The sequence below is a fragment of the Sphingobacterium sp. JUb56 genome (assembly GCF_014191365.1).
Lineage (GTDB): Bacteria > Bacteroidota > Bacteroidia > Sphingobacteriales > Sphingobacteriaceae > Sphingobacterium > Sphingobacterium anhuiense.
Genome location: NZ_JACHWL010000004.1, coordinates 57672 through 115342, shown reverse-complemented (window position 1 = coordinate 115342; position 57671 = coordinate 57672). Strand labels below are relative to the sequence as shown.

39 protein-coding genes, 8 tRNA genes, 7 rRNA genes and 1 pseudogene (1 of these 55 only partly in view) are annotated in these 57671 nt (G+C 38.8%); 31 read left to right on the top strand and 24 right to left on the bottom strand.

The window, feature by feature from the left end; all coding sequences use genetic code 11:
• Positions 1-924: 924 nt before the first annotated feature.
• The 4 genes and pseudogenes from FHR29_RS26910 to FHR29_RS25830 all read right to left on the bottom strand — a co-directional run.
• Positions 925-1458: pseudogene (locus tag FHR29_RS26910) on the bottom strand (PIG-L family deacetylase); the annotation flags it as partial.
• A 289-nt stretch (positions 1459-1747) separates the two neighbouring features.
• Entirely contained in the window at positions 1748-2002 is a 255-nt protein-coding gene (locus tag FHR29_RS25840) for a DUF6952 family protein (RefSeq protein WP_021189266.1), read from the bottom strand.
• Positions 1983-2297, bottom strand: a complete 315-nt coding sequence (locus tag FHR29_RS25835; protein ID WP_021189265.1) for a co-chaperone YbbN — start codon at positions 2295-2297, stop codon at positions 1983-1985. Before FHR29_RS25835 ends, FHR29_RS25840 begins: the two co-directional genes overlap by 20 nt.
• Positions 2298-2395: 98 nt before the next feature.
• Complete coding sequence (locus FHR29_RS25830; protein WP_021189264.1) at positions 2396-3028, bottom strand: peroxiredoxin; 633 nt, start codon at positions 3026-3028, stop codon at positions 2396-2398.
• 240 nt (positions 3029-3268) lie between these two features.
• On the opposite strand from FHR29_RS25830, the gene FHR29_RS25825 reads away from it, so the two are divergent.
• Together FHR29_RS25825 and FHR29_RS25820 are read left to right on the top strand one after the other, a co-directional pair.
• A tRNA-Tyr gene (locus tag FHR29_RS25825) sits at positions 3269-3349 on the top strand.
• 92 nt (positions 3350-3441) lie between these two features.
• A tRNA-Arg gene (locus FHR29_RS25820) sits at positions 3442-3513 on the top strand.
• A gap of 91 nt (positions 3514-3604) precedes the next feature.
• Here FHR29_RS25820 and FHR29_RS25815 read toward each other — a convergent pair.
• Positions 3605-4783: an MFS transporter gene (locus tag FHR29_RS25815; RefSeq protein WP_132771769.1), complete on the bottom strand. Its 1179-nt coding sequence runs from the start codon at positions 4781-4783 to the stop codon at positions 3605-3607.
• Positions 4784-5037: 254 nt separating this feature from the next.
• Between FHR29_RS25815 and FHR29_RS25810 the strand changes: the two genes are divergently transcribed.
• Entirely contained in the window at positions 5038-8214 is a 3177-nt protein-coding gene (locus tag FHR29_RS25810) for a S41 family peptidase (RefSeq protein WP_183918254.1), read from the top strand.
• A 132-nt stretch (positions 8215-8346) separates the two neighbouring features.
• On the opposite strand, the gene FHR29_RS25805 is transcribed toward FHR29_RS25810, so the two are convergent.
• The 11 genes from FHR29_RS25805 to FHR29_RS25755 form a co-directional block, all read right to left on the bottom strand.
• The gene (locus FHR29_RS25805; protein WP_183918252.1) at positions 8347-8940 is read right to left on the bottom strand and encodes an LUD domain-containing protein; all 594 of its coding nucleotides are present in this window, start codon (positions 8938-8940) and stop codon (positions 8347-8349) included.
• Complete coding sequence (locus tag FHR29_RS25800) at positions 8937-10322, bottom strand: lactate utilization protein B (protein WP_183918250.1); 1386 nt, start codon at positions 10320-10322, stop codon at positions 8937-8939. Before FHR29_RS25800 ends, FHR29_RS25805 begins: the two co-directional genes overlap by 4 nt.
• Before the next feature lie 12 nt (positions 10323-10334).
• Positions 10335-11078, bottom strand: coding sequence for a (Fe-S)-binding protein (locus FHR29_RS25795; RefSeq protein WP_132771773.1), 744 nt, complete (start codon positions 11076-11078; stop codon positions 10335-10337).
• Positions 11079-11334: 256 nt separating this feature from the next.
• Entirely contained in the window at positions 11335-11715 is a 381-nt protein-coding gene (locus FHR29_RS25790; RefSeq protein WP_156169509.1) for a hypothetical protein, read from the bottom strand.
• Between the two features lie 456 nt (positions 11716-12171).
• Entirely contained in the window at positions 12172-13440 is a 1269-nt protein-coding gene (gene bioA, locus FHR29_RS25785) for an adenosylmethionine--8-amino-7-oxononanoate transaminase (protein ID WP_183918248.1), read from the bottom strand.
• A complete protein-coding gene (gene bioB / locus FHR29_RS25780; RefSeq protein WP_183918246.1) occupies positions 13425-14417 on the bottom strand; it encodes a biotin synthase BioB in 993 nt (330 codons plus the stop codon). Before bioB ends, bioA begins: the two co-directional genes overlap by 16 nt.
• A gap of 16 nt (positions 14418-14433) precedes the next feature.
• Positions 14434-15045: a dethiobiotin synthase gene (gene bioD / locus FHR29_RS25775; protein WP_183918244.1), complete on the bottom strand. Its 612-nt coding sequence runs from the start codon at positions 15043-15045 to the stop codon at positions 14434-14436.
• A gap of 66 nt (positions 15046-15111) precedes the next feature.
• Positions 15112-16218 carry a pyridoxal phosphate-dependent aminotransferase family protein gene (locus tag FHR29_RS25770; protein ID WP_183918242.1) on the bottom strand — a complete coding sequence of 369 codons (1107 nt, stop codon included), beginning with the start codon at positions 16216-16218 and terminating at the stop codon, positions 15112-15114.
• Positions 16219-16227: 9 nt separating this feature from the next.
• A complete protein-coding gene (locus FHR29_RS25765; RefSeq protein WP_183918240.1) occupies positions 16228-16836 on the bottom strand; it encodes a hypothetical protein in 609 nt (202 codons plus the stop codon).
• Between the two features lie 153 nt (positions 16837-16989).
• Entirely contained in the window at positions 16990-18084 is a 1095-nt protein-coding gene (locus FHR29_RS25760) for a hypothetical protein (RefSeq protein ID WP_183918238.1), read from the bottom strand.
• Positions 18085-18096: 12 nt separating this feature from the next.
• The gene (locus FHR29_RS25755; RefSeq protein WP_183918236.1) at positions 18097-18909 is read right to left on the bottom strand and encodes an RNA polymerase sigma factor; all 813 of its coding nucleotides are present in this window, start codon (positions 18907-18909) and stop codon (positions 18097-18099) included.
• Between the two features lie 1440 nt (positions 18910-20349).
• On the opposite strand from FHR29_RS25755, the gene FHR29_RS25750 reads away from it, so the two are divergent.
• From FHR29_RS25750 to FHR29_RS25705, 10 genes are all read left to right on the top strand, one after another.
• Entirely contained in the window at positions 20350-20499 is a 150-nt protein-coding gene (locus tag FHR29_RS25750) for a hypothetical protein (RefSeq protein WP_183918234.1), read from the top strand.
• A gap of 191 nt (positions 20500-20690) precedes the next feature.
• The gene (locus FHR29_RS25745; RefSeq protein ID WP_165902487.1) at positions 20691-21173 is read left to right on the top strand and encodes a helix-turn-helix domain-containing protein; all 483 of its coding nucleotides are present in this window, start codon (positions 20691-20693) and stop codon (positions 21171-21173) included.
• Positions 21174-21398: 225 nt separating this feature from the next.
• Positions 21399-21471 (top strand) — tRNA-Lys (locus FHR29_RS25740).
• A 316-nt stretch (positions 21472-21787) separates the two neighbouring features.
• Positions 21788-23380, top strand: a complete 1593-nt coding sequence (locus tag FHR29_RS25735) for a DNA/RNA non-specific endonuclease (RefSeq protein ID WP_183918232.1) — start codon at positions 21788-21790, stop codon at positions 23378-23380.
• Positions 23381-23603: 223 nt separating this feature from the next.
• Complete coding sequence (locus FHR29_RS25730; protein WP_132771783.1) at positions 23604-24080, top strand: hypothetical protein; 477 nt, start codon at positions 23604-23606, stop codon at positions 24078-24080.
• A 5-nt stretch (positions 24081-24085) separates the two neighbouring features.
• On the top strand, positions 24086-24547 hold the full coding sequence (locus tag FHR29_RS25725) for a hypothetical protein (protein ID WP_132771784.1): 462 nt from the start codon (positions 24086-24088) through the stop codon (positions 24545-24547).
• Between the two features lie 80 nt (positions 24548-24627).
• Positions 24628-25671, top strand: coding sequence for an aminotransferase class I/II-fold pyridoxal phosphate-dependent enzyme (locus FHR29_RS25720; protein ID WP_183918230.1), 1044 nt, complete (start codon positions 24628-24630; stop codon positions 25669-25671).
• Between the two features lie 277 nt (positions 25672-25948).
• Positions 25949-26233: an HU family DNA-binding protein gene (locus tag FHR29_RS25715; RefSeq protein WP_021189241.1), complete on the top strand. Its 285-nt coding sequence runs from the start codon at positions 25949-25951 to the stop codon at positions 26231-26233.
• Positions 26234-26252: 19 nt separating this feature from the next.
• Positions 26253-27083 (top strand): tetratricopeptide repeat protein, encoded by an 831-nt coding sequence (locus FHR29_RS25710; protein ID WP_021189240.1) that lies wholly within the window; start codon positions 26253-26255, stop codon positions 27081-27083.
• Positions 27084-27401: 318 nt separating this feature from the next.
• Positions 27402-28955, top strand: coding sequence for an Rne/Rng family ribonuclease (locus FHR29_RS25705; RefSeq protein WP_021189239.1), 1554 nt, complete (start codon positions 27402-27404; stop codon positions 28953-28955).
• 67 nt (positions 28956-29022) lie between these two features.
• Here FHR29_RS25705 and miaA read toward each other — a convergent pair whose 3' ends face one another.
• The 3 genes from miaA to FHR29_RS25690 are packed head-to-tail and all read right to left on the bottom strand — an operon-like array spanning position 29023 to position 31939.
• A complete protein-coding gene (gene miaA, locus FHR29_RS25700; RefSeq protein ID WP_311732316.1) occupies positions 29023-29925 on the bottom strand; it encodes a tRNA (adenosine(37)-N6)-dimethylallyltransferase MiaA in 903 nt (300 codons plus the stop codon).
• Complete coding sequence (locus FHR29_RS25695) at positions 29922-31094, bottom strand: Gfo/Idh/MocA family protein (RefSeq protein ID WP_132771787.1); 1173 nt, start codon at positions 31092-31094, stop codon at positions 29922-29924. The genes miaA and FHR29_RS25695 overlap by 4 nt, the downstream gene beginning before the upstream one ends.
• 56 nt (positions 31095-31150) lie before the next feature.
• Positions 31151-31939: a hypothetical protein gene (locus tag FHR29_RS25690; protein ID WP_132771788.1), complete on the bottom strand. Its 789-nt coding sequence runs from the start codon at positions 31937-31939 to the stop codon at positions 31151-31153.
• A gap of 93 nt (positions 31940-32032) precedes the next feature.
• Between FHR29_RS25690 and def the strand changes: the two genes are divergently transcribed.
• Positions 32033-32614, top strand: coding sequence for a peptide deformylase (gene def / locus FHR29_RS25685; protein ID WP_132771789.1), 582 nt, complete (start codon positions 32033-32035; stop codon positions 32612-32614).
• Between the two features lie 34 nt (positions 32615-32648).
• On the opposite strand, the gene FHR29_RS25680 is transcribed toward def, so the two are convergent.
• Complete coding sequence (locus FHR29_RS25680) at positions 32649-33260, bottom strand: trimeric intracellular cation channel family protein (RefSeq protein ID WP_132771790.1); 612 nt, start codon at positions 33258-33260, stop codon at positions 32649-32651.
• 149 nt (positions 33261-33409) lie between these two features.
• Complete coding sequence (locus FHR29_RS26730; protein WP_259194733.1) at positions 33410-33544, bottom strand: hypothetical protein; 135 nt, start codon at positions 33542-33544, stop codon at positions 33410-33412.
• A 1213-nt stretch (positions 33545-34757) separates the two neighbouring features.
• Between FHR29_RS26730 and FHR29_RS25675 the strand changes: the two genes are divergently transcribed.
• The 6 genes from FHR29_RS25675 (at position 34758) to FHR29_RS25650 (ending at position 41035) form a co-directional block, all read left to right on the top strand.
• A 16S ribosomal RNA gene (locus FHR29_RS25675) occupies positions 34758-36287 on the top strand.
• A gap of 190 nt (positions 36288-36477) precedes the next feature.
• Positions 36478-36554, top strand: a tRNA-Ile gene (locus FHR29_RS25670).
• Between the two features lie 10 nt (positions 36555-36564).
• Positions 36565-36638, top strand: a tRNA-Ala gene (locus tag FHR29_RS25665).
• 223 nt (positions 36639-36861) lie between these two features.
• A 23S ribosomal RNA gene (locus tag FHR29_RS25660) occupies positions 36862-39749 on the top strand.
• Positions 39750-39842: 93 nt separating this feature from the next.
• Positions 39843-39954 (top strand): 5S ribosomal RNA (gene rrf, locus FHR29_RS25655).
• The 16S, 23S and 5S rRNA genes sit together here with 2 tRNA genes alongside, the layout of an rRNA operon.
• Positions 39955-40961: 1007 nt before the next feature.
• Positions 40962-41035, top strand: a tRNA-Pro gene (locus FHR29_RS25650).
• 41 nt (positions 41036-41076) lie between these two features.
• Here the strand turns inward: FHR29_RS25650 and FHR29_RS25645 are convergent.
• Both FHR29_RS25645 and FHR29_RS25640 read right to left on the bottom strand, forming a co-directional pair.
• Positions 41077-41724: a bifunctional 4-hydroxy-2-oxoglutarate aldolase/2-dehydro-3-deoxy-phosphogluconate aldolase gene (locus FHR29_RS25645; protein WP_183918228.1), complete on the bottom strand. Its 648-nt coding sequence runs from the start codon at positions 41722-41724 to the stop codon at positions 41077-41079.
• A gap of 8 nt (positions 41725-41732) precedes the next feature.
• Entirely contained in the window at positions 41733-42722 is a 990-nt protein-coding gene (locus tag FHR29_RS25640) for a sugar kinase (protein WP_132846212.1), read from the bottom strand.
• A gap of 161 nt (positions 42723-42883) precedes the next feature.
• Between FHR29_RS25640 and FHR29_RS25635 the strand changes: the two genes are divergently transcribed.
• The 3 genes from FHR29_RS25635 to uxaC are packed head-to-tail and all read left to right on the top strand — an operon-like array spanning position 42884 to position 46298.
• The gene (locus FHR29_RS25635) at positions 42884-43705 is read left to right on the top strand and encodes an SDR family oxidoreductase (RefSeq protein ID WP_132846213.1); all 822 of its coding nucleotides are present in this window, start codon (positions 42884-42886) and stop codon (positions 43703-43705) included.
• Between the two features lie 12 nt (positions 43706-43717).
• On the top strand, positions 43718-44878 hold the full coding sequence (gene uxuA, locus FHR29_RS25630) for a mannonate dehydratase (protein WP_183918227.1): 1161 nt from the start codon (positions 43718-43720) through the stop codon (positions 44876-44878).
• Positions 44879-44888: 10 nt separating this feature from the next.
• The gene (gene uxaC, locus FHR29_RS25625; RefSeq protein ID WP_132846217.1) at positions 44889-46298 is read left to right on the top strand and encodes a glucuronate isomerase; all 1410 of its coding nucleotides are present in this window, start codon (positions 44889-44891) and stop codon (positions 46296-46298) included.
• A 22-nt stretch (positions 46299-46320) separates the two neighbouring features.
• On the opposite strand, the gene FHR29_RS25620 is transcribed toward uxaC, so the two are convergent.
• Positions 46321-47346, bottom strand: a complete 1026-nt coding sequence (locus FHR29_RS25620) for a LacI family DNA-binding transcriptional regulator (protein ID WP_021191083.1) — start codon at positions 47344-47346, stop codon at positions 46321-46323.
• 625 nt (positions 47347-47971) lie between these two features.
• On the opposite strand from FHR29_RS25620, the gene FHR29_RS25615 reads away from it, so the two are divergent.
• The 8 genes from FHR29_RS25615 to FHR29_RS25580 form a co-directional block, all read left to right on the top strand.
• Positions 47972-49501: ribosomal RNA gene (locus FHR29_RS25615) — 16S ribosomal RNA — on the top strand.
• 190 nt (positions 49502-49691) lie between these two features.
• Positions 49692-49768, top strand: a tRNA-Ile gene (locus FHR29_RS25610).
• 10 nt (positions 49769-49778) lie between these two features.
• A tRNA-Ala gene (locus FHR29_RS25605) sits at positions 49779-49852 on the top strand.
• A 223-nt stretch (positions 49853-50075) separates the two neighbouring features.
• Positions 50076-52963 (top strand): 23S ribosomal RNA (locus FHR29_RS25600).
• Positions 52964-53056: 93 nt separating this feature from the next.
• Positions 53057-53168 (top strand): 5S ribosomal RNA (rrf, locus tag FHR29_RS25595).
• 80 nt (positions 53169-53248) lie between these two features.
• Positions 53249-53360 (top strand): 5S ribosomal RNA (gene rrf, locus FHR29_RS25590).
• Between the two features lie 214 nt (positions 53361-53574).
• On the top strand, positions 53575-54633 hold the full coding sequence (locus tag FHR29_RS25585) for an efflux RND transporter periplasmic adaptor subunit (protein WP_183918225.1): 1059 nt from the start codon (positions 53575-53577) through the stop codon (positions 54631-54633).
• Between the two features lie 9 nt (positions 54634-54642).
• Positions 54643-57671 carry the 5' portion of an efflux RND transporter permease subunit gene (locus tag FHR29_RS25580; RefSeq protein ID WP_183918223.1) on the top strand. 49 nt of this gene lie beyond the right edge of the window, so 3029 of the gene's 3078 nt are visible here — the first part of the coding sequence; it begins with the start codon at positions 54643-54645; the stop codon falls past the right edge of the window.

Here is a 57671-nt window from a genome sequence, read left to right as displayed (position 1 = left end):
AATCACGATAGGATTGTAGATTTCTCCCCTAACAGGATCTGTAAATTTATATTGGATGGGTTTTTTATAGTTAAGCGCCTTTCCATTGATGACCAGTTCATAGTCAACAGCTGGATAGTCTGGATTTTCAGGGGCTCCAGTTTTATTAAAGTCTGCGAATTGGAATCGACCTATAAGATTTGGAGCATCCAACCAGTATGGTTGTGTACTAAACCGCGCAGGGTAAGAACTAGTAAAACTTGTTAGGGTATTATTTTCGAGATTTTGATTGATATTTTTTCCATTGATCTTAGCAACCTGTATCGCAGGAACATCAGCTCTTACAATCAGTTGATTTGTAACCTTTATCGTGTCTTCAATAGCATAATGCGGCTTTGCTGCGATGCTTTCTATTCTTACTCCAGCACAGGCAAGGATTAAATTATTGATTTCATTTGTTTTTATTTCTTTCCAGTAGTTATCCGCTATCGCCTTGACCAGTGTCAGAGCTTCGAATAGGTCAGGAATTGATTTTTCCGGGTGGTCGAGCTGAAAGGAAGCATTAATCTGTTTTATTTTCGTACTGATAGCAGCGGTATGAGGGATTCTTGACCAGGTATTGTCAATATTTTCGAAAAGATCTTTATTCGTTGCTTCTCCTGCTATGTATTCAAAATATTCTGTAGACTTTCCAACCTGAGCAGCACTTCCAAATCCCTGACTTTTATGAGATGACCTACTTTCGGCAGCAACTTCTCCATAGGATTTGCCTATCAAGGGATTGTATTGGCCTATTTCAATCTGTATTTGATCATCACTAATTGTATTTTGATTGCCAAAATTGTACGTATTCCATAGCAAACGAGTTGCTTTCCATGGCTTGACCTGTTTCAACTGTTCTGGAAACCGTGTTGGGTCTGCAGCGGCAACAAATGCTTCTTTTGCTAATATTGCAGAAGCTTGATGATGACCATGTCCCCCTCTCGCATCAGGTGGAAATCGGGTTATAATGACATCAGGTCGGAATTTTCGAATGATCCACACCGCTTCTCGAAGTACTTGTTCTTTATCCCAAAAATTAAAGGTCTCTTCCGAAGTTTTTGAAAATCCAAAATCAAAAGCAGAAGTAAAGAACTGCTCTCCTTGATCGATTCTTCTTGCTGCTAAAAGTTCCTGTGTCCTAATCAGACCAAGTTCTATTCCCTGTTCCGTACCGATTAAGTTTTGTCCCCCGTCTCCCCTTGTTAGGGACAGATATCCCGTTTTATAATGTTTTTCCTGAGCTAACCATGCTATTAATTTAGTGTTCTCGTCATCCGGATGGGCTGCAAAATATAGAACAGACCCTAGAACATTTAATTTTTCTAATTTTGATTTTATGTCAGCACTGTTCCAGCTATTTGTTGCCTTTTGAGCTTGAGCCTGTGGCAGAAAGGTTAAACAAATGAATATGTTGGTAAATAGGATTGATTTTAACATAGATTAAAGGTAATTAATATTGTGGTTAAATAAAAAACGGAAATTCTGTAGGGAGAATTTCCGTTTCTAACAATTAAAATATTATCTTAAAATCTACCCTTTTATAGTTTGTTCATCAGGATAGCAAATTCTTTAAGTGGTAACCTTTATTACCGCTAAAGATAGTACAATCTTTATTGGACTTTAGCATTAAATGAGAACAAGTTTTCCACAAAAAGCGGATTATACACATTCATATTAAAAATGAAGTTCTTGTTGCAGTAATTGCTATTGCTAAAGGCTAAAAGATTTATTTATCAATTGAACCTAAAACACGTTTCATAAACATGTTCATAGCGTCCTTTTTACTATTTCCTTCTTTAATTAGTTTATCAACCTCAACAGCACCATAAAGATTTGAAATCAATTCACCGATTACATCAAGCTCTTCATCTTTTAAAGGAGCTTCTACCAAGGATTCTAATGTCTCGATGGTCTCTAATACATAGTCAACATCGTTCTGTTCGATAAACTCGGTGATATGTTTAATTACTGGAAGCTTCATTGAATAAGTCGATTAAGGCGTCAAATTTATTTGTTTGTACTTGATTTACCAATTTTCCATTCTTGAAAGCCGCAAAAGTAGGCAAGTTATTGACATTTGCTAGTTTTCTAGATTCCGGAAATTTTTCTGCATCAGCGATTACGAAAGTTACATTTTCATTTTCAGTCGCCAATTTTTTGAATTTCGGTTTCATAATTTTGCAGTTACCACACCAAGTAGCTGCGTATTGAACCATTACAATATCATTACTGTTTACAATTTCTTGTAAATTATCGTTTTCTAATTCCTGTACCATGATTTTTTTGTTTATTTATTGAGAAAGATGAATAAACAAAGGGGGCAAGGGATTACCCCCTTTGTAAAAATACCAATGTAGTCTTTTCAGTATTGTTTTTAGTTACCAGCTAAATAGCTAGCTACACCGTCACGAGTTGCGTGCATTGCTTCTTTTCCTTCTTCCCAGTTAGCAGGACATACTTCACCAAAATTCTGAACGTGAGCATAAGCATCGATTAAACGTAAATATTCTTTTACGTTACGACCTAATGGCATATCGTTTACAGATTCGTGGAATACGCGACCTGTTTCATCGATCAAATAAGTAGCTCTGTAAGAAACTGCAGAACCTTCAACTAAAGTACCGTACTCAGGGTGCTCTACTTCTTTAATGTCTAAAATACCTAATACAGAAGATAGGTTACGTGTAGTATCTGCTAAAATTGGGTAAGTTACGCCTTCGATACCACCGTTATCTTTTGCTGTATTTAACCAAGCGAAGTGAACTTCGTTTGTATCACAAGATGCACCGATAACGATTGTATTACGTTTTTCAAATTCTGGTAAAGCTTCTTGGAAAGCATGTAATTCTGTTGGGCAAACAAAAGTGAAATCTTTTGGGTACCAAAACAATACTACTTTTTTACCTTCTTGAACTGCTTTTTCGAAAACGTTAATTTGTAAATTATCGCCTAAATAATCGATTGCATCTACTGTGATGCTTGGAAAACTTTTACCTGTGAAACTCATAATAATATCTTTCTTTTTTTGTTGATACAAAGATACCTCAAATAAGGTTAAAAAAGTATTGATTTTTTCAATGAGCTATCGTTAAAATCTATTTTTACATTAAGGGTACAATAAGTTTTCTCGATAGGTTTATTTTAAATAAATTTTGCATTTATCAGACAAAATTCTACCTTTGTAGCGTTCCACAAGGAAATTGAGATACAATAAATCTTAATTCTTTAGAAGTCAACAAATTATACTGGGGGGGTTCCAGAGCGGTCAAATGGGACGGACTGTAAATCCGTTACTTCGGTTTCGAAGGTTCGAATCCTTCTCCCCCCACAGTATTTTTTCTCTCCTCTTTTTTCAGTAACATTTTAATAAATAAGTTTGGGATTAAGCAATATATTTGAAATATTTGCATACGCTTTGTCGGCCCTGTAGTTCAACGGATAGAATAGATGTTTCCTAAACATTAGATAGCAGTTCGATTCTGCTTGGGGCTACAACAAAAAATGCGAGACTGTTAAATAGTCTCGCATTTTCTTTTTTTATTACATCTGCCATATGGTTAATGAATAATCTTTCTTTTACCTGTTATCCCTCCTTGAAAACTTTCAGTTTACTTACCATAATAAACATGAGGACACCGAAGAAAGCAAATACACCGTAAGAATATCGTAAACTTGTCAGCTCTGCAATATAGCCGATTAAAGGAGGTCCCATTAAGAAGCCCAGAAAGCTAATGCTAGATACCATCGCCAAGGCTACCCCTGGAGTAACCTTTTTGTTCTGGCCAGCAACACTATATACCGTCGGGACATTGCACGCAACACCGATACCCACCATCATAAAAGCCAATGTGCTAATGTAAAAAAGAGGGAATATAACAGAGGTCATCATGCCGACAAACATTAATATACCGCTAATTTGTAAGGTTCTTTTTCTACCGAGCCTACTGATGACCGCATCCCCAATAAATCTTCCCAGCGCCATCATGACCATGAAAGACGCATAACCAACAATAATAAATTGTTCTGGAGCGTGAACTATTTCCTTAAAATAAACGCCGCTCCAGTCAAACATAGCACCCTCGGTGGCCATGCTGAAAAAGCCGATGATGCCCAGTTGTACTAAACTGCTTTCTGGTTTGGAAAAAAATGATGTTTTTTTAGCCTCTGTAGCGACACCAGGAATCAAGTAACGGTAGTTGATGGTCGTATTAATCACAATGAGAACAAAAATAATGATAAAATGAGGAATGGTGTCTACAGCTATATTCATAGTGAGTAACCCGATGAGGGCACCAGTAAATCCGGCGATGCTCCAGGCTCCATGAAAAGATGACATGATTGATTTTTTGAAAATCTTTTCTGCAGCAACCCCCTGTGTATTGACAGCTATGTTGCACATGTTTCCAATTACCCCAAAGAAAAATAAGATTGCTCCTAATTCCCATGCGTTTTGTGCAAAACCTATTAAACATAAAATAAGGGCATAAATAATCGCGACTATTCGTAGTACTCTAGCACTGCCGTAAGTGGTAACCAGTTTCCCGGATAACGCCATGGTGACCAGTTGACCGACAGGAAGCATCAATAAAATTGTGCCTAATTGACCTTCTGTAAGATTCAGACGTTCTTTGATAATTGGAATACGGCTTGCCCAAGAAGCAAATGCCAGGCCCTGGCAAAAATAAAATAAGGATACAGCAATCCGAATGCGATTACGGTTTTGGTAAAGCTCTTCTTCAGAGTAGGTTAAGGATGCGTTCATTGTTGTAATGATGTGTCAGCAAAGGTACATGTAAGAAATTAATAATGACAGTGATGATGTTTCATCTTTTGGTATTTATGCAAAAAATATTAAAATTAATGGGTGCACATTGATAAAGAACACGTGATATTGAAAACTGTTTTTAATGCTGGGGTAGGTTTTTTTAATAACGATTGATTATTTCATTGTTTTCTAACGAGTAGCTGATTAACTTTGGCATACAGGTATTTAATCGATTAGCCTCCTTGAAAAGTATGATTAGAAAATTGTTATTGGGCACTTGTCTTGCCTTAGGTGGAACCATGCATGCTTTTGCGCAGCAACAACCCACATTTTTATCCCATCCGACTTTAAGTCCTGATGGAAAAGTCCTTGTTTTTAGTTTTGAAGGTGATCTGTGGAAAGTTGAAAGTGAAGGTGGGGTTGCAGTGAGATTAACAGGTATGGAGGGCAATGAAATCAATCCACGGATATCGCCTGACGGCAAACAGCTTGCATTCTCAGCAAATCAGAATGGAAATATGGATGTATATATCATGCCTTTAGCTGGTGGTGATATCCGTCAAATTACACATCACGATGGTGCTGATGAAGTGGACAGTTGGAGCTGGGACAGTAAAACGTTATATTTTACATCAACCCGCTACAATCGGATGAGTAGTTATCAAGTTGATGCTACAGGGGGGACTGCAAAGCGACTATTTCCACATTATTTCAATTATATAAGTCAAGTTGTAACCACACCATCTGGAGAACTATTATTTAATGATAGTTGGGAAGGATATAGTTTAACAAACCGTAAGCGATATAAAGGAGCATTCAATCCGGATATAAAATCTTATAATCCTAAAACAAAAACATTTAAGCAATATACCGATTACAATGGTAAAGATTTCTGGCCTACTGTTGATCAAAATGGTGTGATCTATTTCGTATCTGATCAAGGAAATGCCGAATATAACCTGTATCAGATGAGCGGTGATAAACCCGTGGCTTTGACTTCATTTAAGGAATCTATCAAGAGACCTGCTGTAGCTGCCAACGGGAAAAAGATTGTTTTTGAAAAAGGATATCAATTGTTTTTATACGACGTGGCATCAAAGAAGGTTACACAGCCAACTATCGCATTGAGCAGAAATCAGGTATTAGGCAAGAGCAAGGAATTTAATGTAAATGGTAACATCAGCTATTTTGATGTAGCACTTGACGGTAAAAAGATGGCATTTGTATCGAGAGGCGAGCTCTTCGTTTCCGATAGCGAAGGTAAATTTATCCGTCAGATGCCTAGTCAGGGACAGCGCGTTATGGAGGTGAAATGGTTAAAGGATAACAAAACATTACTTTACAGTCAGACCCATCAAGGTTACCTGAACTGGTACACCCGTAGCGCAGACGGATTGGGAGAACCAAAGCAGTTGACACAAGATCTTCGCAATAATAGAGAGTTAACTTTCAACGCTGATAAATCACATGCTGTTTATTTAAGTGGGCGAGATGAAGTACGTCTTTTAGATCTGACAACTTTAAATAGTAAAACTGTTGTTAAGGATGAACTGTGGGCATTTCAAAATTCCTCTCCCTCTTTTTCTCCAGACGGGAAATATATTCTTTTTACTGCTATTCGAAATTTTGAGCAAGATATTTTTGTTCATCATATCGGTTCAGGTCAAACAACAAATCTGACCAATACTGGTGTCACTGAAGCCTCCCCATCGTGGTCACCAGATGGAAAATATATTTATTTTGCCAGTAACCGCACAAAGCCGTCCTTTCCTACCGGCATGCAGAACTCCAGTATTTTTAGAATGGCATTGGAAAATTTTGACGAACCTTATCGCATTAGCAAATTCAATGAACTCTTTAGTCAGCCTGCAAAGAAAGACACCATTACGGACAATAAGAATGACGATAAAACAAAGGCGAAGGATAAGAAAGAAGAAAAAGCAACAAGTACTTCTACCGACAAAAAAGTGCTGGTTACAATAGATGTTAAAGGGTTACGTGACCGTATTGAACAAGTAAGCCCTGCTTTTGGAACGCAATCAGATCCCATTGCTATCCAAAAAGGAGAAAAAAACTATGTTTTCTTTTCATCCAATCACGAAGGAAAGTACGGATTATACAGAACAATCTATGAACCTTTTGAAGCTGTTAAAACCGAAAGAGTTGTTGACAACGGAATCAACCAGTTTATCGAATCTGGAGGTAAGTATTTTATCCTTAATAGAGGGATAATTCAAAAATATAATCTTGACCAAAATAAACTCGATGCGGTAACAATCAATTTTAGATTTAACCGTGATCTGGAAAATGAGTTCAAGCAGATGTTCTATGAGACTTGGGCTGGGCTAGAAGAAAACTATTACGATAGTACTTTCCACGGTATCGATTGGACGGCGATGAAGAAGAAGTATGAACCGTATCTTTCTGGTATTAATGACCGTAGTGATTTACGCATATTATTAAATGATATGTTAGGAGAGCTAAACTCTTCACATTTGGGCTTTAGTTCGATGGGAGCAGAAGAGCGCAAACCATTTGGGGACGTAACTAATGAAATTGGTGTTTTATTCAATCAGGATAATCCTTATCAAATAGCACAGATTATAGACAACAGTCCAGCTTCCCGTAAAGGAGTAGATCTGAAAGAAGGCGATGAGATCATGGCTGTTAATGGAAATAAAGTAAATCCTAAAGAAGATCGGGATCAATATTTTACATGGCCGTCCCTTGCAGAGGAAATACAGTTGACTATACTACGTGGCGGTAAAGAAATTTCAGTTTTTATTCGGCCCTTAATCAGTACCGCTTTTAAGGACCTGATTTATGACGAATGGATGAAAGGCAATCGAGGGAAAGTTGATCAATGGAGTAATGGCAAAATTGCATATTCACATATGAAAAATATGGGAGGGCCGGAGTTGCAACGCTTTCTGATCGATATGGCAGAGCAAGAGAATAATAAAGATGGTATTATTTTGGATCTGCGATACAATACGGGGGGTAATGTGCACGATGAGGTGTTACGTTTTCTATCACAAAGGCCTTATTTGAAGTGGCAGTATCGTGGCGGTCAGCGGGCTCCGCAAAGTAATTTTGCACCAGCATCGAAACCTATTGTACTTTTGATAAATGAACAATCTCTGAGCGATGCAGAAATGACCGCAGCAGGATTTAAGGAATTGAAATTAGGTAAGATTATTGGAAATGAAACCTATCGTTGGATTATCTTTACATCAGCAAAAGGTTTAGTAGACGGATCTAGTTATCGCGTGCCAGCCTGGGGATGTTATACTTTAGCTGGTCAAGATTTAGAGTTATCAGGTGTAGCACCGGATATTGTGGTTAAAAACACAATCGCAGATCGTACGAATGATAAAGACCCGCAACTGGAACGCGCAGTGCAAGAAATATTGAAAGACTTGAAATAAGAAATTTTTAATAATAAACCAGATTCAGAGATGAATCTGGTTTATTATTTTTGAACAGGACCTTGATTTTTATTCAATTATTCTTTAATGATAAACATTAGAAATCAAGATTAGAGTAGGATAAAATAATGACTATTTCGTTTCTTTTATAAAGAAAACAGTCAAACTTCGTGCTCCCTGTGCGCCGCGTACCAAGTAAGCTCCAATATCTGCGGTAGCTGAAGGGCCCATAACAAAACAACCATAAGTAGAGGCTTGAAAATCAATATCGCTGTAAGCTGTATGCATATTTTCTGTAATCGCATCTGGATCAAGTAATATAGCAAGATGCTGTGATAGAAATCCCAGAGAGTTTACTTTCAATGAATTTTCAGTAAGCCATATCATCCCCATTTCTGCCACTCCAAATTCTGCTCTTATAATTCCTAAATCTACGTCGTCTAGATCTCGAGGATGTGTAATAGCATTAAGCGATTTGGTCCCCTCCCATTCTGGGCAAGAAGAACAACTAACCCGTGTATCAGGAAGGTTTTTGAGCATGATTTCTTGCGCTTCTGCAATACTTTCTACGTCATAGCTTTCTCCTCCGGCAAGCCCAAGGTTTACTTTAAATTGATCTTTCAGATTGGTTCCCTGTTTCTCAAAAGATGGCAACTCAGGATAAGCAATCTTTTGAACAGGAAGATTTTGACGGATAGCCGCTAATATTTCGTCTAGTGAACTCATTTTTTCAATCTATTTTTAATATACCAATCGCGGAAAGTCTCTTTTTTAATTTCCGGCAATTCGCGGTGTTTACCCCAAGCATTTAATTTGGTGTTATATAATAACCAATTTGGTGTAAGCTTCATACCATAGTATGCCGCCTTCTCTGCCAATCGGAATAATTTGGGATTAGCAAATACTTTTTCTACCGCTCCAAACGCATAGTGAAGTGCTTTGGAAGATTCATTGATATTGACCATGCGCTGTCTCCATAATCCAATTTGCTCAGCAATATTAATCCGAACTGGACAAACCTCAGAGCAAGAACCGCAAAGTGATGAGTGGAAAGGAAGCTCACTGAATTTTGATTCATCAAAAGTCGGATCGATAATGATACCGATCGGCCCCGAATAAGTGGCTCCATATGCTAATCCCCCACTTCTACGGTATACCGGACAGGTATTCATACATGCTCCACAACGAATACATTTCAAGGATCTCCAGAAATCTTCCATTCCTAAACGGCGGCTTCTTCCATTGTCCGTTAGTACAATATGCATTTGGGTTCCTGTTTCTCTAGGTCCCATAAAATGAGAAGTGTAGCGAGTGGCTGGAGTGCCTAGAGCACTGCGTGACAGTAAACGGATAAATAGGGCAAGATCTCTCGTTTTGGGAAGAATTTTTTCAATTCCAATACTGGCAATGTGTAACGGTGGTATACTTGCTGTAAGGTCGGCATTACCTTCGTTTGTACAGACTACAAAAGCACCTGTTTCTGCGATAGCAAAATTTGCTCCCGTTAAACCTGCATGCGCTTCCAAAAATTTAGGACGAGCATTGTTTCGCATAGCTTCTGTTAACTGTGTCGGATCATCCTCATCTGGATTCGTACCGATTGTTCTTGCAAAAAGTTCAGCCACATCTGCCGTCGTTTTATGAATAGCGGGCATGACAATATGGCTTGGCATTTCCCCAGAAAGTTGTTGTATCCTTTCGCCAAGATCAGTTTCGATCATTTCGATACCTCTAGCCTCAAGAAAAGCGCCCATTTCACATTCCTCCTGGAGCATCGATTTACTTTTGACTACTTTGGTGGCATTGTGACTTTTTAATATGTCGTATACGGTTTGATTATGTTCTATATCGTCTTTCGCAAAATGTACAATTACACCACGTTTGGTCGCTTCGGTCACAAACTGTTCTACATATTGGTCCAGATGGGTTAGTGTATGCTCTTTTATTTGTGAAGCAAGATCACGCATCTGCTCCCATTCAGGAATTCCAGATGCGGCAAGATCCCGTTTCATGCGGGCATTCCATAAGTTTTTATCGTGTGTAGGCTGGTGGATGTCATCCATGTAGATGAAATCTGCCGCATTTTGGTCAACTCTAACTTTACTCATTTTGATTTTCTTTTAAAAAGGACCATTATTTAAAACTTGAGCGATGTGTACAAATTTTAAAGGTGCTTTTCCGCGTTTAGCAATCCCTTCCTGATGCATCAAGCAAGACATATCAGGTGAGACGATACAATCTACTTCGTGATTCAGGTAATCAGCAACTTTATCCTGCCCCATTTTGACACTGACAGCTTCATCAGTAACACAAAATGTGCCCCCAAATCCACAGCACTCATCTGGGCGGGTAATCTGTTTAATGGTCACCCCCTCTACCATCGTTAATAGCTGCTCCGTTTTATTAAAGTAGGGTTCTTGCCACTCAGAGCGAGATTGTATATGTAAACCCCGTATAGCGCTGCAACTATTATGAATGGCCACTTTATGTTTGTAAGAAGCCCAAGGGAACTCTTTAACCTTTAATATATCTGTTAGAAACTCAACAAGCTCGTAAGTTGTTTTGCGTACATGCTTTACTTTTTCGGTTTGTGGGATAGCATCGAAGTGCATGCGTACGTGTTTTACACAGCTTCCTGCCGGACCAACGATGTAATCAAAACCTTCAAAATTATCGCAGAAAAGCTGCTCTGATGAAGCCGCATTTTTTTGATCACCTTCATTGCCCATCGGCTGGCCGCAACAGGTTTGATTTAATGGCACTACCACTTCCACTCCGAGGCGCTCCAAAAGTTCTAGTGTTGCAATTCCTACTTCGGGATAGATCGCATCGATATAACAAGGAATAAATAATCCTACACGCATATTGTTGATTTAAATTGATGGGCTAAGTTTACAAATAAAATTCGAATTTACTGTTCTTAACTATCATGGAGTAGCAATAAAATTACTTAATTGCTTGAATTTTTATAAAACACTATTGGTAACAATTGAAAAAGGTATCTGTATTTTTTGCCAATGCACAAATATTTTTAAGAAACGATGAAAAACTTAAAAGAGCTTTTTTCCAAAATAAAAAAGCTCTTATCTTTTTTACTTGTTTGCTAAAAAAAATAGGAATCTATTTTTTCTGTGCGAGCAATGCTTTAAGAACCGCGATCGTTTCATTTTTTGCTTCGATCGTTTCTTTGAGCGCTAGAATGGTTTCTTGCTGTCCAGAGTTGTCAGGAATTGTCGCTGAGGTTAATTGTGAAGTTTCGTTAGCCGATAAATATAGCTGATTACTTGCTCCGATCAGGTAGTCTGTATTGATGTAATTGTATGATATTTTCATATCATGAATATGCTGAATACTCACTTTTTTTCGTTCGGTTTTTAAATCATTGATTCCAACTTTCGATTCATTGATTAATTTACCTAGTTCTACGTATGTTTTTAATTCGCCTTTTTTCTTTAGATCCTCAAACAAGAGAAAGAAACGTTCGTTGTATGTAATGGACATGCTGTTTGGGTTGTTTTATGCTTTTGTTAGGGGATAGATGATATACTCATACTATCGCCTTTTTATATGCGTGCAAACATACATTTTTAAGTTTATAATAGTATGAAATATTATAACTTATTTTTGAAAATTAGGATTCATCAATAAATTAGCTGACAAAAGCATCGGTTATTCATACCATAGTTAGCAGTGCATCGCATGGAACTATTTCTTGTGCAGACTAAGAATGAATTGATACGATCTGTGTATTATCGGTATATGATCAAAATAGATAGAGCTATTAGAAGGTCTTTATATGCCATATTCATAAGATTTACTTGACGATACTATTCCAATATTAATTGGCTTTTACTAGAGACAGAAGGACAAATTGGGATTATATTTGTATAAGAAGGTGAAAATTTTCACCTTCTTATTTATCAAAATTTGGACATATTGGGAAATAAGTGACCCAATTTATAAAGATAAAGCATCGGTAATGACTTCATAAATATAATCAAGATCCGCGTCGCTAATGCAGTAAGGAGGAACAAGGTAAATAATATTGCCTAATGGTCTTATTAATATACCTCGCTGTAAGAAATAGGGATATACAATTTCATTTATATTACTAAAATAAGATGTTTCTTCACGCTGTTTTAATTCGATTGCCATTATTGTTCCCGTTTGTCTAACATGCTTAATCTTAGGTTCATTTTTGATCTTAGTAAGAAAGATGCTGTGTTTCCTTGTGATGTTTGCAATACGGGCTAAAGTTTCTTTATTTAATAATAACTCCATGCTTGCCAGTGCCGCTGTACAAGCTAAAGGGCTGGCGGTAAAAGAATGGCCGTGAAATAAGGCCCGTTGTTTTTCATCCGAATAGAAAGCTTCATAGATCGTATTGGAGCAAGTTGTTATGCCCAATGGCATAGTTCCACCTGTTAAACCTTTGGAAAAACACATTATATCTGGTGATTCAGACAGATAATCTGCCGCAAACAGTTTTCCTGTGCGGCCAAAACCGACAAAAATTTCATCTTGAATCATTAAGATACCCTTAGAACGGCAATACTTCATTAATGTACTCAAGTATTCTGGTTCATGCATCAACATTCCTGCTGCCCCCTGTACCAGCGGTTCGTAGATGAAACAAGCGACCTCTGTCGCGTGTTTATCAATTTCCTGACGTAGGAATTCAATATTTTTATTTGTGGGAACGTCTATAAAAATAACATCAAAAAGCAGATGTCCGAATGGCTCTGTCCATACCCCTCTGGCACTCACTGACATCGCTCCAAAAGTATCACCATGGTAAGCATTGCGGAAGGCTAGAATTTTTGATTTCTTTTGACCTTTGTTTGCATGGTACTGTATGCACATCTTTAAGGCAACCTCGACAGCAGTAGATCCATTATCGGTATAGAATACTTTTTGTTGATTATTAGGAAGTAGTTTTAGTAAGTTTTCAGCTAATTGAATAGCTGGTTCATGTGTAAATCCTGCAAATATAACCTGCTCCAGCGTATTTAACTGTTTAGAAACACGGGCTGCAATATAGGGGTGGGCATGCCCATGTAAAGTTACCCACCAGGACGATACAGCATCAATATATCGGTTACCTAGATCATCATATAGATATGTCCCTTCGCCCCGAATGATAGGGATGATGTCCGATGCACCCTTCATTTGAGTGTAAGGATGCCAGTTAACGTTCTTGTCCCGTTCTTTTAATGTGCTGTGCATGCTTCGTCCTTAATGTGTTTGACCATCGGTTTCAATCCCAGTGTCTGGAACATTTTCATGTCCTCAGATACTCCTGGATTTGGAGTCACCAGTAATGTCTCTCGCTCACCTGTAAAAATGGAATTGGCACCCGCCATAAAACACCAGGCTTGTTCTGTTTCATTCATCTCTATACGGCCGGCACTTAACCTAACCATTGATTTTGGCATCACTATACGGGCTGTGGCGATCATTCTGACCATATCCCAGATATCAACTTTGGCATTGTTTTCCAATGGGGTTCCCTTAACACGTGCGAGTGCATTGACCGGTACAGATTCAGGATGCTTGGGCATAGTCGCCAATGTTAAAAGCATCGCTATCCGGTCTATGTGTGACTCACCTAGACCTATGATACCCCCTGAACAAACGGTTATTCCAGCCTTACGCACATGGTTGATGGTATTGATGCGGTTATCAAACGTGCGGGTAGAGATGATCTCATCATAATACTGTTCAGAGGTATCTAGGTTATGATTATAGGCATGTAGGCCTGCCTCCTGAAGCCGAATAGCCTGCTGCTCCGTTAACATTCCCAGTGTACAGCAGACCTCAAGACCTAGATCATTTACGCCTTTTACCATGTCTATAATACGGTCAAAATCACGATTGTCACGAACTTCTCTCCAAGCGGCCGCCATACAAAATCGGGTAGAACCATTATTTTTTGCCTTTTGAGCATGCTCGATCACGGTTTGTGTGGGTAAGAGGGCCTGTACTTTTATATCGGTGTGATAGCGTGCGGCCTGGCCACAGTAGGAACAATCTTCTGGACATCCGCCTGTCTTTACAGATAGTAAGGTGCATACCTGTACTTCCGCGGCATTATGATATTCGCGGTGAACCGAAGCGGCGTGATAAATGAGCTCCATAAGAGGTTGGTCATAGATCTGTTGAATTTCTTCCTTGGTCCAGTTATTTCGGATTGTAGTTTTCATCTGTTATTAAATTGCTTTAAGAGTTAAATGGATCGGTTATTTTTCGTACAGCTTCTGCCGTTACTGTTTCTAGCTGCGGGATATGAATAATTTGTGTATGTTCAGGTATTTGGAGGGAGATCACCCTTTCGGTATCGGTATCGATACCACCATTAAATATCAAGTATTTTAAATCTATATTTCTTTGCTTTATGGCATTTATTGATAGTAAACTATGATTAATGCACCCTAAATAATCTTTGATAACCAGCGCGACTGGAATTGTTAAGGCTTGTATTAAATCAATGATATAACAGGTGTCACTGAGTGGGACAAATAAGCCACCAGCACCTTCTATAACAAGATTATTTGTCGTCTCAGGAATTTTAAAATCTTCGAGCGATATCGATGTGTTTTCTAATAAAGCGGACTTATGTGGAGATGCAGCAAGTTGTAACTTATATCGTTCGGGATGGATACGGACATCACCTTGAAGGAGATCATATATGCGCATGCTGTCTGTGGCATGTAAATCTCCAGATTGGACAGGTTTCCAATAATCCGCTTTTAGATGTTGAGTTAATATAGCGGAACAGACAGTTTTGCCAATTTCTGTTCCAATTCCCGTTACAAAAATCTGTTCTTTCATATTGTTTTTTATTTTAATTCTATCTGGTTTGGGACTCAAAACGAGTATTTTGATATTTTTCTTTCTCTATAAGTCAAGACTTGATTTTATGCTTTGTGTTAGCAAGAGAATATCGTTTTTCTGATTAAATGTGTGTAGGCAAATACGTAAACGTTCTGTTCCTAATTTTACTGTTGGTGAAAAAACAGCATAGGTTTGTAACCCTTTTTCAGACAGGGAGTTCTTTAAGTTCAACAACTGTTTGTTGTCAGGAACTATAAGCGATTGTATCGGACTATCTGTGCCTGATATTGTGGGTACCTGCTGTGTTCGGAATAGGCGAATGTTGTGCCTTAAATTTGAAGCTAAGGCAGGGTGATTGTCAAGAAATTCATATCCTCTACGAATCTGTCTCCAGATAAGATCTGGAAGGGCTGTACTGTATATAAAGGGAGATCCAAAATTGATGAGGTAAGTTTTGATAAGTTTACTGCAGAGTAGTGCTGCCCCATGTGATCCCATAGCCTTACCATAAGTGATCAAAGTTGCAAATACGCTATTTTGTAAACCCAATTGATGGACAAGGCCATAGCCAAATACACCAAATGCATGTGCTTCATCGACGATGAGAGATGCTCCATATTTATCGGTCAATTTGGCGATTTCTGTTAAAGGGGCAAAATCTCCTTCCATAGAATATAGGCTTTCAACGGCCACAAAACACAGTCCCCTGGCTCTTTTTAACTTGGCTTCTAGATCTTCAAGATTATTATGTCTAAATTTCCATTTTATAGCTTTAGACATAACACAGCCGTCGTGTACAGAACGGTGTATATACTCATCTACAATAATGGTGTCTTGCCGTTGCGGTAGACAAGAGAATAAAGTGAGGTTGGCTACATATCCCGATGCGAATAGTAAAGCTGATTCGGTACGATGCTTTTGTGCAAGAATGAATTCTGTTTCATGCACCTCTGCCGAGTGACCGCTAATGAGTCTTGAACCAGTGCTGCCCGCAAGTATTTTGGGGTCTGACTGTATGGTTTCTAGCATCATCTTATGAAAAACTTTATTCCTGGCCATGCCCAAATAGTCATTGCTCAGGAAATCGGTCTCACCGGCATTTATGCTGAGCTTTCGAAGTGATGCGGACTCTTTTCTTTGCAATAGCAGTTTATCCCATGTACTGTACATAGCCGGACATTAGTTTAATTGACTTGCTATTGCGCTGATCCATTCCGTATGTAAGGCCCGCTCTATAGCCTGTATATTTTTGGCATACTGCTCCCATTGAGGAGAAAACTGTGCCAGTTGATCAATCATTTCCTCCAGATGCCCTTCCTCTTCAAGAATTATAGATTTGACCATAACCTTGCTTTTCATTGTATCAAGCGTATGCTGGTATATGGGATATAGCTCGTCGGCACGGACCTCAATGGCGTAAGTAACAAATAGGTAAGCGGCATGCTTAAGAGCTGCGCCGCTTAGATTAAAAGTTTCTTTGAGGTAGCGACAAGATTTAATATCCAATTGATGCAGGTATTGTTTTGTGTATACTGGAGCGATTAAATATTTATCCTCATAGGTCGAGCAGATGGCTGTTCCAAGTTTACCGATCTGTTTTTTTAGATAATAAGCATGCCTATGCTCTTCTGCCGCATGTTTGAGCTGTATGATACTAACTTCTGTAGGATGTTCACATTGCGATATTTTTCTAGCGCCAGCGTTTTCCATAAAAGAAAGTGTATTCAACCATCTGGCATGCAGTTCATCTTGCTGCACTATACAACGAAGCACATTTTGAATATCCATAGCTTTAAATTTTGAAACAAAGGTATTGTCCCGCATGAAGCTCATCGTGTACCAGTTTTCATATTTTGCCTAGTCCGGTAGCATTTTCACAGTAAGTTTTTACATTTCTAGATTGTACTTTTCTTTCTTTTTTAATGTACTGTAGGCTGTAAACTATTCTATAATAACATTAATACCGGCCATTTTAGCTTTATATTTGATCTTTTCAATAAGGCCGTAATAGCTCCAGTTGCGGAGTAAGAATTCATCCTCCTTGGCGATCTCCTCTTTGTTGGATTGATTGACTAGAAGAAGTGTTCCTGCCTGAGATTTGATACAGATATCAATGAGTCTTCTGCTATAGAGATGTAGTCTACTATCAACATAATTCTTTTCTTTCTGATTATAATGATCTAGACTTTTGAGTTTTCTTTTACGGCCATTGCCACCTCTATTATAAGTTATGGCTCTTTGTAGTCTATGTCTTGCCGCTTGAATAGCAATACGACGGTATAAAAACTCTTCTTTTGTCCCGATTTGGTAGCAATCATTATCTATACTCACTGAAATAGGATGTTCAATAGATAGCGATGCCTCTGCAATAAGATGCTCCTGCAGAACATGGTCTTTTTGGGGCATTTCTAATGATAATAGAAGAAATATTTTTCCTTTTATAACCTTGATAGCGCTAGAACAAGCCTTAATCTGCCCGACCAGTACCCTTTGTAAGAGTATGCGTTTATCAGACCTATCTTTACCAAGATAAGTTCGAAAAGGAAGTTTAAATAAAGAAATTTTAAAATCTCGCCCTTGTTCATCATTACTTAATTTCATAGATTTTGAAGAAAAAGGAATAGGAATATCTTTTTTGTAAGTTCTTAACGAGCGCTCTCCCTTCCAGTAAGCTTTACGATCCGATTGAAAATTTTTGTATAATGTTGTATTGAGCGTAGATAGGATATCGGTTGGTATTTCGCCTTTAAAATAAGCTGAAAGAAGCCGATAGGTGGTATTCATTCTTGATGTATTCAATATTCCTTCTTCATCGGTATTACGGTCTACTAATTTTACTTTCACTTCAGTAGTTAGATAAATGAGATCTTTTAAGCTATCCTGCAGAAATTGATGGGAGAGTACAATATTGGATGCTCTAAATATTATATTTTGCCAATCGAATAGCCTATCGTAATACGTAGCTCTTTTCTTTTTATCATCACAATCGATATAAATCTGTATTTTCCGGGTTAAAATAATTGTGTTGTTTTCCATAACAAAGGGGTTTTAAGCAGTTTTCTTGCGGGGTTTTATTTTACTGTGTGCCTCGATAAATATTTTTTTGACAGCTGTAGTGTTTAAATGCAATTGTTTTGATATTTGTTCAAAAGAGAATTGCAATTCATAGCGCATGCGGAAAATTTCTACCTGTTCGTCTGTAAGTTCTACTTGTGCAATAATCTTTTTATTTGAGATTGCCTTATTTATTTTTTCATAACTATTTAAAATTGAACGAAGAACTGCAATCGTCTTTTCTACTTTTAGACTCACTTCATAGTCCGATATTCCGCCTAAGTAATAGGCAATACGCTCATAATTGAAGCTGTACTGAAGACTGAGTCTGATGAATAGTTGGTGTTCGAGGTTTAAAAATGGCAGTACTTTGTTAAGTTTATCTAATTGATGCTGCTTTTCATTGTCTAATTTATCAAGATAAACTAAGTCTTCATGAGCGTCATCTTCTTCTTCATATCCAGCAAGAAATTCCTGATAATTTTCTATAGAATCTAATTGGAGGAGGCTACGGTGAAAGCGGCTCCGGGGGTTGCTATAAAAAATATGAATAGCCTTTTTAATTTGCATTTTTAGGAAATGCAAAAGATCTTCTTCAGAATGAATATTTTCCCGAGATAGCCATAACCTTAAGAAAGCTTCATGAGTAATACTAGTTGCAATACAGGTGTCCCGTGTCGCACGGTTAGAGCGGAGGTAGAAATACGGATAAAACTTCTCATAGAAATAATTTAATCCTGCTTCAATCCCTTTGTTGAGTTGGATAAGTTGTTTTTTAGTATTTTTTTGACTGTAAAGTTTGTTCATATTTCGTTTTATTTAGTGGGTAAACTTTTGAAACAACTTCGTGCAGTTTCTTTTCTGGCGATTTTAACCATGAAGCTGCCTCAGTTGAAAGATTTATGAATAGAACTTATTGGTATTGACGGTAATCTTGTTTTAGTCGTTTTGCGATTTTCTTAAAAGAATTTGTGAAGACCTTATCATGTTGAAAGCGTTCGTGAAAAGATGTTTTAACTCAAAATTCAATATTGTATAAACGCTCCAAGAAGATATTAATGAATAAACTGGTTCAAATTTAGTGTAATGGCAGACCTTCAATTGTATATCCCTAGCAACGTGTCGCTTTATATTCGTTGAATAATTTAATTCTTGGTAGGTATTTAGTGAGCGACAAGTGTCCTCACCCTACGGCTGTACAAGCAGCCTCGATAAATATTTTAATAGCTGATTTGTATATATAACCTGCTTATAAGCTGATATTCTTACCTCATAATTATAAATAGTGCATGATTGTATATACGTAGTAATTTATTCATTTTGTTAGTCCAGCTTATTGTTTATACATAACCAATAGTCTTGTGTTCAGGAGCTAATGATTGAGTTAACCTTAATATATGGGTAGAGAAAAGATGTTAATCATTATAAAAAGCGGATGAGTAACCCGTAAAGATTGTTAACCCATTATTGTTCTAGCAAGTTACAGTTGATACAGATTGTAAAGCTTGAAAAAAATAAATTGGAAAGTATTTAGTGAGTAGCTTAAACCCTCACCCTACGGCTTTACAAGAAGCCTCATTGTGTCTTTAATATCTATTTTATTATGGAAGTGATTTCGCAGTGCTTCTATAGGGCTGTTTTTATAAAGGTTATTTACAGCTATAGATTTTACGTCTCCTTATCTTAGTAAGAACCTAATTGTGTACTACTTTTATTTTTTCTCTTTAAAATACTTCGTGTGCAATAAAAAGAGCAGCTTTCTCCATATTGTAATCCAACTGTAGTAAGAGCTTTTGCATGTAATTTTATAGTCCTTTGCTGTATGTACAATTCAGTTTACAAAGTTGACGAACAAAGGTTATTGCAAGTTGTTTGTATACCATGTACTTAATGAGCAGCATTTGCTCTCATCTTGCGGTTTCACAAGGAACCTCTTCTCTCGGGCTACTAAAGGAGTGTATGTCGTGAGCGTAATGTTTACCAAGGTAGATGATGGGTACGTAAACTTATGATATCTGTCTAAATCTATTATTAAATTATAATGTGCCCTTTAAAAGCAATAATAAGAAAAATTGATTTATAATCTTAATGAACCCGTAGGATAAATAAACATAAACATAGTTGTGTATCACTTAAAAATTAGGGACAACAAACAAGACCAAATATGAGAAGATCCCTAACCATGTATTAACCAAGTATGACTTTGGAAAACAGAAATTGGCAACATATTATTAATATCTTTTTTTAATGAAGAAAAAATACGAAGTTGTTTTCAGTGTATTTGGCGAGTGGAACTATCCCTTGCCTTACGGCTTCACAAGAAGCCTCTTTTTTATCAATACCAATAAGTCAAAGAACAAAAACGGTGAATATATCGCTGTGCTGATATCACCTTAGAACACTTAATTTTTGAGAATCCTAGGTTTTGATGAATATTTCATATCGATCATAATTGGTTACATATACCATAGGACGAAAGGTAATTTCTCCCTTATATACACAAAAGTAATATTATAAAAGGAATTACGCAAATTAAATCAGCTTTTTATTTGTATTTATTTTGCGCAAATATTTACTCTATTTGTTACGTGTCAAGAATAAATGAAGATATTATCCTGAATATTGGTCAAAAATTTCGAGAGCGTAGAGATGAATTAGATTTTACGCAAAGGGACGTTGCACATATGACTGACCTTACCATTAATACCATTGCTGCGGTAGAAAAGGGAAAAGGTACGACTATGTATAACTTCTTGCTAATTTGTCGCGCACTGAATATCCAGCCCAGAACATTGTTTGAGAAGAACATGGATCTGACGCCACTATATAAAATTGAACCTGAATCTAAACGACGTATAGAAACAACACAAAAGTTGGATCATTTAGTTTATCACTCGGATTTTTTTAATACACCCAAACGTGTGGCGGAGGTATTGGCAGAATTGAATTTGGATAAAAACGATAGCAATAAATTTTCCGTTTATTTAACGGGATATTGTAAAGAGCATGTGTTAGAATATAGAAAAGAAGGAAATTTTAAGCTATATAAGAAAAAGACGAATAAAATATAGAAAACACACAAAGCTGATACTTCCTGTGTAATTTGGCTGATTGAGGCTCGCGATTAAAAACAGCAGTTTGAGTTCATGTCTATATTTGTTATCGAATTCATATACTTCATTTATGGATTTTCAATTTGATAATGAATGTCTTAAAAAGATTATATTAATATATCTTGTTTTTTCATTTTTATGTTTGATATAAAAAAAATCTAAGTTACATTTGAGTATAGACTTGACTTTGTAGCTAAGCTGGTAGAGCAATTGACTCTTAATCAATGGGTCGAGGGTTCGAGCCCCTCCGAGGTCACCTCCTGTAAAAAAGCCATTTTTCTATATGAAAAGTGGCTTTTTTATTCTTCGCGACTTTTGATACTTGAGATTGATTCGTTTTTTTTTATCCTCAAATGATTTGTTTTACATTTTTTGCAATTCATAAACTTGGGCATTTGTGATTGAATCAATCATCCTGTTAAAATCGTTTTTTCGGCTAAATTAAGACCTCTAGTAATCAATTAACTACAAAATTTTGGTGGTTTCATCGATTAAAAGTCATTACTAAACGTTCATTAATCTAAATTTATTAGCCATTTTCGCCCTAAAATTAATACTTACTATATTTTAGGATGATTAAAAAAACCAGAACTACAAAGACCAAATTTTTAAAGAAGGTAGTTTATTTTATTATAACATTTTTGGTTGTATACGCATGTCGTAAAAACCAGATCAGAATAGATCAGAACGCTGTACACTTTACAGCAACGATCGTTGAAGAGAATCAAAATAGAGCAATAGGTACTACATGGCAAAAAGGAGATGAGATCGGTATATTTATGATCGAGTCAGGAATGCCATTATCGACTAGTTCCATTGTCAACGGTACTAATAATCATATGTTTTTTATAAACGGATCACTATTTCAAACTACAGAAGAACTTTTCTTACCTGAAAAATCGGTAGATTTTATTGCCTATTATCCTTTTAAAATAATTAGCGATTATCAATACATACTTGATATAACGGATCAGTCTAATCAGGCGAAAATAGATCTCATGTACGCAAAAAATGCGAAGGCAATCAATAAAGGGAACAATAATATTCCACTTATATTTGAACGTCAATTATCAAAAATATCCATTAAATTAACGGTAGCCAATATAGATGAACGTGGGTATGAAGAGATGAAAGTCGTAATGCCGAAACTAAACACGCTTGGCTCCTTTGATCTGGTAACAGGCAAGTTAGCAGTTAACAAGGACAGCCAGAAAGATATTGAGGGAAAAGTCATAAACAACCATGATGGGACTGCTTTTGTCGAATTCTTCCTTTTTCCAGGAGAAAATATTACTGGAAAAACCATACAGTTTTTAACTTCAGACAACACGAAGTTTACTTGGAAGCTACCAAAAGTAAATAAACTGAAAAGAGCGAATCAGTATTCTTTTGATGTAAAAATTGATAACGGTATTTCTGATGGAGGCATTGTCGCAACGCAACCTTACTTAGAAATTCCAGAAATAACGAAGTTGAAAAAGGACGAGGTTTTTATTCAGCACTTTTTACCTGATGATCCGAAACGCCGTAATTATACCATGCTGTACGATAAGGTGAAAAAAATGGCCTATTGGGTTGCCTACCCCTTGCACAGTAGTTATCTCGGTAATGCCAAACGTACCGATGACTGGCAATACGACCCGGCTATAGCAATGGAGTTTCAGCCCACTTTATTTAAAGGTTTTGGTACTTCAGGTTACGATAGAGGGCATCAGTTGCCTAGTGCGGACAGAAATTTTAATAATGCTCAGAATAAGACTACGTTTTACTTTTCAAATATGACCGCACAGGTATCTAAACTGAATCAGGGTGTATGGGCAAACCTAGAAAATAAAGTGCGTACATGGACGGCACAATGTGATACGCTATATGTGGTAACAGGAGCGATGCCAAATACAAAATCTAACACAGCGATTGAATATATCATCGATAATAAAAACATAGAAATCGCCAGGCCCAAGTATTATTTTAAAGCGCTAGCAATGAAAAAGGGAAAGAATTATTATACCATTGCCTATAAGATGGACAATGAAACACCAAGTTCTAACAAATTTGAAAAGTATCAAATGACAGTAAGCGAATTAGAGAAAGTGACAGGATTTAATTTGTTCCCGGATTTAAATGCAACGCAAAAACAAAATATTGATGCAAACATTTGGAGATAAATCTTACCATTCATTGCATTGTAAAACACACACAAGACCTTGAACAGCACCATATATATTGGTGAGTTGTTTGTTAGAAGATTGCTTTTAAAAGAAATATCAGGGGGATCTAGGCAAAATTAAGCTCAGATTCCCATTCTTTTTTAATGATAAAACCAAACGATTTTAGACATTAATTGTTTTGGAGGTACTGATTAATGGTTATACTTTGTATTTTAGCTAGATGAATATAAAAGGATTTGCTTTCATTCTTATTGGGGTATTGTCCTGTCTAAGTGTGGCAGCGCAAAAGAACCCATTACCGGCACATAACAATTGGATATTTGGACCTTCTATTGGTTATCAATATCAAAGCGGAAGTTTTTTGAAAGCATCTGCCTGGGGGTTATTTGCACCAAATGAGTCGCAGTATATGAAAATTGATGCTGGCGCAAATTTCACTTGGATGGGCGGTAAAACAACTGTAATTCCCGAGTTGGGATTTACTTATTATGTCAATGATTTTGTTCTATTACCTTTTGTCAAAGCCGAATTGACCCCGTATACGGTAACGCCAAAAGTTGGTCTCAGTCTTTTCTCTCTCATTGATCTGGGAGTAGGTTATGGGTTTGATATTAATACCAAGAAAGATTTTAAACAAATTAAAGGAGTGAATTTATCCTTAGGAGTCAATATTCCTTTAAACTTTCATTTATATTAGACTCTATGAGAAGAAATATTGTTGTTAAATTGATCTGTCTTGTGCTATTTAGCTTCAGTATGCAGGTAAAAGCTCAGGAGATCTTATATGGTCCTACAATTAGTTATCAATATCAAAAAGGAAGTGCTGTAAAAACAGGAGGGTATTTTGCATTTGCTTTTCTCGGTGAAAATATTTTAAAAACAGATGTTACCGCTAATTTTACATGGACACAGAAAAAGTTTGCGGTAATTCCTGAGCTGGCGCTGTCTTTCTATCCTGAATCCTGGGTAGTTGCTCCTTTTGTACGGACAGAATTCACTCCATATACCTTTACACCAAAAGTAGGTGTTACAATGGCCACTCTTTTGGACTTGGATTTTGGATATGGATTTTCAATCGCCGACAAGCAGGATTATCGTCCACTGAAGGGTTTTACGGTTTCGCTCAGATTTAATATCCCGCTCAACTACAAACTCAATATGTAGTGTTTTTTGTTATTTGAGATAACAACCTATTATTTATAACAGAGTCTATTTCCCGGTAATTTTAAAGTGTAATATTGATAATGAAAGATTTTACCCATTTGCATCAGCCAACAGGTCGGGTGATCAGTGATGAAGAAAGGACGTATCTCTTTTTTGGCGGAACTTCCTATCTGGGCTTATTGGTTAATGAGGCTTATATCGATGTATATAAACAAGGAATTTCTATTTATGGACTGAATAACGGAACCTCCCGTAATAATAATATTCAGCTTGGTATTTTTGATATTGCCGAGGAGGCTGCAGCTTTACGATTTGGCTTTGAAGATGCGATGCTAGTTTCAAGTGGTTATTTGGCTGCACAATTGGTTGTGAGGGTACTTGCTTTACAAGGAACACTTCTATATGCTCCCAATAGTCATCCAGCATTGTGGTTTGATGTCAATCCAGGAGTGAGTGGTCTTATGGCTTCTTGGCTAGAGGATGCGGTAAAGCATATCAATGCCTCTAAAGAAGAGTCTTTCGTAATTGTGAGTAATGCACTGGATAATTTAACACCCCAGCACTACGATTTTAGTCCATTACTAAAAATAGATCCCAATAAAAGGATCGTGCTTTTAGTGGATGACTCGCACGGAATCGGGGTGGTTCGCAAAAATAAAGTTTCTACGGAATTGTCTATGTTTGATAATACAGGAATTGATGTCGTAGTGGTTGCATCTTTGGCAAAAGGTATGGGAACAGATGCGGGTATCATCTTGTCATCCAATAAGTGGATTCAAAGGTTTCGTAAATCATCTTTTTTTACAGGAGCCTCCCCTGCTTCTCCCGCTTTCATGTACGCTTTTACAAATTCACAGGAAATATATTCGGATGAATTCAATAAACTCCAACAGAATGTCAAGCTATTTAGTGACTTAATCGGCAATAGCCTAAGTCATATTCCTAATTTTCCTGTTTTCAGCTCAACGAACCCTGAACTTTATCAAAAATTAGTAAAAGAGGGATTTTTGATTTCAAGTTTTCCTTATCCATTGGAAACAGATCCACCATTAAACAGAATTGTGCTGAGCAGTCTACATAATGCCGATGATTTAAAAAAAATAGCACAGGTAATTTGTGATTAAAATTTAAGTCATAGGCTTATCATTTGTTTCACGTGAAATGATAAAAATAAAATTAAAGGTTTGATTTTCAGTAATAAAGTGTATTTTTGTGCTTCTTTGAAAAATGAGTTTAGCGATGCAATATGGCTAAGCTGTTGTAAATGATCTCTTTTGGAATAATTTTAAAATAAAAAAAATGTTTAAATTATTTCCAAACGTCATTTTAAAGAGATACTTTTGCAACCCCAAAGTATATTTGGTTAAAGGTTGAGAAATAAATAATTACAGTAAAATTGATATGACTAAAGCAGAAATTATTGCAGAAATCTCTAACAAAACAGGCTTAGAGAAGGTAGATGTTCAAGAGACCGTTGAGGCATTCTTCAAAGTGGTTAAAAACGCAATGGTGGGTGGAGAAAATGTATACGTAAGAGGTTTTGGTAGCTTTGTTGTTAAAAAAAGAGCTGAAAAAACTGCTAGAAACATTTCTAAAAACACAGCGATCATCATCCCTGAACATTTCGTTCCTAGTTTCAAACCGGCAAAAGTATTTGTTGAGAAAGTAAAAAACGGCAATAAATAATCTTAAAAACAGATTAAAAATGGCAAAAACCAAACAGATTATAGTAGTAGGCGTGGTTGCAGCATTAGTTGCGGTACTATTGGCACAACCTATCAAAGGTTTGGTGAACGAGAAAGAAGAATCTGCTCAAACGGAGCAATCTTCTTCCGAAATTAATTTGGAAAACATATCGTTAATGACAAAACAAGGATTAGATGCAAATTTAATCAAAGATATTTCCGATATTGAGACCCAAATTGCAAAGGCATCTGGAGAAGAAAAGATTTCTTTACTTCAAAAGTTGGCTGTAAAGTGGGATGATTTGGCGAAGCCAGCTCCGCAAGGATTCATTTATGAAGAAATGGCTAAAATTTCTCCAAAATATGAGTACTGGTTGAAAGCGGGTAACTCTTATCGTACTGCTTACACAAATTTACAAGACTCTACTTTAGCTCAGGCTTTAACACAAAATGCAATTCGTTCTTACGAAGCTGCGTTGAAATTAAATACTGCTAGTTTAGAGGCGAAAACAGGATTAGGAGCTGCTATGGTTTCGGGTACTAATAACCCGATGGCAGGAATTGCTTTACTTCGTGAAGTGGTTCAAGCAGATCCAAAAAATGTAGAAGCAAACAAAACTTTGGGATTGTTTTCATTACAATCTCGCCAGTTTGATAAAGCGATTGATCGTTTCAAAACAGTTATTGAATTGAAACCAGATGCGGAATCTTACTTTTATTTAGCCACAGGCTATGAAAATATTGGGATGAAAAGTGAGGCGGTTGCTGCTTTTAAACAAAGTAAACAACTAGCTGCTGACCCTTCCCTTTCACAATTTATCGATCGCAAGATCGCTGAGTTGAGTAAGTAATTAATTTAGTTTATAATCATTTAAAAAAAATTAGCTATGCCAAGCGGAAAAAAAAGAAAAAGACACAAAATGGCTACTCACAAACGTAAAAAACGTTTAAGAAAAAATAGACACAAGAAAAAATAGTCTTTCTTGTATAAGACTCCAATAGGTTGTTGAGACATGAAAATAACGCAATAATCGCATTGAAGTTTGATGATCTACACGTAATTTATTACGTGTAGATTGTTTTTTTTTATAAAAAAACGTTCTTTAAGGTTTAATCAGATACAACAAAGTTAGCAGGGTATGCTAATTTGTATCGTAAATATGTAGCTGTTGGTAAAGGAATTAATTATCGATTCTACTCCTGAAAAAGGAGTTACTATTGCTTTGCTACAGGATAAGCAGCTTGTTGAACTAAATAGGGAAACGGTTAACAATAATTTTTCAGTTGGAGATATTTATCTTGGGCGAATCAAAAAAATTATGCCGGGATTAAATGCAGCATTTGTAGACGTAGGATACGAAAAAGATGCTTTTCTCCACTATTTGGACTTAGGTCCTCAGGTTCAATCTTTGCTAAAACTTACTCGAATAGTAAAGAATGGCAGTTATCAAGAGAAACTGCTAAATAGTTTAAAACTTGAAAAGGACATCGATAAGGCCGGTAAGATATCTGATATCTTAAGCAAAAACATGCTTTTACCAGTTCAAATCGCAAAAGAACCAATATCAACAAAAGGACCTCGATTGAGCTCCGATCTATCTATTGCAGGTAGATTTGTCGTACTGGTACCTTTTTCAAGCGCGGTTTCCATATCCAAACGAATCAAAGGAAGTAATGAGCGGACACGTCTCAAGAAGATTGTCGAAGGAATAAAACCTCCTAATTTTGGAGTTATTATCCGAACGGTGTCTGAAGGTAAAGGCGTAGACGAACTACAAAAGGATTTATTGGATCTAATCTCTAAGTGGGAAATATTTACCAAGCGACTTCGGACAGCAGAACCTCCTCAAAAAGTATTGGGTGAAATGGATAGAGCTTCTACCATCTTACGCGATTTATTAACAGATGAATTTACACATATTCATGTAAATGATCCTGTCATATATGAAGAGACAAAATCTTATGTCCAAGATATCTCTCCTGATCTAGAAAAAATTGTAAAACTTTATAAACATAAAGAACCAATTTTTGACCATTTTGGGGTTGAGAAACAAATCAAGGCTGCTTTTGGAAAAACTGTTACATTACAAGGTGGTGCTTATCTCGTAATCGAGCACACTGAAGCACTTCACGTCGTTGATGTTAATAGTGGTAATCGTTCTGCTAATAAAGAGAACCAAGAGGATAATGCGCTCCTGGTTAATATGGAAGCAGCAAAAGAAATTGCGCGTCAATTGCGCTTAAGAGATATGGGCGGGATCGTTGTTGTCGATTTTATCGATATGCATAAACCTACTCATCGCAAAGAGCTGTACAGCTTCTTGAAAGAATGTATGGCCACGGATCGTGCGAGACACACAATCTTGCCTCCAAGTAAATTTGGATTAGTGCAGATTACGCGTCAACGTGTTAGACCAGAAATGAATATCGTTACAAATGAGAAATGTCCCGCTTGTGATGGTACTGGTGAGATCCGGTCAAGTATTGTCCTGATGGATGATATTGAAAATAATTTAAGTTTTATTCTTCAAGAACAAAATGAAAAAGGAATATCACTATGTGTACATCCTTATATAGCCGCTTTTATTAAATCTGGCTTTATTTCAAAAAGAATAAAATGGTTTTTGAAGTTTCAAAAATGGATCAAAGTTGTTCCGGTTACTTCATATTATTTAACGGAATTCCATTTCTTTAATGCTAAAGACGAGGAAATCAAGTTATAATCGAAAGAAATTAAAAAGGGTTGATCCATCTGGTCAACCCTTTTTCTGTTTATAAACTCTGATACTTTTAATCCAACCAATTGATGACAATACCATCTTTTTCCATCTTACGGAAATAAGTCATCTGCCTTTTTGCATAGCGATGAATTTCTGTTTCCAATTTTTTATAGAACTCTTCGTAGTTTAATTCGCCTAATAGGTATTTAGATATATATTTATATTCCAGACCATAATATTGCAGTTCTGTATGACTAACACCAGATTCCAATAATGCCTGTACCTCTAAAATAAGTCCTGCCTCCATTCTTTGATCCAGTCTTTTGGAGATCTTTTTTCTTCTTGTGGATACATCAGGATTTAAGCCTATTACAAAGGAATCTAAACTTTCATTATTACGTATCATTTCTGGATTATTCTTAAGCCATTCTAAAATTTCTATCCCGCGAATAATTCTCTTTTTAGTGGATAAATCGATAAATAGATCATTGGGTTTGTTATACTTAGCTAATCTATCGATAAGTTCATCCTTTTCAAATTGATATAGAGCCTCTTTAAAACCAGGTTGGCTAGGAATTTTAACATATTTACTGCCTTGAATAACACTTTGAATGTAGAGCCCAGTTCCCCCGCAAAGTATGATACGTTTTTTTTGTAGCAATAGGGATTGATAGATTTGTTGGAAATCTTCTATAAATTGTCCTAGATGATATTTTTCTCCTGGATCACAGATGTTGATGAGATGATAAGGAACATCGCCGTATTCGGATAGATCTTTACCAGTACCTATATCCATTTGACGATAGACCTGGCGGGAATCTGCACTGATAATTTCGGCCCCGATTTCTTTTGCTATTTGGACTGCTAGAGCTGTTTTCCCAGAAGCTGTAGGGCCTAAAATAACGATGACTTTCTCCCTTGGCAAAGATGAGATTGCCAAAGAAGAAAGTAATGTTTGTTGTTTAGTTATCACACAACAAATTTAGTCCATTTTTCAGAACCATTGTTGTTGTTGACAACATTTTCTATAAAAGCCATGCCGCGTACACCTTCGTGTACTTGAGGGAAATCCAACATTTCTGCCGTTGGTGTCTTACCTTCTAATTTCGCAGATACAGTTTGAGCAAAATTGCGGTAAATATTACCAAATGACTCTAATAGACCTTCTGGATGCCCAGATGGGATACGCGTATTGTGTGTTGCAAATGAACTTAACTGATTTGGAGCATTGTACGCATTTCCGGTACGGAATACTTGACGAGGTTCGCCTAACATTTTGATTGTTAAGTTATTCGGATCTTCGTTAGCCCATTCTAACCCGCCATTTTCACCATAAATACGAATGCGTAAAGCATTCTCTTCTCCGGCTGCTACTTGTGAAGCCCAAAGCATTCCTTTTGCTCCTTCTTCAAAACGCAATAAAACAGAACCGTCATCATCTAGATGTCTTCCCTCAACGAAAGTCGTTAAGTCTGCACATAATTCTGTAATTTTTAATCCTGTGATATATTCTGCTAGGTGAGCTGCGTGTACGCCGATATCGCCCATCGCTAAAGATTTTCCAGATTTAGTAGGATCAGCACGCCACGCCGCACCGGCATTTCCTTCACGCTCAGTCAATTTACTCAACCATCCCTGAGGATATTCGACAACAACTTTACGGATTTTACCAAAGTGACCAGCTTTAACCATTGCTTTCGCTTGTTTTACCATCGGATAACCGGAGTAAGTATGTGTTAAGCAAAGTGTTTTATTCGTGCTTTTTATTATTTCTTCTAAAGATTTTGCTTCTTCTAATGTTAAGGTCATCGGTTTTTCAATGACAACATTGAAACCATTTTCCAAAGCCATTTTTGCAGGAGGATAATGCATGAAATTGGGCGTAACAATCGTTAAGAAATCCATGCGCTCTCCTTCGGGAAGCTGGCTTTCTTTTAAAATCATTTCCTCATAATTTGCATAGCAACGATTTTCTGGAATGAATAGATCTTCAGCAGACTGTTTGTTGATTTCAGGATTGATGCTGAATGAACCACATACAAGTTCGATTTTACCATCCATATTTGCCGCGATACGGTGTACAGCTCCGATGAAAGCATCGTTGCCCCCTCCGACCATACCCATTCGTAGTTTTCTCTTCATGTGATATATTTTATTATTTACTGTTTAGATTAATCGACAAGATACAAAAAATGATTTTATTTTATAGATAGAATCAGTTTAAGACTGCCCAAGTTTTCTTTTAAGTAGCCATCAGGAAATTCTTTTTGTAGGTTCTTATATTGATCTTCATCTCTAATGAGCACTCTTGATATTCCATTTACCCAAAATTTAAGGGGTTCGAGTTCTGATTTTTTGACAAAACCAATTTTTTCTAATGAAGAATCTTGATTCCAATCCTTATCCGTATAGGTCATAATATCCTGGGGGTTGAAATCGTTGATAAATGCTTTAAGCAATTTGCTGATTCCCCCTACTACATTATAACCAAGTTTATTGCAAAATCTAATTAGTTCAAATGATCGATAGTTTTCAATATTTAATTCAGGCATTTTTCTTCCTCCGCTAAATACGGCAAGAGAAACTAGTTCACCCTCTAAAAATAGACCATACCGATATTTTCCTGGCATTGCCCCCTGCAAGTGGTTTTCTTCCAAGAATGCGATTGTATTTTTTTTATCGACACGAGCTACAACGGTATTTCTAGCGTAAGCTTTTTTCTGATGTAAGGCGATTGCCAGTATTCTTTTTAGAATGATAGCATATTTGCTAAATAATATATCTTCATCAATATGTACGATTTTTTGATTTTCTTCTGAAACCCGCTTCGTGATATTAGATCCGTAAAGGTGAATTTTAAAAGGAAGCTCCTCCCCCGTTATTACTGTAAATACGGGGGATTTTTCGGAGACTAAAATCTCTGAATTGAAGCTCTTTCGTAATGCATTACAAAAGCGTTCTACTATTTGATGGTATGAATCTGTCATTTTCGAATAACAAAAATATGATTTATTAGAAACAAACTGTGGTTTTCGATTGAATTTTAATACGTATCTTTGTCCTTCAAAAAAAAATAAAGTATGAAACTTCCAATTGTGGCTTACGGAGACCCAGTTTTGCGTAAGGTAGCAGATGAAATAGATGAGGATTATCCAAACTTGAAACAACTTATTGCAGATATGTTTGAAACGATGTATGCAGCAAGTGGTGTTGGGTTAGCAGCCCCCCAAGTTGGTTTGCCAATTCGTCTTTTTGTAATCGACGCAACTCCTTTTGCTGAAGATATTGAAGAAGAAAAAGAAGTGTTGACAGCTTTCAAGAAAGTTTTCATTAATCCGATCATGGTTGAAGAGTCTGGTGAGAAATGGGCCTTTAATGAAGGATGCTTAAGTATTCCTGATATTAATGAGGATGTTTTGAGGAACCCGAATATTAAGATTAATTATCTGGATGAAAACTTTGAGGAGCACGAAATTGATTTATCCGGTTTAGCAGCGCGTGTTGTACAACATGAATATGATCATATCGAAGGGAAATTGTTTACTGATAAATTGTCTACACTGAAAAAAACAATGTTGAAAGGAAAACTGGATACAATTTCTAAAGGGATGATCCGTGTTGGATATAAAATGAAATTTCCATTTCAAAAGAAAAAGCGTTAGTTATAATTAACGCTTTTCTAATTATTTCTCCACCTTATCCACCCACTATCGGAAGGGAGAATTTATATTTTACGGCTAAGATCCGAACTGTAAAGATCAACAATGCACTTAAAAAAGCATTTATGCCCTCGGAAAGTCCAAAATAAGGTAAGGTTACGTAAAGTATAGCTCCTGATAAACAAGCTGTTGCGTAAATTTCTTTTCTGAAAATTAGTGGCGTTTCATTCATAAGGGTGTCCCGGATGACCCCTCCCATTACAGCCGAAAACATGCCTAGAATTACAGCCGCAATTGTAGAGCTTTCATAGGTAATGGATTTCTGTAAGCCAACAATAGTAAAGAAAGCGATCCCCATGGCATCAAAAAGTGTTAAAGTTCGGGAGAATCTATCTAATTTGTCGTTAAGGACTGCTGATAGAAAAACCCCGATTAGTATAGCAATTAAATAATTCCCATCGTCAACCCAAATGGGACGAAGGTTTAGAAAAACATCCCGGAGTGAACCGCCCCCTATTGCTGTAACAAATCCTGTAAAAGTTGCACCGAAAATATCAATTTTTCTCCGATTAGCTGCCATGGCTCCTGAAATGGCAAAAAGCATTGTGCCCATTAAATCAGTATAGTATATATAATCAGGTCCTGTCATTTATGCTTATTCTATTGGTTTGGCGCTTAGTTGTATAGGTTGATTGGTATTTAATATACTTTTTTATCGTTTTATGATCCTGATTTAAAAAATGATTTTCCGATCACTTAATCTAATGTTTCGTCTATTCCAGCAGTAAATATAGTTTTTTATTTTACATCACGATAATGCTTAGCGCTAGTTCTGATCAATTTGTCTACAGCATGGTAAGAATCAATATCTTCTTTTTTGGAAGTTTGGAGATACCGACTATTACATAATCTGACTTTTATAATATAGTTCATAGATTTTATTTTTAAAATCTATGAAAGAAAAAATTACGTATTCGATGCAAATTGATTTTCGATTAGCTGTTTGAGCGTGATTATAAAGCAGCTCTTTAAACCAATTGAATCTGGAGAAACCTACTATTATTGTTGTTAGCAGGGTAATACCATGTTATAAGCAACTGGGTACCTGGTTCGAATATAATAGAGGTATAACAGAGGGATAAGAGGGGGTTTATAGGGGGCTAGTAGAGGTAAAGCTCTATTAACCCCCTATAAAATCTCAGTAATCTCTCTATAAATCCCAGTTTAAGTAATAATCAGTTCCCTTTCAGTTCCCGAGCAGGTTATAATATGCCTTATTCCGGAGTATCTTTACGGGGATAGCTGGCTATTGCAAAACAGCAGCACTTCTCAGGATCCCTTTTGTAGTATATACTATATAGTATAAAGTAAAGATGTCGGCCCTGCGGAAAGCATGAGGAGACATGGATCACCTTATCAGTAATAGTAATAGTAATAGTAATAGTAATAGTAATAGTAATAGTAATAGTAATAGTAATAGTAATAGTGTCGATGATGCCGCTGTACTGAAAAAGATATAATTTCCATTTGGCTATTCCCTAAAAGCATACTGCATCCATGAAAGACGGTTCAGGACGAACAGTTCCCCCGCTACCCCTTTTTATAGTTTAAAGCCAGGATTGTCCGTTTCTCAGCCCCGAGAACAGGTCATAGGTAAATTTATCGGTCAGGTTATAAGCTGTTTACCGGTTCACGGCAAACTATTTCCGGAAAAGATTAGGAAGTGATTATAAAAAGTCGCTATCTTTGCACCACTCCGCAAGGGAGGAACGGCTGATCCGAAAGGATAGGCACTGAAAAAAGAAGGGTTTAATGAAGATTAAACGCAGAAACAGCAGGAAAACAAAAAAAATAAATTTTCACATTTATTTTGGAGAAACCAAAAAGATTTCTACCTTTGCAGTCCCAACGGAAACGAAGGGAAACAGAAACAAGATCGATACCGGCGCAATGCCGACATCATAAAAGCCGAAGCGAGATGCGGAAGCGACAGAAGTTCTTTAAAAATATAATCATGTAACGTAACGAGTAGTGTTGAGAAACGACGAAAGTTAAAAAAAATCAACCTGTTCAATTTTAGAATTAGAAATTAAAATACAAGACAATTCTATTTATTATAAATAGTCTTGATCTTACACTTCATTTTACAATGGAGAGTTTGATCCTGGCTCAGGATGAACGCTAGCGGCAGGCCTAATACATGCAAGTCGGACGGGATTCAGGGAGTAGCTTGCTACGAACTGATGAGAGTGGCGCACGGGTGCGTAACGCGTGAGCAACCTACCCATATCAGGGGGATAGCCTCTCGAAAGAGAGATTAACACCGCATAACATCATTTACCGGCATCGGTTTGTGATCAAATATTTATAGGATATGGATGGGCTCGCGTGACATTAGCTAGTTGGAGAGGTAACGGCTCACCAAGGCTACGATGTCTAGGGGCTCTGAGAGGAGAATCCCCCACACTGGTACTGAGACACGGACCAGACTCCTACGGGAGGCAGCAGTAAGGAATATTGGTCAATGGAGGCAACTCTGAACCAGCCATGCCGCGTGCAGGATGACTGCCCTATGGGTTGTAAACTGCTTTTGTCAGGGAATAAACCTTTCTACGTGTAGGAAGCTGAATGTACCTGAAGAATAAGGATCGGCTAACTCCGTGCCAGCAGCCGCGGTAATACGGAGGATCCAAGCGTTATCCGGATTTATTGGGTTTAAAGGGTGCGTAGGCGGTCCTATAAGTCAGTGGTGAAAGACGGCAGCTTAACTGTCGCAGTGCCTTTGATACTGTAGGACTTGAATCTATTTGAAGTGGGCGGAATAAGACAAGTAGCGGTGAAATGCATAGATATGTCTTAGAACTCCGATTGCGAAGGCAGCTCACTAAGTTAGTATTGACGCTGATGCACGAAAGCGTGGGGATCAAACAGGATTAGATACCCTGGTAGTCCACGCCCTAAACGATGATAACTCGATGTTTGCGATACACAGTAAGCGTCCAAGCGAAAGCGTTAAGTTATCCACCTGGGGAGTACGGTCGCAAGATTGAAACTCAAAGGAATTGACGGGGGCCCGCACAAGCGGAGGAGCATGTGGTTTAATTCGATGATACGCGAGGAACCTTACCCGGGCTTGAAAGTTAGTGAATGATCCAGAGACGGATCAGTCCTTCGGGACACGAAACTAGGTGCTGCATGGCTGTCGTCAGCTCGTGCCGTGAGGTGTTGGGTTAAGTCCCGCAACGAGCGCAACCCCTATGTTTAGTTGCCAGCACATTAAGGTGGGGACTCTAAACAGACTGCCAGCGTAAGCTGTGAGGAAGGTGGGGACGACGTCAAGTCATCATGGCCCTTACGTCCGGGGCTACACACGTGCTACAATGGACGGTACAGCGGGCAGCTACATAGCAATATGATGCTAATCTCTAAAAGCCGTTCACAGTTCGGATTGAGGTCTGCAACTCGACCTCATGAAGTTGGATTCGCTAGTAATCGCGTATCAGCAATGACGCGGTGAATACGTTCCCGGGCCTTGTACACACCGCCCGTCAAGCCATGAAAGTTGGGGGTACCTAAAGCATGTAACCGCAAGGAGCGTGTTAGGGTAAAACCGATAATTGGGGCTAAGTCGTAACAAGGTAGCCGTACCGGAAGGTGCGGCTGGAATACCTCCTTTCTAGAGCATTCGGAATTGAAGCTCGTTACGGATACACATGATTAAAAAAGTATTTAGTACAGCGTATTTAGTATTTAGATTATTTTCTATCTAACTACTGATATCTAAGTACTGATTACTATAAAAAAGCATTTGAAGAAATGTGCCCATCCCTGAAAATGGATGGTCCAGAGAGATAGAATGATAAGCTAGTCCCGTAGCTCAGTTGGTTAGAGCACTACACTGATAATGTAGGGGTCAGCAGTTCAAATCTGCTCGGGACTACCATAAATAATACGGGGAATTAGCTCAGCTGGCTAGAGCACCTGCCTTGCACGCAGGGGGTCATCGGTTCGACTCCGATATTCTCCACACGTATGCCCGGACACTAAGATATTGCGTTCACGATAAGGCTACAAAGAGTTCTTTGACATATTGAAAGAAAAAAAATTACAAGAGAAGACAACAGTAGAGACAATACTGTGATGTGCTTGATGTATTATGAAGACCCTCGGTCAAGGCCGAACGGATTAATGCGTAGCATCACGGTTATATATCAAAAAGCAACCCATAGTAGCAAAAGGGCTATGAGGTGAAGAAAGTAAATAAGGGCACACGGGGGATGCCTAGGCTCTCAGAGGCGATGAAGGACGTGATAAGCTGCGATAAGCTTCGGGGATTAGCAAATGTGAGTTTGATCCGAAGATTTCCGAATGGGGCAACCTAGCATACTGAAGGTATGTTGTAAAATACGCGAACGCGCTGAACTGAAACATCTAAGTAGGCGTAGGAGAAGAAAATAATAATGATTTCCCAAGTAGTGGCGAGCGAACGGGAAAGAGCCCAAACCAATAATGTTACGGCATTGTTGGGGTTGTAGGGCTGCGATGTGGCATTAGCAAACAGAAGTGGAATGGGATGGGAAGCCCAGCGATACACGGTGATAGCCCTGTACACGTATAGAATGCTAGCCTAGCAGTACCCTGAGTACCGCGGGGTCGGAGACGCCCTGTGGGAATCTGTCAGCACCATCTGATAAGGCTAAATACTCCTGAGAGACCGATAGTGAACTAGTACCGTGAGGGAAAGGTGAAAAGAACCTCGAACAGAGGAGTGAAAAGAACCTGAAACCGTGTGCTTACAAGCGGTCGGAGCTGGCAGGTCCAGTGACGGCGTGCCTTTTGCATAATGAGCCTACGAGTTACTCTTGTCTGGCAAGGTTAAGTGGTTCAGCCACGCAGCCGAAGCGAAAGCGAGTCTTAATAGGGCGCATAGTCAGATGAGGTAGACGCGAAACCTTGTGATCTACCCTTGGGCAGGTTGAAGTTGCAGTAACATGTAATGGAGGACCGAACCGATAAACGTTGAAAAGTTTCCGGATGACCTGAGGGTAGGGGTGAAAGGCTAATCAAACTGGGAAATAGCTCGTACTCCCCGAAATGTTTTTAGGAACAGCGTCGGCATGGAGTCTTATAGAGGTAGAGCTACCGATTGGGTGCGGGGGAGTCAAATCCTACCAAATCCAGACGAACTCCGAATGCTATAAGATATGGCCGGCAGTGAGGCTTTGGGTGCTAAGGTCCAAGGCCGAGAGGGAAAGAACCCAGACCATCAGCTAAGGTCCCTAAATATACGCTAAGTTGAACTAACGAGGTCCGACTGCACAGACAGCTAGGATGTTGGCTTGGAAGCAGCCATTCATTTAAAGAGTGCGTAACAGCTCACTAGTCGAGCGGTCGGGCGTGGATAATAAACGGGCATCAAGTGTATTACCGAAGCTATGGATTCATGCATTTTGTGCATGTCTGGTAGGGGAGCATTCTATTTACGGAGAAGCGGTCTGGTAATGGGCCGTGGAGTTGATAGAAAAGCAAATGTAGGCATAAGTAACGATAAGGCGGGTGAGAAACCCGCCCACCGAAAGACTAAGGTTTCCTGATCAACGCTAATCGGATCAGGGTTAGTCGGGGCCTAAGGCGCATCCGAAGGGAGTAAGCCGATGGACAACTGGTTAATATTCCAGTACTTTTTATAACTGCGATGTGGTGACGGAGTAGTGACACTGCCGCGAACTGACGGAATAGTTCGTTAAAAGGCGTAGGTATAGGGACGGTAGGCAAATCCGCCGACCCTGCTGAAACCCAATAGTACAGCAAAGCTTCGGCGGCGCTGATAGAGCAGGTAAACAGACTTCCAAGAAAACCCGCTAAGCTTCAGGTTATAAAAACCCGTACCGTAAACCGACACAGGTAGTCGAGGAGAGAATCCTAAGGTGCTCGAGTGAATCATGGCTAAGGAACTCGGCAAAATGGCCCTGTAACTTCGGGAGAAGGGGCGCTTCCTCCAGCGATGGAGAAGCCGCAGTGAAAAGGCCCAGGCGACTGTTTAACAAAAACATATGGCTTTGCAAAATCGAAAGATGAAGTATAAGGCCTGACACCTGCCCGGTGCTGGAAGGTTAAGAGGGGATGTCATCGCAAGAGAAGCATTGAATCGAAGCCCCAGTAAACGGCGGCCGTAACTATAACGGTCCTAAGGTAGCGAAATTCCTTGTCGGGTAAGTTCCGACCTGCACGAATGGTGTAACGATCTGGGCGCTGTCTCAGCCATGAGCTCGGTGAAATTGTGGTATCGGTGAAGACGCCGATTACCCGCAACGGGACGGAAAGACCCCATGCACCTTCACTATAGCTTAACATTGAAATTGGGTACAGGATGTGTAGGATAGGCGGGAGATGTTGAAGTGGCTTCGCCAGGAGTCATGGAATCAACCTTGAAATACCGCCCTTTCTGTATTCGGTTTCTAACTCGATCATGTCGAGGACATTGTTTGGTGGGTAGTTTGACTGGGGTGGTCGCCTCCAAAAAGGTAACGGAGGCTTTCAAAGGTAAGCTCAGTACGCTTGGTAACCGTACGAGGAGTGCAATGGCATAAGCTTGCTTGACTGTGAGACCAACAAGTCGAACAGGGTCGAAAGACGGACATAGTGATCCGGTGGTTCTGTATGGAAGGGCCATCGCTCAAAGGATAAAAGGTACGCTGGGGATAACAGGCTGATCTCCCCCAAGAGCTCATATCGACGGGGAGGTTTGGCACCTCGATGTCGGCTCGTCACATCCTGGGGCTGGAGAAGGTCCCAAGGGTTGGGCTGTTCGCCCATTAAAGTGGCACGCGAGCTGGGTTCAGAACGTCGCGAGACAGTTCGGTCCCTATCTGTTGTGGGCGTTGGAAGTTTGAGTGGATCTGTCCTTAGTACGAGAGGACCGGGATGGACTGACCGCTGGTAAACCAGTTATGCCGCCAGGTGTACGGCTGGGTAGCTACGTCGGGAATAGATAAGCGCTGAAAGCATCTAAGTGCGAAACTAGCCACGAGATGAGACTTCCTTATAGGGCCGTAGTAGACTACTACGTTGATAGGTTGCAGGTGTAAAGGTAGAAATACCATAGCTGAGCAATACTAATCACCCGAAGCTTTCTCAAGCAACGCAAACACTGTTGTCTTCCTCTTTTAGTTTTTCTTTCAATTGTCTATAGATAATGCTTTTTATAGAGCATATATCACATAAAAACATTTTAGGTGCCTATATCGGCGGTGTCTACCTCTTCCCATTCCGAACAGAGAAGTCAAGCCCGCCAGAGCCGATGGTATTGCCGTAACAGGTGGGAGAGTAGGTCGGTGCCTTTTTTTATACAGAAGCCTTTGCTATACAGCAGAGGCTTTTTTGTGTTTATACCTTTTTTATGCTGAGAGCATAGCTATTCCTGTTCTTTCGGTAACTTCTGCAGACCCGTCATGCTCATCATTTAACCTATTCAGCTTCTACATCTTCTTCCTATCGGACAAACATACTTTCACTATATCTTCCGATCTCTAATTTTTGACACTTTTAAACAGTTAAAGTACTTTTATGTTTTTCTCTAAATAATCGGATTATTTCATTGGTCTAACTTGCTTCTTTAAGAACTCATTAATTAGAGGTGTAATCTTGAATATTTCAATAAATAAAAATTTAGTAAATGATTGTTCATTTCTAAACAACATATAAAATGTTAATTGTAAGGCACTTGCTGTCCTTCTAAGAATTTATTGCCTTTAGAATTTAAGCTACTCATGTAGTTGTGTCTGTTGAAAATGGATTTACAAGCCTGAAAATTGATCGAAATTCAACCTAGATTTTAAAATTAATTAGCTCAAATATATGGTTGCTACTTATTGTATAATTCAGAAATCAGGCTATTATAGATCAGTAGGATTTCTGAATGAGTGCAAATCGGCGAGGTATACAATTAGTTTTAACACTAGAGATAGCACATCTATTCAGGATAAATGGGAACAAGTGAACGTAAATCTCTTTTCAACTAATCAAAAATATTGATATTTATTACATAGTTTAAAGGTTTATACTTACTCTTTTTTGTTTTTTTTTGAAATCAATTTAAGCATTTGTAATAGCGAATGGACTGATAAAAGCTATTCTTTAGAGAAGAAACATGTTCTAAGAAATTATCGATTTAGACCATGGAGAGGCAGATTATCTTATAAATCATCTTAAATATGAGATTGTTTTTCGGTTGATTGAAATTTATTTATCAGCTAATCAGTCTTTTATTGTGCAAAGTGAAAAATAAATTTGACATTACTAATATTCGCTGTATATTTGCATCACAATAAAACAAAAGGTGATACCTTTTCGGGGTGTAGCGTAGCCCGGTATCGCGCCACATTTGGGATGTGGAGGTCGTAGGTTCGAATCCTGCCACCCCGACAAAAAAAGCTCTAACGAAAGTTAGAGCTTTTTTTATTTCTCTATTTTAAGCTTTCAATATACTGAAAAGCTTTTTGTAATCTATTTTCAATATAATTATTTTCTTCTGATTCTGTCGGGCCATTAAATAATTTTGATCCCATACCTACTGCTGATACTCCAGCTTGGAACCACGCTAACAGATTTTCTTCATCTAATGATACACCACCTGTAGGCATAAATTTCAATGATTGAAATAGAGGCTTGATGCCTTTCAAAAAATTTGCTCCTAAGGCATCACCGGGGAAAAGTTTTACTAATGGTGCACCTAATTCTTCAGCAACTGAAATTTCAGTGGGAGTCATGCAACCCGGTATCCAAAGTATATTATTTTTTAAGGTCACATCTGCAATTTCTGCTTTCACAATAGGACTAACAATAAATTCTGCTCCTATATTTATGAAATCTAGAGCTTGTTGCTTCGTTTTAATGGTTCCAATTCCTAGCTTTAAATCTTTGAAATTTTCATCGCGGTATTTAAGCAGAGCCTTAAAGTTGTTATGCGCTTCAGGACCTCTATTAACAAATTCGAAAACGCGAACTCCACCATTATAACATGATGTTAAAATGGCAATACATTGGTCAATATCGTCGTGATAGTAAACGGGGATAATGGGAGAACTTTCAATCTTGGATAGGATAGTATGCATGTTGATTATTATAAATTAATGAAATCACCTTTGTTAAATAGTTTTTTGAATCCGAGTTGGGTTGCAGTGTCTATAATGTCTTGAGCAGACTTACCTTGATAAATAGCAGCAATTAAACCGCCCATAAAGGCGTCTCCGCTACCAATACGATCAATTAAGTCATTTGTCTCTAAAATAGTACTTATTTTATTTTCTGCAGGGCTATGATATGTTCCGTAAAATAGATTATGTTTAGGGTTATCCATAAATCTAAACGTATTAGCGATGTGTTTGCATTTGGGATATTTTTCAAATATTTCTTGGGCAACTAAACTGGAATAGTCGAAATATTCGCTGGAAGAAGTAGTTCGGACCAACTGCTCATGAATAGCAGTTCCAAGCATTTTGTGTTCAGCCCAAATATTTCCCATAATAACATCGCAATATGAAACTAATGTAGGCATAATATCTAGTGGCTGTTTTCCATATTGCCATAACCTGCTTCTATAATTGAGGTCGACAGATATGGTGATTTTCTTTTCGTGCGCTATTTTTAATGCTGTTAGCATGAGCTGTGCTAATTCCTCGTTTAATGCAGGTGTTAAGGCTGTCCAATGAAACCATGAACAGTCGGTAAATAGTTCATCCCAATCAATATCTTCCGTTTTAAGGGTGGAAAATGACGAGTACTTACGATCGTATATTACCTCTCCGCTTGTTAAACCATTTGCCGATTGCAAAATGTAAGAACCTAAGCGTTCGCCACCAAATATAAACTTGGAGGTATCGACGTTTTTGTGATTGAGTGTGTTTAAAATCTCCTTGGTCAAAGAGTGATCGGGAGCGACAGACACGTAAGTCGTCGGTATTGATAGCGAGGCAAGAGCCACAGCAACGTTCGCTTCTGATCCTCCTGGATAGGCATAGACTACCGATTGGTCATCATTAAAAAAATATTCATCTTTTGCTTGTAATCTATAAAGAATCTCTCCGAAGCAAAGGACCGTGTTTTTATCCATAAGTTATTAGTTTACTTTTCGAAAGTAGTATAAATAATTGTATTTCTGTATTGATTGTGTCTATAATTTCGAAAACGTTTGAGTAAATAAAGTTATAAGGATGTTTCTTTAGGAATTAATTATTTCATAAAATTGGTAACTTTAAATCTAACAATTATAAAATGGGGATATTGGATAAATTTTCATTGAACAATCACGTTGTTGTGGTTACCGGTGCAACTGGAGTTCTAGGAAAATCTTTTGTAGATGCTTTGGCTGAAGCTGGTGCAAAGGTTGCAGTACTGGGTAGAAATAGAGAAAAACTCCAAGAAAGAGTCCAGGCTATTGAGGCGAAAGGTGCTGAGGCATTAGCAATACAAGTAGATGTTTTGAACGAAGAGGACGTGATACGGGCTAGGGATGAAATAATAGCGAAATGGGGTACGATTGACGGTTTGGTCAATGCTGCTGGCGGTAATATTGCTGGAGCAACAATAAAGCCTGAACAAAATCTTTTTGACCATGATATAAGAGATACGCTGAAAGCAATTGAGCTTAATTTAAATGGAACAATTATTCCGACACATATTTTTGGACGTGTAATAGCTGAATCTGGTAAGGGTTCTATTGTTAATATTTCCTCACTTGCGGCAAGTAGACCATTAACTAGAGTTTTGGGGTATACGGTTGCAAAACACGGTGTAGATGGCTACACGAAATGGATGTCTGTTGAATTAGCTTTACGATACGGTGATAAGGTACGTGTCAATGCAATTGCACCAGGGGTATTTTTAACAGAGCAAAATCGAAACCTACTGATAAACCCCGATGGTACATATTCCGACCGAGCGCAGAAATTTATTAATGCGATGCCTTATCAACGTTTAGGAGAGCCAGATGAACTGAAAGGAACTTTAGTCTACTTATTAAGTGATGCTTCTGCTTTGGTTACTGGTGAAACGATTTTTGTTGATGGCGGGTTTAACGCATGGTGTGGGGTTTAATAAATTTAAGGTATGAAGAAACTTGAACAAACTTGGAGATGGTATGGGCCTAATGATCCCGTTTCCTTGGATGATATAAAACAAGCTGGTGCGACAGGTATTGTAACGGCATTGCACCATATTGCCCATGGCGATGTTTGGCCTGTCGAAGATATTTTAGAGCTTAAAAGAATTATTGAAGATAGTGGATTAGTCTGGTCGGTCGTAGAGAGTCTTCCAGTGCATGAGGCGATAAAAACAGGAAGCAATGATGCCACATATTATATTAAAAACTATGTGATGTCTTTGGAGAATTTAGCGAAATGTGGAATTCAGATCATTACTTATAATTTCATGCCTGTTTTAGATTGGACCAGAACACAATTAGATCTGTTGATGAAAGATGGTTCAAAAGCTTTATATTTTGATTGGATTGACCTTGCCGTATTTGATATTCATATACTAAAGCGAATAGATGCAGTCAAGGATTATACAACAGTGATATTGGAAGGAGTTGAAAAAAAATTTTCTTCTTATTCACAGCAAGATCTTAATGCGTTAGAACAAGTTGTTTTGATGGGAATCCCTGGAGAAAATGATATTACACTACAGGATCTGAATAACAGCATTGCTGTGTATGGTCAGCTTGGTCGAACGGGATTATTAAATAATTTGCTTCATTTCCTGTCATCGATAAGTGACGTTTGTGAAAGGGAGGGGATTAAAATGACTATACATCCCGATGATCCGCCATATCCAATTTTAGGTCTTCCACGTATTGTGAGCAATCAATCTGATCTGGTAGCAATACTTGAAGGTGTTAATAAGCCGTTTAATGGCATTTGCTTTTGCACAGGTTCCCTTGGTGCTAGTCAGTCAAATGATGTTGCATCCATTTTGGATGTTGTTAAAGAAAGAGTTTACTTTTCGCATCTGAGAAATGTAAAGAAAGACACTTTAGGAAGTTTCTTTGAAGCTGATCATTTAGATGGTGATGTAAATATGTATGCTGTGATGAAAATTTTGATCACTGAAAATCAAAATCGAATCAGACCTATTCCCTTTAGACCTGACCATGGTCATCAAATGTTGGATGATCTAAATAAGAAGACGAATCCTGGATATTCTGCAATTGGTCGTTTGAGAGGGCTCGCAGAACTCAGGGGATTAGAATATGGAATTTTAGGTCAATAAACAAAAAAGAATGTCAGATTTTATCAATCATAATTTTATACTGCAATCGGATATTGCACAACAGCTATATCATAATTATGCAAAAGATCTTCCTATTATAGATTACCATAATCATCTTCCCCCTGATCAGATTAGCAATAATCATCAGTTTGACAATCTTGCTCAAATTTGGCTCTCTGGTGACCATTACAAATGGCGTGCTATGCGAACTTTGGGAGTTGAAGAGAAATATATTACAGGAGAAGCTTCTGATTTTGAAAAATTTCAAAAATGGTCGGAGATTGTGCCTCAAACATTGAGAAATCCGCTGTATCATTGGACACATATGGAGCTTAAGAATCCATTTGGAATTAGCAAATTGCTCAACACTCAAAGTTCACATGCTATTTATGAACAAACAAGGGAACAATTGAAGGAACCGAGTTTTAGTACTCAGGGACTTTTGAACCATTTTAAGGTTGAGATGGTGGGAACAACTGATGATCCAATTGATAGTCTGGAATTTCATAAGGCTTTAAGTTTAAATACTGAATTTAACACAAAAGTACTTCCGACGTTTCGCCCAGATAAGGTTTTTCAATTATCGAAAGGAGATGTATTTAGAGCTTATGTGCAAAAACTATCCGATGTGAGCGGAATAAAAATACACCACTTGGATTCTTTATTAGAAGCACTTGATGAACGAATTAATTATTTTGACTCTTTGGGTTGTGTGGCTTCAGATCATGGGTTGAAATATCTGCCTAAAAAAGGGGCATTTAATTTAGCGGAAGTGAATTCTACTTTTATCCGCGTGATCAATGGAGATGATACCGGAGCTTTGGAAGTGGAAGATAGCTTTGTTTTTTATGTTTTAAGTGAATTATGCTCAAAGTACCATGCAAAAAATTGGGCGCAGCAATTTCATTTAGGCCCGTTGCGTGATACAAATAAAGGGAAGCTCGCAATTTTGGGTGCTGATACGGGATATGATTCTATTGGGGACTACCCTCAAGCTGATCGTATGGCAGATTTTTTTAATTATCTCGATACAAAGGATCAATTGGCCAAAACAATCATATATAATGTTAATCCTGCTGATAATGCTGTTTTTGGTTCAATGATCGGTAATTTTCAGGGCGGAAATATGAAGGGAAAAATTCAATTTGGTTCAGGATGGTGGTATCAGGATCAGTTGGATGGTATGACAGAACAGATAAATGCACTTTCTAATTATGGTTTGATCAGTTGTTTTATTGGGATGTTAACCGATTCGAGAAGCTTCTTGTCTTATTCTCGACACGAATATTTTAGAAGATTGCTTGCTAATATTTTTGCAGAAGATATCATCAAGGGTTACCTTCCGCATGATGTCGATATGATTGGAAAGGTTATCGCGGATATTTGTTATCACAATGCGGTTGCCTACTTTAAAAAGTAAAAAAGCTAACTGAGGTGCAAAATCAAGTCAAAAGACTTGATTTTCTTATTTCCAGGGTAGTTTCTAGTTCGATTGTTTCAAAATCGTTATGTGATGGACGCTTAATAAGATAAATGAGTTTTTTCATTGCAGTATGTCCGATTTCACTTGCAGGCTGTTTGATTCTGCTCAATGCAGGGTTGAGTGACGTTGGAATAGAAATATTAGAAAAGCCAATAACAGCAATTTCTTCCGGAACCTTAATTCCGAGTTCTGCTAGAATTCCGAGTGTTCTTGTGGTGATGACATCGGTGGCTCCAAAAATTGCATTTAGCTTATGTTCTGTGTTTAGTGTTTTTTGTATGGCGCTTTTGATTTGTTTATCAAGTATTGCGGTATCTTGAATATTACACTCAATAAAGTAATAGGGCTTTAGTGGAATTTCAAATTCTCTTAAAGCTTCTTTATATCCGTTTAACCTGTCTTTGGAAACACCTAATTGGTGTCCTGTAATATGAAGGATATTTGTACGTCCTTGTTCGAGAAGGTGTTTGGTAGCTTTATAAGCCCCGTCGAAATTGTTGGCACCCACTTTATCTGTTTTTAATTGATTGACTGTTCTATCAAAAATAACGATGGGTTTTCCGTTTTCTTGTAATTCTTTCAATAAACTCAGATTCGATGATTCGCTGACTGGTGAAATCAAAAGTCCGTCGATACCTCTCGAGTTTAAAACTTCAATACAGGATTTCTCAACCTGTATATCTTCTCTGCTCTGCATAATGATGATATCAAAGCCTGTTTCTATAGATGCTTTTTGAATTCCGTCTAGTATTTCTGCTATAAATGTATTATTAATCGCACATACAATGACACCGATAGTATTTGTTTTCCCGATTTTAAGACTTTGTGCCACTTTATTAACGCTAAAATTCATTTTTGTAGCGTAGTCCTGAACAACCTTTTTGGTCTTCTCACTAATTTCATAACTATCTGATAAAGCTTTGGAAACTGTTGAGATTGATATATTCAATGCTTTAGAGATATCTTTTAAGGTAGTTTTAGCCATTTTGATTACTAATTTTGGTTATTGTAGATGTATAAAGATATTTATAAATATGATATATCACTAAACAATCTACATAATCGACAATCGATTTTGAGCAGAGATTATACATTTTCTATTAATTATATGTTTAACCATAAATTTATCGGTCAGGTTATAAGCCTTTTACCGGTTCACGGCAAACTATTTCCGGAAAAGATTAGGAAGTGATTATAAAAAGTCGCTATCTTTGCACCACTCCGCAAGGGAGGAACGGCTGATCCGAAAGGGGAGGCACTGAAAAAAGAAGGGTTTAATTCAGGTTAAACGCAGAAACAGCAGGAAAACAAAAAAATAAATTTTCACATTTATTTTGGAGAAACCAAAAAGATTTCTACCTTTGCAGTCCCAACGGAAACGAAGGGAAACAGAAACAAGATCGATACCGGCGCAATGCCGACATCATAAAAGCCGAAGCGAGATGCGGAAGCGACAGAAGTTCTTTAAAAATATAATCATGTAACGTAACGAGTAGTGTTGAGAAACGACGAAAGTTAAAAAAAATCAACCTGTTCAATTTTAGAATTAGAAATTAAAATACAAGACAATTCTATTTATTATAAATAGTCTTGATCTTACACTTCATTTTACAATGGAGAGTTTGATCCTGGCTCAGGATGAACGCTAGCGGCAGGCCTAATACATGCAAGTCGGACGGGATTCAGGGAGTAGCTTGCTACGAACTGATGAGAGTGGCGCACGGGTGCGTAACGCGTGAGCAACCTACCCATATCAGGGGGATAGCCTCTCGAAAGAGAGATTAACACCGCATAACATCATTTACCGGCATCGGTTTGTGATCAAATATTTATAGGATATGGATGGGCTCGCGTGACATTAGCTAGTTGGAGAGGTAACGGCTCACCAAGGCTACGATGTCTAGGGGCTCTGAGAGGAGAATCCCCCACACTGGTACTGAGACACGGACCAGACTCCTACGGGAGGCAGCAGTAAGGAATATTGGTCAATGGAGGCAACTCTGAACCAGCCATGCCGCGTGCAGGATGACTGCCCTATGGGTTGTAAACTGCTTTTGTCAGGGAATAAACCTTTCTACGTGTAGGAAGCTGAATGTACCTGAAGAATAAGGATCGGCTAACTCCGTGCCAGCAGCCGCGGTAATACGGAGGATCCAAGCGTTATCCGGATTTATTGGGTTTAAAGGGTGCGTAGGCGGTCCTATAAGTCAGTGGTGAAAGACGGCAGCTTAACTGTCGCAGTGCCTTTGATACTGTAGGACTTGAATCTATTTGAAGTGGGCGGAATAAGACAAGTAGCGGTGAAATGCATAGATATGTCTTAGAACTCCGATTGCGAAGGCAGCTCACTAAGTTAGTATTGACGCTGATGCACGAAAGCGTGGGGATCAAACAGGATTAGATACCCTGGTAGTCCACGCCCTAAACGATGATAACTCGATGTTTGCGATACACAGTAAGCGTCCAAGCGAAAGCGTTAAGTTATCCACCTGGGGAGTACGGTCGCAAGATTGAAACTCAAAGGAATTGACGGGGGCCCGCACAAGCGGAGGAGCATGTGGTTTAATTCGATGATACGCGAGGAACCTTACCCGGGCTTGAAAGTTAGTGAATGATCCAGAGACGGATCAGTCCTTCGGGACACGAAACTAGGTGCTGCATGGCTGTCGTCAGCTCGTGCCGTGAGGTGTTGGGTTAAGTCCCGCAACGAGCGCAACCCCTATGTTTAGTTGCCAGCACATTAAGGTGGGGACTCTAAACAGACTGCCAGCGTAAGCTGTGAGGAAGGTGGGGACGACGTCAAGTCATCATGGCCCTTACGTCCGGGGCTACACACGTGCTACAATGGACGGTACAGCGGGCAGCTACATAGCAATATGATGCTAATCTCTAAAAGCCGTTCACAGTTCGGATTGAGGTCTGCAACTCGACCTCATGAAGTTGGATTCGCTAGTAATCGCGTATCAGCAATGACGCGGTGAATACGTTCCCGGGCCTTGTACACACCGCCCGTCAAGCCATGAAAGTTGGGGGTACCTAAAGCATGTAACCGCAAGGAGCGTGTTAGGGTAAAACCGATAATTGGGGCTAAGTCGTAACAAGGTAGCCGTACCGGAAGGTGCGGCTGGAATACCTCCTTTCTAGAGCATTCGGAATTGAAGCTCGTTACGGATACACATGATTAAAAAAGTATTTAGTACAGCGTATTTAGTATTTAGATTATTTTCTATCTAACTACTGATATCTAAGTACTGATTACTATAAAAAAGCATTTGAAGAAATGTGCCCATCCCTGAAAATGGATGGTCCAGAGAGATAGAATGATAAGCTAGTCCCGTAGCTCAGTTGGTTAGAGCACTACACTGATAATGTAGGGGTCAGCAGTTCAAATCTGCTCGGGACTACCATAAATAATACGGGGAATTAGCTCAGCTGGCTAGAGCACCTGCCTTGCACGCAGGGGGTCATCGGTTCGACTCCGATATTCTCCACACGTATGCCCGGACGCTAAGATATTGTGTTCACGATAAGGCTACAAAGAGTTCTTTGACATATTGAAAGAAAAAAAATTACAAGAGAAGACAACAGTAGAGACAATACTGTGATGTGCTTGATGTATTATGAAGACCCTCGGTCAAGGCCGAACGGATTAATGCGTAGCATCACGGTTATATATCAAAAAGCAACCCATAGTAGCAAAAGGGCTATGAGGTGAAGAAAGTAAATAAGGGCACACGGGGGATGCCTAGGCTCTCAGAGGCGATGAAGGACGTGATAAGCTGCGATAAGCTTCGGGGATTAGCAAATGTGAGTTTGATCCGAAGATTTCCGAATGGGGCAACCTAGCATACTGAAGGTATGTTGTAAAATACGCGAACGCGCTGAACTGAAACATCTAAGTAGGCGTAGGAGAAGAAAATAATAATGATTTCCCAAGTAGTGGCGAGCGAACGGGAAAGAGCCCAAACCAATAATGTTACGGCATTGTTGGGGTTGTAGGGCTGCGATGTGGCATTAGCAAACAGAAGTGGAATGGGATGGGAAGCCCAGCGATACACGGTGATAGCCCTGTACACGTATAGAATGCTAGCCTAGCAGTACCCTGAGTACCGCGGGGTCGGAGACGCCCTGTGGGAATCTGTCAGCACCATCTGATAAGGCTAAATACTCCTGAGAGACCGATAGTGAACTAGTACCGTGAGGGAAAGGTGAAAAGAACCTCGAACAGAGGAGTGAAAAGAACCTGAAACCGTGTGCTTACAAGCGGTCGGAGCTGGCAGGTCCAGTGACGGCGTGCCTTTTGCATAATGAGCCTACGAGTTACTCTTGTCTGGCAAGGTTAAGTGGTTCAGCCACGCAGCCGAAGCGAAAGCGAGTCTTAATAGGGCGCATAGTCAGATGAGGTAGACGCGAAACCTTGTGATCTACCCTTGGGCAGGTTGAAGTTGCAGTAACATGTAATGGAGGACCGAACCGATAAACGTTGAAAAGTTTCCGGATGACCTGAGGGTAGGGGTGAAAGGCTAATCAAACTGGGAAATAGCTCGTACTCCCCGAAATGTTTTTAGGAACAGCGTCGGCATGGAGTCTTATAGAGGTAGAGCTACCGATTGGGTGCGGGGGAGTCAAATCCTACCAAATCCAGACGAACTCCGAATGCTATAAGATATGGCCGGCAGTGAGGCTTTGGGTGCTAAGGTCCAAGGCCGAGAGGGAAAGAACCCAGACCATCAGCTAAGGTCCCTAAATATACGCTAAGTTGAACTAACGAGGTCCGACTGCACAGACAGCTAGGATGTTGGCTTGGAAGCAGCCATTCATTTAAAGAGTGCGTAACAGCTCACTAGTCGAGCGGTCGGGCGTGGATAATAAACGGGCATCAAGTGTATTACCGAAGCTATGGATTCATGCATTTTGTGCATGTCTGGTAGGGGAGCATTCTATTTACGGAGAAGCGGTCTGGTAATGGGCCGTGGAGTTGATAGAAAAGCAAATGTAGGCATAAGTAACGATAAGGCGGGTGAGAAACCCGCCCACCGAAAGACTAAGGTTTCCTGATCAACGCTAATCGGATCAGGGTTAGTCGGGGCCTAAGGCGCATCCGAAGGGAGTAAGCCGATGGACAACTGGTTAATATTCCAGTACTTTTTATAACTGCGATGTGGTGACGGAGTAGTGACACTGCCGCGAACTGACGGAATAGTTCGTTAAAAGGCGTAGGTATAGGGACGGTAGGCAAATCCGCCGACCCTGCTGAAACCCAATAGTACAGCAAAGCTTCGGCGGCGCTGATAGAGCAGGTAAACAGACTTCCAAGAAAACCCGCTAAGCTTCAGGTTATAAAAACCCGTACCGTAAACCGACACAGGTAGTCGAGGAGAGAATCCTAAGGTGCTCGAGTGAATCATGGCTAAGGAACTCGGCAAAATGGCCCTGTAACTTCGGGAGAAGGGGCGCTTCCTCCAGCGATGGAGAAGCCGCAGTGAAAAGGCCCAGGCGACTGTTTAACAAAAACATATGGCTTTGCAAAATCGAAAGATGAAGTATAAGGCCTGACACCTGCCCGGTGCTGGAAGGTTAAGAGGGGATGTCATCGCAAGAGAAGCATTGAATCGAAGCCCCAGTAAACGGCGGCCGTAACTATAACGGTCCTAAGGTAGCGAAATTCCTTGTCGGGTAAGTTCCGACCTGCACGAATGGTGTAACGATCTGGGCGCTGTCTCAGCCATGAGCTCGGTGAAATTGTGGTATCGGTGAAGACGCCGATTACCCGCAACGGGACGGAAAGACCCCATGCACCTTCACTATAGCTTAACATTGAAATTGGGTACAGGATGTGTAGGATAGGCGGGAGATGTTGAAGTGGCTTCGCCAGGAGTCATGGAATCAACCTTGAAATACCGCCCTTTCTGTATTCGGTTTCTAACTCGATCATGTCGAGGACATTGTTTGGTGGGTAGTTTGACTGGGGTGGTCGCCTCCAAAAAGGTAACGGAGGCTTTCAAAGGTAAGCTCAGTACGCTTGGTAACCGTACGAGGAGTGCAATGGCATAAGCTTGCTTGACTGTGAGACCAACAAGTCGAACAGGGTCGAAAGACGGACATAGTGATCCGGTGGTTCTGTATGGAAGGGCCATCGCTCAAAGGATAAAAGGTACGCTGGGGATAACAGGCTGATCTCCCCCAAGAGCTCATATCGACGGGGAGGTTTGGCACCTCGATGTCGGCTCGTCACATCCTGGGGCTGGAGAAGGTCCCAAGGGTTGGGCTGTTCGCCCATTAAAGTGGCACGCGAGCTGGGTTCAGAACGTCGCGAGACAGTTCGGTCCCTATCTGTTGTGGGCGTTGGAAGTTTGAGTGGATCTGTCCTTAGTACGAGAGGACCGGGATGGACTGACCGCTGGTAAACCAGTTATGCCGCCAGGTGTACGGCTGGGTAGCTACGTCGGGAATAGATAAGCGCTGAAAGCATCTAAGTGCGAAACTAGCCACGAGATGAGACTTCCTTATAGGGCCGTAGTAGACTACTACGTTGATAGGTTGCAGGTGTAAAGGTAGAAATACCATAGCTGAGCAATACTAATCACCCGAAGCTTTCTCAAGCAACGCAAACACTGTTGTCTTCCTCTTTTAGTTTTTCTTTCAATTGTCTATAGATAATGCTTTTTATAGAGCATATATCACATAAAAACATTTTAGGTGCCTATATCGGCGGTGTCTACCTCTTCCCATTCCGAACAGAGAAGTCAAGCCCGCCAGAGCCGATGGTATTGCCGTAACAGGTGGGAGAGTAGGTCGGTGCCTTTTTTTATACAGAATAGCCTTTTAACAAGGCTATTTTGCTTTAATCTGATTTGTTTACATCAACATTGTTGATTCAAAATATTTTAGGTGTCTATATCGGCGGTGTCTACCTCTTCCCATTCCGAACAGAGAAGTCAAGCCCGCCAGAGCCGATGGTATTGCCGTAACAGGTGGGAGAGTAGGTCGATGCCTTTTTTTATACAAAGCCTCTAGAATTATATTCTAGAGGCTTTTTGCTGTATAATGCTTTTTTATAGATCTGTAATTGTACAATTGGAATTTATAATGGTATTATTTATTCTGTTATTATCATAACAATATTACGAAGTTCTACTTATTTAGTCGTTAAATTTTTATAAACTTGAATATTGAAATGTATTTTACGCATTTCTATATGCTATACTGGATTATGAAAATTAAATATATTGTCATTGCGCTAATAATTCTTGTATTTGGATACTTGATCTGGCAAAGAATAACGACAAATAAAGAGAAGAATGAAGTTCCGACAGCCGGAAAAGGAAAAGCGGGTACCATGTCTGTATATGGTGCTGTTATTTTTGCTGAATCGTTCGCTGATAACCTTAATCTGACAGGGACGATTGAGCCAGATGAACAAGTAGAGATTCGTTCTGAGGTTTCTGGATTAATAGATCAATTAAATTTTTCTGAAGGAAGTCGCGTAAACAAAGGTGCTATACTGGTGAAAATCGTTGCCTCAGATTTATTAGCACAATTAGAGCAAGCTAAAACAAGAACGCAATTGACTTCGGAAAATGAACGAAGAGCAAAACTGCTACTGGAGAAAGAGGCGATTAGTCAAGAGGAGTATGATATTGCAAGTGCTGATTATAGAACGGCGAAATCGCAAATCGCATATATAGAAGCACAATTATCTAAAACATACATACGGGCACCATTTTCTGGAATAATTGGTTTGCGATCTGTATCTAAAGGCGCATATATCACTCCTACTACCCCTATTGCCAAACTCGTAAAGTCAGATCGGGTTAAATTATCATTTGCGATCCCAGAAAAGTATGTAAGCAGAGTGTCGGTGGGTAAAAAGATTTCATTTACAATTCCTGAATCTAAGGAGGTTTTTGCAGCAGAAATTTTTGCTATTGATCCTGCTGTTGATTTGACAACTCGAACTTTACTAATAAAAGCTCGTGCTGATAATTCAAATAATAAATTTGTTCCTGGTGTCTTTGTGAATGTGATCTTACCACTGGAGAGCATTGATGATGCTTTAATGGTTCCTTCCGAAGCACTAATTCCTATACAGAATGGAAAGAAAGTATTTGTTGTAAAAGAGGGGAAAGCAAGAGAGGTGATTGTAGAAACAGGAGGAAGAACTAAGGATAAGGTGAATGTATTGTCTGGTTTAATGAACGGTGATACTGTTTTGACTACAGGAGTAATGTCGCTGAAGAATGATGTTAAAGTGAAGGTTACATTACGTTAATCGTGTTATATGAGTTTATCTACAACAAGTATTAAACGCCCAGTATTAACTATTGTACTGAATTTGATGTTGATCTTATTTGGTATCATTGGTTATTCCTACTTGGGTGTACGAGAATTCCCTTCTATTGACCCGGCTCAAATATCGGTTAGGACAAGTTACGCTGGTGCTAACGCCGATATTATCGAGTCTCAGATTACGGAACCTTTGGAAAAGGCTATTAATTCCATCGATGGGATCCGAAATATTTCCTCATCGAGTAATCAAGGTACTAGTAATATAACGGTGGAATTTAATCTGGGTAAAAACCTAGAGGAAGCGGCAAATGATGTGCGCGATAAGGTGTCACAGGCTGTTCGAAGTCTACCTCAGGATATTGATGCAGCACCTGTGGTATCAAAAGCTGATGCAGACTCTGAACCTATTATTACCATGACAGTGCAAAGTTCTGAAAAGAATATTTTGGAATTGTCTGATTATGCTGAAAATACGATTTCACAGCGTCTTCAAACAATTCCAGGGGTTAGTTCGGTACAAATCTGGGGGCAGAAGAAATATGCTATGCGACTTTGGCTAGATCCAGTCAAATTGAATTCTTATGGTGTTACTGTTCTGGATGTGCGATCTGCTTTAAACCTACAGAATGTTGAATTACCTTCTGGTAAATTAACGGGTTCTAACACGGAGCTGACAGTAAAGACTATCGGTAACTTGGCTTCGGAAGAAGAGTTTAATAATATTATTATTAAATCGACAGGAAATAGTATTATCCGTCTGAGTGATGTTGGGAAAGCTGCGCTAGAGGCTGAAAATTTCGAAACTAAAATGTCTGACTCAGGATTACCCATGTTGAGTATGGCTGTGATCCCACAGCCCGGCACGAATTATCTGGAAATTGCAAAAAGTTTCTACAAGGAATTTGATCAGTTGAAAAAGGACCTTCCTGATGATATTGTCATGAAAATAGCACTTGATAATACGCTTTTTGTTAAGCGTGCTGTTCTAGAAGTCGCGGAAACATTATTGATTTCTGTTGTACTGGTGGTCCTCATCATTTTCTTATTCTTTCGGGATTGGTCGATTGCATTTCGACCTTTAATTGATATACCTGTTTCATTAATTGCTACATTTTTTGTGATGTATCTCTGTGGGTTCTCGATTAATGTGTTAACGTTATTAGCGATCGTTCTTGCCACAGGACTTGTTGTTGATGATGGTATCGTCGTCACAGAAAATATATTTAAGAAAGTGGAAGAAGGTATGTCCCCTATTCAGGCGGCTATTAAAGGTTCTAATGAGATTTTCTTTGCTGTTATATCGATTTCTATTACACTTGCCGCTGTATTCTTACCAGTCGTGTTTTTAGAGGGATTCGTAGGTCGGCTTTTTAGGGAGTTCGGAATCGTTATTGGAGCTGCTGTACTTATCTCAGCATTTGTCTCCTTAACATTGACTCCGATGTTGAATGCTTATTTAATTAAGGGCGGAGAACAGAAGAAAACTAAGTTTTATGATCGGACAGAACCTTATTTTGTGGCGCTAACAGATGGATATGCAAGCTCTCTGATAAAATTTCTGAAAAAGAAATGGATCAGTTATCCAATTGTTTTAGCTTGTTTTGGTCTTATTTATCTTTTCTTTAGCTTATTACCAAAGGAAACGGCACCCTATGACGATAGAAGCTATCTGACAGTGCGAGTCACTGCTCCTGAGGGTGTATCTTATGATTATATGGATCGTTTTATGACTGAATTAACAACTCTTGTCAATGATTCAGTTCCTGAAAAAGATGTCAGTCTGGTGATTACTTCTCCAGGATTTGGGTCAGCCGCGGCTAATAGTGGTATGATTCGTCTTGGTCTTGTACAGCAGGAGGACCGAGAGCGTACGCAGGCGGAAATAGCACGTGATTTGTCCCGTTTAACGCGATCTTCTTCTGAAGCTAAGGTTTCAGTTATGGAACAACCGACTATCTCTGTGAATAGACGAGGGGGGCTACCTGTTCAATATATTATACAGGCTCCTAATTTTCAGAAGTTGGAAGAGAAAATACCTGAATTTATGGACGCGGTGAATGATGATCCAACTTTTTCAATCTCTGATGTTAATTTGAAATTCAATAAACCTGAGCTTTATGTCAATATTGACCGTGAAAAGGCCCTAAGTTTAGGTGTTTCTATATTAGATGTTGCTCAAACATTACAAATGTCTCTTTCTGGACAGCGATTTGGGTATTTTATGATGAATGGGCGTCAATACCAAGTTATTGGTCAGTTTGATAAAAAAGATACGAGTACGCCACTCGACCTTGCCTCGATCTTTGTTAAGAACAAGGATGGACAATTGATTCAGCTGGATAATATTGTAAAGATTGAGGAACGGAGCAGCCCTCCTCAGCTCTATCATAATAATCGCTACATGTCTGCTACTGTTTCTGCTGGTTTAGCCCCAGGAAAGAGTTTAGGAGAAGGAATAGAAGCAATGGACCGGATTAAAGCCAAGGTACTGGATGAGACTTTTACGACAGATTTAGGTGGTGAGTCGAGAGATTTTAAAGAGAGTGGATCCAATACAATGTTTGCCTTTGGTTTGGCTTTACTTTTAATTTATTTGATTTTAGCAGCGCAATTCGAAAGTTTTATTGACCCTTTCGTCATTATTATTACAGTACCACTAGCCGTTGCAGGAGCATTATTTTCACTTTGGTTATTTGGTCAGTCTTGGAATATATTTAGTCAGATTGGAACTATTATGTTGATTGGGCTGGTAACAAAAAATGGTATTTTGATAGTAGAATTTGCCAATCAGCTAAGAGAAGAGGGAAAATCTAAATATGATGCAATTGTTGAGGCTTCTGCAGGGCGATTACGCCCGATTTTAATGACGTCTCTAGCAATCGCACTTGGAGCCTTGCCGATTGCCTTGTCATTGGGAGCAGCCTCTACAAGTCGTATAGGAATGGGCGTTGTTATCGTAGGAGGAACTATGTTTTCACTCGTATTGACTTTATTTGTGATTCCTGCAATCTATTTAATGTG

Coding starts and splice junctions, on each gene's coding strand:
- FHR29_RS25695 (WP_132771787.1), bottom strand. CDS start 31,094: ATGAAGAGAAAACTACGAATGGGTATGGTCGGAGGGGGCAACGATGCT.
- FHR29_RS26730 (WP_259194733.1), bottom strand. CDS start 33,544: ATGAACTATATTATAAAAGTCAGATTATGTAATAGTCGGTATCTCCAA.
- FHR29_RS25840 (WP_021189266.1), bottom strand. CDS start 2,002: ATGAAGCTTCCAGTAATTAAACATATCACCGAGTTTATCGAACAGAAC.
- FHR29_RS25620 (WP_021191083.1), bottom strand. CDS start 47,346: ATGGCTAAAACTACCTTAAAAGATATCTCTAAAGCATTGAATATATCA.
- FHR29_RS25645 (WP_183918228.1), bottom strand. CDS start 41,724: ATGCATACTATCCTATCCAAGATTGAAAGTTCTCCCATTATCCCCGTT.
- FHR29_RS25720 (WP_183918230.1), top strand. CDS start 24,628: ATGAAAGATTTTACCCATTTGCATCAGCCAACAGGTCGGGTGATCAGT.
- FHR29_RS25755 (WP_183918236.1), bottom strand. CDS start 18,909: ATGAACAAACTTTACAGTCAAAAAAATACTAAAAAACAACTTATCCAA.
- FHR29_RS25795 (WP_132771773.1), bottom strand. CDS start 11,078: ATGCGTGTAGGATTATTTATTCCTTGTTATATCGATGCGATCTATCCC.
- FHR29_RS25835 (WP_021189265.1), bottom strand. CDS start 2,297: ATGGTACAGGAATTAGAAAACGATAATTTACAAGAAATTGTAAACAGT.
- FHR29_RS25690 (WP_132771788.1), bottom strand. CDS start 31,939: ATGACAGATTCATACCATCAAATAGTAGAACGCTTTTGTAATGCATTA.
- FHR29_RS25765 (WP_183918240.1), bottom strand. CDS start 16,836: ATGGATATTCAAAATGTGCTTCGTTGTATAGTGCAGCAAGATGAACTG.
- bioD (WP_183918244.1), bottom strand. CDS start 15,045: ATGAAAGAACAGATTTTTGTAACGGGAATTGGAACAGAAATTGGCAAA.
- FHR29_RS25830 (WP_021189264.1), bottom strand. CDS start 3,028: ATGAGTTTCACAGGTAAAAGTTTTCCAAGCATCACAGTAGATGCAATC.
- FHR29_RS25735 (WP_183918232.1), top strand. CDS start 21,788: ATGATTAAAAAAACCAGAACTACAAAGACCAAATTTTTAAAGAAGGTA.
- FHR29_RS25815 (WP_132771769.1), bottom strand. CDS start 4,783: ATGAACGCATCCTTAACCTACTCTGAAGAAGAGCTTTACCAAAACCGT.
- FHR29_RS25725 (WP_132771784.1), top strand. CDS start 24,086: ATGAGAAGAAATATTGTTGTTAAATTGATCTGTCTTGTGCTATTTAGC.
- def (WP_132771789.1), top strand. CDS start 32,033: ATGAAACTTCCAATTGTGGCTTACGGAGACCCAGTTTTGCGTAAGGTA.
- FHR29_RS25790 (WP_156169509.1), bottom strand. CDS start 11,715: ATGTCCATTACATACAACGAACGTTTCTTTCTCTTGTTTGAGGATCTA.
- FHR29_RS25585 (WP_183918225.1), top strand. CDS start 53,575: ATGAAAATTAAATATATTGTCATTGCGCTAATAATTCTTGTATTTGGA.
- FHR29_RS25805 (WP_183918252.1), bottom strand. CDS start 8,940: ATGAGTTCACTAGACGAAATATTAGCGGCTATCCGTCAAAATCTTCCT.
- FHR29_RS25760 (WP_183918238.1), bottom strand. CDS start 18,084: ATGGAAAACAACACAATTATTTTAACCCGGAAAATACAGATTTATATC.
- FHR29_RS25730 (WP_132771783.1), top strand. CDS start 23,604: ATGAATATAAAAGGATTTGCTTTCATTCTTATTGGGGTATTGTCCTGT.
- FHR29_RS25710 (WP_021189240.1), top strand. CDS start 26,253: ATGGCAAAAACCAAACAGATTATAGTAGTAGGCGTGGTTGCAGCATTA.
- FHR29_RS25635 (WP_132846213.1), top strand. CDS start 42,884: ATGGGGATATTGGATAAATTTTCATTGAACAATCACGTTGTTGTGGTT.
- FHR29_RS25640 (WP_132846212.1), bottom strand. CDS start 42,722: ATGGATAAAAACACGGTCCTTTGCTTCGGAGAGATTCTTTATAGATTA.
- bioA (WP_183918248.1), bottom strand. CDS start 13,440: ATGCACAGCACATTAAAAGAACGGGACAAGAACGTTAACTGGCATCCT.
- FHR29_RS25800 (WP_183918250.1), bottom strand. CDS start 10,322: ATGAGTAAAGTTAGAGTTGACCAAAATGCGGCAGATTTCATCTACATG.
- uxuA (WP_183918227.1), top strand. CDS start 43,718: ATGAAGAAACTTGAACAAACTTGGAGATGGTATGGGCCTAATGATCCC.
- FHR29_RS25680 (WP_132771790.1), bottom strand. CDS start 33,260: ATGACAGGACCTGATTATATATACTATACTGATTTAATGGGCACAATG.
- FHR29_RS25770 (WP_183918242.1), bottom strand. CDS start 16,218: ATGTACAGTACATGGGATAAACTGCTATTGCAAAGAAAAGAGTCCGCA.
- bioB (WP_183918246.1), bottom strand. CDS start 14,417: ATGAAAACTACAATCCGAAATAACTGGACCAAGGAAGAAATTCAACAG.
- FHR29_RS25750 (WP_183918234.1), top strand. CDS start 20,350: ATGAAGAAAAAATACGAAGTTGTTTTCAGTGTATTTGGCGAGTGGAAC.
- FHR29_RS25715 (WP_021189241.1), top strand. CDS start 25,949: ATGACTAAAGCAGAAATTATTGCAGAAATCTCTAACAAAACAGGCTTA.
- FHR29_RS25810 (WP_183918254.1), top strand. CDS start 5,038: ATGATTAGAAAATTGTTATTGGGCACTTGTCTTGCCTTAGGTGGAACC.
- uxaC (WP_132846217.1), top strand. CDS start 44,889: ATGTCAGATTTTATCAATCATAATTTTATACTGCAATCGGATATTGCA.